Source organism: Pseudomonas sp. HP_14 (assembly GCF_055283875.1).
The window spans coordinates 57672-113796 of the sequence record NZ_JBTOQI010000045.1; the positions used below are offsets into that span (position 1 = coordinate 57672).

General features: G+C 57.6%; 56 protein-coding genes (2 of these 56 only partly in view). 27 read left to right on the forward strand and 29 right to left on the reverse strand.

Annotated features, from left to right (window positions below; translation table 11 throughout):
* Both ctaD and coxB read right to left on the reverse strand, forming a co-directional pair.
* A protein-coding gene (ctaD, locus tag ACYASS_RS24535; protein WP_463588032.1) for a cytochrome c oxidase subunit I crosses the window boundary here: on the reverse strand, positions 1-1475 show its 5' portion. Its footprint begins 118 nt before the window's first position; only the first 1475 of its 1593 coding nucleotides appear in the window; it begins with the start codon at positions 1473-1475; its stop codon lies off the left edge, out of view.
* Positions 1476-1626: 151 nt separating this feature from the next.
* A complete protein-coding gene (gene coxB / locus ACYASS_RS24540; protein ID WP_463588033.1) occupies positions 1627-2751 on the reverse strand; it encodes a cytochrome c oxidase subunit II in 1125 nt (374 codons plus the stop codon).
* Positions 2752-3102: 351 nt separating this feature from the next.
* On the opposite strand from coxB, the gene ACYASS_RS24545 reads away from it, so the two are divergent.
* Positions 3103-3747, forward strand: a complete 645-nt coding sequence (locus ACYASS_RS24545) for a hypothetical protein (protein WP_463588034.1) — start codon at positions 3103-3105, stop codon at positions 3745-3747.
* Positions 3748-3864: 117 nt separating this feature from the next.
* Here the strand turns inward: ACYASS_RS24545 and ACYASS_RS24550 are convergent, their stop codons facing one another.
* The 4 genes from ACYASS_RS24550 to ACYASS_RS24565 form a co-directional block, all read right to left on the reverse strand.
* Entirely contained in the window at positions 3865-5403 is a 1539-nt protein-coding gene (locus ACYASS_RS24550; RefSeq protein WP_463588035.1) for a SulP family inorganic anion transporter, read from the reverse strand.
* A gap of 92 nt (positions 5404-5495) precedes the next feature.
* On the reverse strand, positions 5496-6227 hold the full coding sequence (locus ACYASS_RS24555; RefSeq protein ID WP_463588036.1) for a carbonic anhydrase: 732 nt from the start codon (positions 6225-6227) through the stop codon (positions 5496-5498).
* A 215-nt stretch (positions 6228-6442) separates the two neighbouring features.
* Positions 6443-7642 carry an amino acid aminotransferase gene (locus ACYASS_RS24560; protein WP_463588037.1) on the reverse strand — a complete coding sequence of 400 codons (1200 nt, stop codon included), beginning with the start codon at positions 7640-7642 and terminating at the stop codon, positions 6443-6445.
* Between the two features lie 233 nt (positions 7643-7875).
* Positions 7876-8340 (reverse strand): Lrp/AsnC family transcriptional regulator, encoded by a 465-nt coding sequence (locus tag ACYASS_RS24565; protein ID WP_243244611.1) that lies wholly within the window; start codon positions 8338-8340, stop codon positions 7876-7878.
* A gap of 215 nt (positions 8341-8555) precedes the next feature.
* Between ACYASS_RS24565 and ACYASS_RS24570 the strand changes: the two genes are divergently transcribed.
* Positions 8556-9929 (forward strand): amino acid permease, encoded by a 1374-nt coding sequence (locus ACYASS_RS24570; protein ID WP_463588038.1) that lies wholly within the window; start codon positions 8556-8558, stop codon positions 9927-9929.
* Positions 9930-10032: 103 nt separating this feature from the next.
* Here ACYASS_RS24570 and ACYASS_RS24575 read toward each other — a convergent pair whose 3' ends face one another.
* From ACYASS_RS24575 to prlC, 3 genes are all read right to left on the reverse strand, one after another.
* Entirely contained in the window at positions 10033-11091 is a 1059-nt protein-coding gene (locus ACYASS_RS24575; RefSeq protein WP_463588039.1) for a PA0069 family radical SAM protein, read from the reverse strand.
* 307 nt (positions 11092-11398) lie between these two features.
* Positions 11399-11686, reverse strand: coding sequence for a YheV family putative zinc ribbon protein (locus ACYASS_RS24580; RefSeq protein ID WP_122806527.1), 288 nt, complete (start codon positions 11684-11686; stop codon positions 11399-11401).
* Entirely contained in the window at positions 11683-13734 is a 2052-nt protein-coding gene (prlC, locus tag ACYASS_RS24585) for an oligopeptidase A (RefSeq protein WP_463588040.1), read from the reverse strand. Before prlC ends, ACYASS_RS24580 begins: the two co-directional genes overlap by 4 nt.
* Before the next feature lie 90 nt (positions 13735-13824).
* On the opposite strand from prlC, the gene ACYASS_RS24590 reads away from it, so the two are divergent.
* The 3 genes from ACYASS_RS24590 to ACYASS_RS24600 all read left to right on the forward strand — a co-directional run bounded on the left by ACYASS_RS24590 (position 13825) and on the right by ACYASS_RS24600 (position 17257).
* Complete coding sequence (locus ACYASS_RS24590; protein WP_463588041.1) at positions 13825-14373, forward strand: gamma carbonic anhydrase family protein; 549 nt, start codon at positions 13825-13827, stop codon at positions 14371-14373.
* A gap of 129 nt (positions 14374-14502) precedes the next feature.
* Positions 14503-15153 (forward strand): HAD family hydrolase, encoded by a 651-nt coding sequence (locus ACYASS_RS24595; protein WP_463588042.1) that lies wholly within the window; start codon positions 14503-14505, stop codon positions 15151-15153.
* A gap of 160 nt (positions 15154-15313) precedes the next feature.
* Positions 15314-17257: an acetyl-CoA hydrolase/transferase C-terminal domain-containing protein gene (locus tag ACYASS_RS24600; protein WP_463588043.1), complete on the forward strand. Its 1944-nt coding sequence runs from the start codon at positions 15314-15316 to the stop codon at positions 17255-17257.
* A gap of 281 nt (positions 17258-17538) precedes the next feature.
* Here the strand turns inward: ACYASS_RS24600 and ACYASS_RS24605 are convergent, their stop codons facing one another.
* Together ACYASS_RS24605 and ACYASS_RS24610 are read right to left on the reverse strand one after the other, a co-directional pair.
* Positions 17539-18423 carry an MBL fold metallo-hydrolase gene (locus ACYASS_RS24605; RefSeq protein ID WP_463588044.1) on the reverse strand — a complete coding sequence of 295 codons (885 nt, stop codon included), beginning with the start codon at positions 18421-18423 and terminating at the stop codon, positions 17539-17541.
* A 180-nt stretch (positions 18424-18603) separates the two neighbouring features.
* Complete coding sequence (locus ACYASS_RS24610; RefSeq protein ID WP_463588045.1) at positions 18604-20193, reverse strand: ABC transporter substrate-binding protein; 1590 nt, start codon at positions 20191-20193, stop codon at positions 18604-18606.
* 363 nt (positions 20194-20556) lie between these two features.
* On the opposite strand from ACYASS_RS24610, the gene rpmB reads away from it, so the two are divergent.
* Positions 20557-20790: a 50S ribosomal protein L28 gene (rpmB, locus tag ACYASS_RS24615; protein ID WP_007920377.1), complete on the forward strand. Its 234-nt coding sequence runs from the start codon at positions 20557-20559 to the stop codon at positions 20788-20790.
* Between the two features lie 11 nt (positions 20791-20801).
* On the forward strand, positions 20802-20957 hold the full coding sequence (gene rpmG, locus ACYASS_RS24620) for a 50S ribosomal protein L33 (protein WP_007894709.1): 156 nt from the start codon (positions 20802-20804) through the stop codon (positions 20955-20957).
* 69 nt (positions 20958-21026) lie between these two features.
* Here rpmG and ACYASS_RS24625 read toward each other — a convergent pair whose 3' ends face one another.
* On the reverse strand, positions 21027-21389 hold the full coding sequence (locus tag ACYASS_RS24625) for a cupin domain-containing protein (protein WP_231665518.1): 363 nt from the start codon (positions 21387-21389) through the stop codon (positions 21027-21029).
* Positions 21390-21650: 261 nt separating this feature from the next.
* On the opposite strand from ACYASS_RS24625, the gene ACYASS_RS24630 reads away from it, so the two are divergent.
* Positions 21651-23144: an aldehyde dehydrogenase gene (locus ACYASS_RS24630; RefSeq protein WP_463588046.1), complete on the forward strand. Its 1494-nt coding sequence runs from the start codon at positions 21651-21653 to the stop codon at positions 23142-23144.
* Between the two features lie 220 nt (positions 23145-23364).
* Entirely contained in the window at positions 23365-24513 is a 1149-nt protein-coding gene (locus ACYASS_RS24635; protein WP_463588047.1) for an MFS transporter, read from the forward strand.
* On the opposite strand, the gene ACYASS_RS24640 is transcribed toward ACYASS_RS24635, so the two are convergent.
* Both ACYASS_RS24640 and ACYASS_RS24645 read right to left on the reverse strand, forming a co-directional pair.
* A complete protein-coding gene (locus ACYASS_RS24640) occupies positions 24510-26096 on the reverse strand; it encodes a phospholipase D family protein (protein WP_463588048.1) in 1587 nt (528 codons plus the stop codon). The genes ACYASS_RS24635 and ACYASS_RS24640 overlap by 4 nt on opposite strands.
* Before the next feature lie 55 nt (positions 26097-26151).
* Positions 26152-27585: an aminotransferase-like domain-containing protein gene (locus ACYASS_RS24645; RefSeq protein ID WP_463588049.1), complete on the reverse strand. Its 1434-nt coding sequence runs from the start codon at positions 27583-27585 to the stop codon at positions 26152-26154.
* 173 nt (positions 27586-27758) lie between these two features.
* Between ACYASS_RS24645 and ACYASS_RS24650 the strand changes: the two genes are divergently transcribed.
* Positions 27759-27992, forward strand: coding sequence for a DUF1127 domain-containing protein (locus ACYASS_RS24650; protein WP_463588050.1), 234 nt, complete (start codon positions 27759-27761; stop codon positions 27990-27992).
* A 133-nt stretch (positions 27993-28125) separates the two neighbouring features.
* On the opposite strand, the gene ACYASS_RS24655 is transcribed toward ACYASS_RS24650, so the two are convergent.
* On the reverse strand, positions 28126-29439 hold the full coding sequence (locus ACYASS_RS24655) for an NAD(P)/FAD-dependent oxidoreductase (RefSeq protein ID WP_463588051.1): 1314 nt from the start codon (positions 29437-29439) through the stop codon (positions 28126-28128).
* Positions 29440-29583: 144 nt separating this feature from the next.
* On the opposite strand from ACYASS_RS24655, the gene ACYASS_RS24660 reads away from it, so the two are divergent.
* Positions 29584-29937 (forward strand): YkgJ family cysteine cluster protein, encoded by a 354-nt coding sequence (locus ACYASS_RS24660; protein ID WP_027901534.1) that lies wholly within the window; start codon positions 29584-29586, stop codon positions 29935-29937.
* A gap of 142 nt (positions 29938-30079) precedes the next feature.
* Here the strand turns inward: ACYASS_RS24660 and ACYASS_RS24665 are convergent, their stop codons facing one another.
* Complete coding sequence (locus tag ACYASS_RS24665; RefSeq protein ID WP_463588052.1) at positions 30080-30568, reverse strand: Lrp/AsnC ligand binding domain-containing protein; 489 nt, start codon at positions 30566-30568, stop codon at positions 30080-30082.
* Positions 30569-30725: 157 nt separating this feature from the next.
* Here ACYASS_RS24665 and dadA point away from each other — a divergent pair, with 157 nt between their 5' ends.
* From dadA to ACYASS_RS24690, 5 genes are all read left to right on the forward strand, one after another.
* Complete coding sequence (dadA, locus tag ACYASS_RS24670; protein ID WP_463588053.1) at positions 30726-32024, forward strand: D-amino acid dehydrogenase; 1299 nt, start codon at positions 30726-30728, stop codon at positions 32022-32024.
* Positions 31999-32352 (forward strand): RidA family protein, encoded by a 354-nt coding sequence (locus ACYASS_RS24675; protein ID WP_243244634.1) that lies wholly within the window; start codon positions 31999-32001, stop codon positions 32350-32352. The genes dadA and ACYASS_RS24675 overlap by 26 nt, the downstream gene beginning before the upstream one ends.
* 179 nt (positions 32353-32531) lie before the next feature.
* Positions 32532-33602 carry an alanine racemase gene (gene alr, locus ACYASS_RS24680; RefSeq protein ID WP_463588141.1) on the forward strand — a complete coding sequence of 357 codons (1071 nt, stop codon included), beginning with the start codon at positions 32532-32534 and terminating at the stop codon, positions 33600-33602.
* Between the two features lie 280 nt (positions 33603-33882).
* A complete protein-coding gene (locus ACYASS_RS24685; protein WP_463588054.1) occupies positions 33883-34431 on the forward strand; it encodes a cupin domain-containing protein in 549 nt (182 codons plus the stop codon).
* Between the two features lie 173 nt (positions 34432-34604).
* Positions 34605-35027 (forward strand): c-type cytochrome, encoded by a 423-nt coding sequence (locus ACYASS_RS24690; protein WP_243244636.1) that lies wholly within the window; start codon positions 34605-34607, stop codon positions 35025-35027.
* 131 nt (positions 35028-35158) lie between these two features.
* Here the strand turns inward: ACYASS_RS24690 and ACYASS_RS24695 are convergent, their stop codons facing one another.
* Positions 35159-36223 carry an aminopeptidase gene (locus ACYASS_RS24695; protein WP_463588055.1) on the reverse strand — a complete coding sequence of 355 codons (1065 nt, stop codon included), beginning with the start codon at positions 36221-36223 and terminating at the stop codon, positions 35159-35161.
* A gap of 95 nt (positions 36224-36318) precedes the next feature.
* Between ACYASS_RS24695 and ACYASS_RS24700 the strand changes: the two genes are divergently transcribed.
* Positions 36319-36732: a PA0061/PA0062 family lipoprotein gene (locus tag ACYASS_RS24700; protein WP_463588056.1), complete on the forward strand. Its 414-nt coding sequence runs from the start codon at positions 36319-36321 to the stop codon at positions 36730-36732.
* A 3-nt stretch (positions 36733-36735) separates the two neighbouring features.
* Here the strand turns inward: ACYASS_RS24700 and ACYASS_RS24705 are convergent, their stop codons facing one another.
* Complete coding sequence (locus ACYASS_RS24705) at positions 36736-36969, reverse strand: DUF1161 domain-containing protein (protein ID WP_463588057.1); 234 nt, start codon at positions 36967-36969, stop codon at positions 36736-36738.
* Positions 36970-37139: 170 nt separating this feature from the next.
* Here ACYASS_RS24705 and ACYASS_RS24710 point away from each other — a divergent pair, with 170 nt between their 5' ends.
* Complete coding sequence (locus tag ACYASS_RS24710; protein WP_463588058.1) at positions 37140-37799, forward strand: hypothetical protein; 660 nt, start codon at positions 37140-37142, stop codon at positions 37797-37799.
* Positions 37800-37921: 122 nt separating this feature from the next.
* On the opposite strand, the gene ACYASS_RS24715 is transcribed toward ACYASS_RS24710, so the two are convergent.
* Positions 37922-38353: an OsmC family protein gene (locus ACYASS_RS24715; protein WP_122667221.1), complete on the reverse strand. Its 432-nt coding sequence runs from the start codon at positions 38351-38353 to the stop codon at positions 37922-37924.
* A 245-nt stretch (positions 38354-38598) separates the two neighbouring features.
* Here ACYASS_RS24715 and ACYASS_RS24720 point away from each other — a divergent pair, with 245 nt between their 5' ends.
* Positions 38599-39597 (forward strand): LLM class flavin-dependent oxidoreductase, encoded by a 999-nt coding sequence (locus ACYASS_RS24720; RefSeq protein ID WP_243244640.1) that lies wholly within the window; start codon positions 38599-38601, stop codon positions 39595-39597.
* A 152-nt stretch (positions 39598-39749) separates the two neighbouring features.
* Here the strand turns inward: ACYASS_RS24720 and ACYASS_RS24725 are convergent, their stop codons facing one another.
* Together ACYASS_RS24725 and ACYASS_RS24730 are read right to left on the reverse strand one after the other, a co-directional pair.
* Positions 39750-39974 carry a DUF1161 domain-containing protein gene (locus ACYASS_RS24725; RefSeq protein ID WP_087269537.1) on the reverse strand — a complete coding sequence of 75 codons (225 nt, stop codon included), beginning with the start codon at positions 39972-39974 and terminating at the stop codon, positions 39750-39752.
* Positions 39975-40123: 149 nt separating this feature from the next.
* Positions 40124-40339: a dodecin gene (locus ACYASS_RS24730; protein ID WP_087269534.1), complete on the reverse strand. Its 216-nt coding sequence runs from the start codon at positions 40337-40339 to the stop codon at positions 40124-40126.
* Positions 40340-40520: 181 nt separating this feature from the next.
* On the opposite strand from ACYASS_RS24730, the gene ACYASS_RS24735 reads away from it, so the two are divergent.
* Complete coding sequence (locus ACYASS_RS24735; protein WP_122667219.1) at positions 40521-40847, forward strand: ElaB/YgaM/YqjD family protein; 327 nt, start codon at positions 40521-40523, stop codon at positions 40845-40847.
* A 9-nt stretch (positions 40848-40856) separates the two neighbouring features.
* Here the strand turns inward: ACYASS_RS24735 and ACYASS_RS24740 are convergent, their stop codons facing one another.
* Complete coding sequence (locus ACYASS_RS24740) at positions 40857-41756, reverse strand: LysR family transcriptional regulator (RefSeq protein WP_463588059.1); 900 nt, start codon at positions 41754-41756, stop codon at positions 40857-40859.
* A 124-nt stretch (positions 41757-41880) separates the two neighbouring features.
* Between ACYASS_RS24740 and trpB the strand changes: the two genes are divergently transcribed.
* The 3 genes from trpB (at position 41881) to ACYASS_RS24755 (ending at position 44543) form a co-directional block, all read left to right on the forward strand.
* The gene (gene trpB / locus ACYASS_RS24745) at positions 41881-43110 is read left to right on the forward strand and encodes a tryptophan synthase subunit beta (protein ID WP_243244645.1); all 1230 of its coding nucleotides are present in this window, start codon (positions 41881-41883) and stop codon (positions 43108-43110) included.
* A complete protein-coding gene (gene trpA, locus ACYASS_RS24750) occupies positions 43107-43919 on the forward strand; it encodes a tryptophan synthase subunit alpha (protein ID WP_243244647.1) in 813 nt (270 codons plus the stop codon). The genes trpB and trpA overlap by 4 nt, the downstream gene beginning before the upstream one ends.
* 123 nt (positions 43920-44042) lie before the next feature.
* Positions 44043-44543, forward strand: coding sequence for an anti-virulence regulator CigR family protein (locus ACYASS_RS24755; RefSeq protein WP_463588060.1), 501 nt, complete (start codon positions 44043-44045; stop codon positions 44541-44543).
* A 163-nt stretch (positions 44544-44706) separates the two neighbouring features.
* On the opposite strand, the gene ACYASS_RS24760 is transcribed toward ACYASS_RS24755, so the two are convergent.
* Both ACYASS_RS24760 and ACYASS_RS24765 read right to left on the reverse strand, forming a co-directional pair.
* Positions 44707-45039, reverse strand: coding sequence for a DOPA 4,5-dioxygenase family protein (locus ACYASS_RS24760; protein WP_463588061.1), 333 nt, complete (start codon positions 45037-45039; stop codon positions 44707-44709).
* Between the two features lie 183 nt (positions 45040-45222).
* Entirely contained in the window at positions 45223-46173 is a 951-nt protein-coding gene (locus ACYASS_RS24765) for a choline sulfate utilization transcriptional regulator (protein ID WP_463588062.1), read from the reverse strand.
* Between the two features lie 115 nt (positions 46174-46288).
* On the opposite strand from ACYASS_RS24765, the gene betC reads away from it, so the two are divergent.
* From betC to ACYASS_RS24780, 3 genes are all read left to right on the forward strand, one after another.
* Complete coding sequence (gene betC, locus ACYASS_RS24770; protein WP_463588063.1) at positions 46289-47794, forward strand: choline-sulfatase; 1506 nt, start codon at positions 46289-46291, stop codon at positions 47792-47794.
* 34 nt (positions 47795-47828) lie between these two features.
* Positions 47829-48755, forward strand: coding sequence for a choline ABC transporter substrate-binding protein (gene choX / locus ACYASS_RS24775; RefSeq protein ID WP_463588064.1), 927 nt, complete (start codon positions 47829-47831; stop codon positions 48753-48755).
* A gap of 162 nt (positions 48756-48917) precedes the next feature.
* On the forward strand, positions 48918-50486 hold the full coding sequence (locus tag ACYASS_RS24780; RefSeq protein WP_463588065.1) for a SulP family inorganic anion transporter: 1569 nt from the start codon (positions 48918-48920) through the stop codon (positions 50484-50486).
* On the opposite strand, the gene aroE is transcribed toward ACYASS_RS24780, so the two are convergent.
* Both aroE and hemF read right to left on the reverse strand, forming a co-directional pair.
* Complete coding sequence (aroE, locus tag ACYASS_RS24785; RefSeq protein WP_463588066.1) at positions 50483-51304, reverse strand: shikimate dehydrogenase; 822 nt, start codon at positions 51302-51304, stop codon at positions 50483-50485. The genes ACYASS_RS24780 and aroE overlap by 4 nt on opposite strands.
* A 128-nt stretch (positions 51305-51432) precedes the next feature.
* Positions 51433-52350: an oxygen-dependent coproporphyrinogen oxidase gene (hemF, locus tag ACYASS_RS24790; RefSeq protein WP_243244655.1), complete on the reverse strand. Its 918-nt coding sequence runs from the start codon at positions 52348-52350 to the stop codon at positions 51433-51435.
* A gap of 174 nt (positions 52351-52524) precedes the next feature.
* Here hemF and ACYASS_RS24795 point away from each other — a divergent pair, with 174 nt between their 5' ends.
* Positions 52525-53502, forward strand: a complete 978-nt coding sequence (locus ACYASS_RS24795) for an NADPH:quinone reductase (RefSeq protein ID WP_463588067.1) — start codon at positions 52525-52527, stop codon at positions 53500-53502.
* A gap of 113 nt (positions 53503-53615) precedes the next feature.
* Here the strand turns inward: ACYASS_RS24795 and tsaC are convergent, their stop codons facing one another.
* The 3 genes from tsaC to ACYASS_RS24810 all read right to left on the reverse strand — a co-directional run.
* Complete coding sequence (gene tsaC, locus ACYASS_RS24800) at positions 53616-54173, reverse strand: L-threonylcarbamoyladenylate synthase type 1 TsaC (protein WP_122667207.1); 558 nt, start codon at positions 54171-54173, stop codon at positions 53616-53618.
* A gap of 37 nt (positions 54174-54210) precedes the next feature.
* On the reverse strand, positions 54211-55323 hold the full coding sequence (gene dprA, locus ACYASS_RS24805) for a DNA-processing protein DprA (RefSeq protein WP_463588068.1): 1113 nt from the start codon (positions 55321-55323) through the stop codon (positions 54211-54213).
* 123 nt (positions 55324-55446) lie between these two features.
* A protein-coding gene (locus ACYASS_RS24810; RefSeq protein WP_463588069.1) for a LysM peptidoglycan-binding domain-containing protein crosses the window boundary here: on the reverse strand, positions 55447-56125 show its 3' portion. 347 nt of this gene lie beyond the right edge of the window; 679 of the gene's 1026 nt are visible here — the last part of the coding sequence; the start codon falls outside the window, past its right edge; it ends in the stop codon at positions 55447-55449.

Below are 56125 nucleotides of genomic sequence, written 5' to 3' on the forward strand. Positions count from 1 at the left end.
GTCTTGATCACGATGAACAGGAAGAAGATCTGCGTCGCGCCAAAGGTAAATGCACCTATCGATGACACCATATTGAAGTCGGCAAATTGCAAGTTGTAGTCCGGCACACGTCGCGGCATGCCCGCCAGGCCAACGAAGTGCATAGGGAAGAACGCCATGTTCATGCCAACAAAGGATAGCCAGAAATGTAGCTTGCCCAAGGTTTCGTCGTACATGTGCCCCGTCCACTTGGGCAGCCAGTAGTAAGCCGAAGCGAAGATGCCGAAGATCGCACCGGGTACCAGCACGTAATGGAAATGGGCGACCACGAAATAAGTGTCCTGATACTGAAAGTCGGCGGGAGCGATGGCCAGCATCAATCCGGAAAAACCACCAATGCTGAACAGAATCACAAACGCCACAGCAAATAGCATCGGCGTCTCGAATGTCAGCGAGCCTTGCCACATGGTGCTGACCCAATTGAACACCTTCACGCCGGTCGGCACTGCGATGAGCATGGTCGCGTACATGAAGAACAACTCGCCCACCAATGGGATGCCCACGACAAACATGTGGTGCGCCCAGACCATGAACGACAGGAAGGCGATGCTCGCCGTTGCGTAGACCATCGAGGTGTAGCCAAACAGCGGCTTGCGGGAAAAAGCCGGAATGATTGAACTGACCGCGCCGAACGCCGGCAAGATCATGATGTACACCTCCGGATGGCCGAAGAACCAGAACACATGCTGAAACAACACCGGATCACCTCCGCCCGCAGCATTGAAGAAGCTGGTGCCAAAGTGGATGTCCATGAGCATCATCGTCACGCAACCTGCCAGCACCGGCATTACTGCTATCAGCAGGAACGCGGTGATCAGCCAGGTCCACACAAACAAGGGCATCTTCATCAGGGTCATGCCCGGCGCGCGTAGATTGAGGATAGTCGCGACCACGTTGATTGCCCCCATGATCGAGCTGATGCCCATCATGTGAATGGCGAAGATAAAAAACGTGACGCTCTCAGGCGCATAGGTCGTGGATAAAGGCGCGTAGAACGTCCAGCCGAAATTGGGACCACCACCGGGGGTGAACAGGGTCGAAATCAATAGCCCGAATGCGGCAGGCAGGAGCCAGAAACTGAAGTTGTTCAGGCGCGGCAAGGCCATGTCCGGCGCGCCGATCATCAACGGGATCATCCAGTTGGCCAGCCCGACAAAAGCGGGCATCACCGCACCAAAGACCATAATCAGGCCGTGCATGGTGGTCATCTGATTAAAAAACGCGGGCTCGACGATTTGCAGGCCCGGCTGAAACAGCTCTGCACGGATCACCATCGCAAAGGAGCCGCCCAGCAGGAACATGGTGAAGCTGAACCACAGGTACAGCGTGCCGATGTCCTTGTGGTTAGTGGTGAGCAGCCAACGCATCAGGCCTTTGGCGGGACCGTGTGCCGCGCCATGATCCGCTACACCATGCTCGTCTATTACGGTGCTCATGGCTTATCTCCTGCGGTGTTTCCTGATGACACAGGTTTTGTGGGAGCGGTGCTTGCCCGCGATGAAGCCGACGCGGTCCATAAAAGAACCGCGGCGCTTGTATCGCGGGCAAGCACCGCTCCCACAGGATTACCTCCAGCCATGAACACTTTCATTTCTGCGCCTCTTTCAGCGCCAGCACATCCTTGGGCGTAACCATGTCGTTGGTGTTGTTGCCCCAGGCGTGGCGCTCGTAGGTGATCACCGCCGCGATATCGACTTCCGATAGCTGCTTGCCAAACGCCGCCATGGCGGTACCGGCTTTGCCGTTGAACACGATATTGAGGTGCGCTTCTTTGGGGCCAGTGGCGATTTTCGAGCCCTTGAGCGCCGGGAACAGCGGCGGCAGGCCTTGGCCTTCAGGCTGGTGACAGGCTACGCAGGTGGTGTGATAAACCTTGTCACCCCGCGCAACCAGTTCTTCCAGGGTCCACTCCTTGCTGGTCAGCTCTTTGAGCCTGGCGCTCTCTTCTTTGCGGCCCGCCAGCCAGGTGTCGTAATCAGCCTTGCTTCGGGCTTCAACCACAATCGGCATGAAGCCATGGTCCTTGCCGCATAACTCCGTGCATTGCCCACGGTAAATTCCCGGTTTGTCGATGCGGGTCCAGGCCTCATTGACGAAGCCTGGAATAGCGTCACGCTTGACCGCAAAGGCTGGTACCCACCAGGAATGGATGACGTCAGCACCGGTCACCAGAAAACGGATTTTCTGCCCAACCGGGACTACCAGCGGCTGGTCCACCTCCAGCAGGTAGTGCTCGCCTTTCTCATCGCGGTTGTGAATCTGCTCGGTGGTAGTCGCCAGATTGCTAAAGAATTCGACGTCCTGGCCCAGGTATTTGTAATGCCACTTCCACTGATAGCCAGTGATCTGGATATCCAGATCCGACTCAGTGTTGTCGTACATTTCAATGAGGGTTTTGGTCGCAGGAATAGCCATCACCACCAGAATCAGCAAAGGCACGAGGGTCCAGATGATTTCTACGGTGGTGTGTTCGTGAAAGTGCGCAGCCACCTGGCCGGTAGAGCGCCGGTGAACGATCATTGACCAGAACATCGCGCCGAACACCACGACGCCGATCACCACACAGATCCAGAAAATGATCATGTGCAGATCAAATACCGCATGACTGACCTGTGTTGCTCCAGGCGCCATATTCGTTGTCCAGGCACCGTGTGCCTGATCGAATACCGAACACAACAGGAGCAACATCCAGACGCGTGGATGTCGCCTCATTGCGAGCTTCCCCATTGTTTTTATTCCGCAGATTAAGACCTGCGGTTGGGGAGTGGGCTGCCACTTCAGTTACACCGAGCCGCACAAGCGACCATCAGCCAACTTCCGTCAGAACCGAGTATAGACAGGCACCGGATGCGTGCAACGCACTGGCAAAATCCGGAAAATGGTCTACACAGATGCGCAGCCTCGACAAATAAAGAGGCAATAATGGCGCAAATGGCGTTTTTAATAGCCAATGCACATATATGTGAACCTGTTATGACAAATACGTCTTAGCCTTTCGCTGAAGCAGGCTAACGTATGGTCTCCCCCTTTCCGTACCTGGTTTTTCCGCCTTCAGGAGCGTTCATGAACACCGCCGCTTTGCGCGAGCAGATCCAACGTGCCCACCAGCACGAGGCCGAGACTGGCCAATTATTGCGTCAACTTGAAACCCAGTTACCGCACCTGCACCCAGCCATCCATTTACCGGAAGTTGATGCACGCGGCGTGCTGACGCGCTTCGTCACCGCCTACATTGATCTGGTGCCGGATTTGCTGGACGCCGCCCATCAGGTCGCGGTTGAAGCCGGCATCGAAGGACAGGTCAAACCTGTGTTGAAAATCGCCGAGCATTTCTTCACCGCGCCTCCCGCGATCATGGACGGACATGAGGGGCTAGACAGCCTGTTGGATGAGGCTTATCTGGCGCATCGGCTGGTTGAGGAAGTGAATGACCTGTACATCAAGCATTTCGCCCGCCCGCTGATCCCTTCGAACACCGTGGTGGCCAGCGTTATTGCTCACCAATTGATTGGTGAATCGTTCGCCAACCAGCTGGATGAAGCGGTGCACCATGCGGTGGATCAGTTGCTTGATGAAGAAAGCTTCGAGCTGGAGTCCGTGGAAGCCTATCGCGACCGCCTGAACAGCCCGGACACCGAAGCCGCCTGGAAGCGCTGGCCGTGCCTGTCACGGCAGTTGGGGCTTGGTCTGGATCTGGATCGGGGCTAAGAGGTAGATAACTCTGTTGGAGCGAGGCTTGCCCGCGAATGGATTTATCATTCGCCATTTCCGTTGGCCATGCCGACGCTTTCGCGGGCAAGCCTCGCTCCAACAATCCAACCCACGTTAGCTTTGCGACGCCGCCGACCCAATACCGGTGGTGGTCGTCAACCGGCCTTCCAGCCTGCGTTTCAACCCACGAGACTCGATGCTCAGACGCGAGCCCTGAGCAGCATTGGCGCGCCCCCATTCCTCCAGCAATTCCAGGCAGGAATGGTCGATGTAACTCAGGTTGCTCAACGGCACATAGACCGTGCTGCCCGCCGGAATAGTCTCCAGCACTTTAGTCAGCGCCGGGACTTTCAAGAAGGTGGCCGAGCCGACCATGCGCAGTTCAAACTCGCCTTCAGCTTCCATCGGCACGAGGTTGATCTTCAATCGTGCAGCTTGCAGCGCCAGCTTGACCAGGGTCAGACCGAAACCGACCAATACACCGGTGAGCAGATCCGTGAAGATGATCGCAGCAGCGGTTGCCGCGTAGGTGAACATCGGCATCCGGCCATAACGGCCCAGGCCACGAAACGCCTTGAGGTCGACCAGCTTGCAACCGGTGTATACCAACACACCCGCCAGACTCGCCACCGGAATGCTTTGCAGCACGCTGGACAGCAGCAACACGAACGCCAGCAACCACAAGCCGTGGAACATGGCAGACATGCGTGTTTTGGCGCCCGCCTGAACGTTGGCCGAACTACGTACGATCACGCCCGTCATTGGCAATGCGCCCACCAGACCGCACAGGACGTTACCCACACCTTGAGCGCTTAGCTCTTTATCGAAGTCTGAGCGTTGACCGTCATGCATACGGTCTACAGCAGCCGCCGACAGCAAGGTTTCGGCGCTGGCAATAAAGGCCACCGCAAAGGCTGCAATCAGAATCGCTGGATCAGCAAGGTTCATCAGGTCTGCAGGGCGCAGCCAGTCAATGGCTTCGGCGAGGTTATCCGGCACTTCCACACGTTTGACCTGCATCGCCAAAGCGATACTGGCAAACGTCGCCAGGCCGACACCCAGCAGGGCGCCCGGAACGAAGCGCAGCGACTGAGGACGAAACTTGTCCCACACCCACATCACCAGAATCGTACCCAGACCGAGAGCACCGGCCTGCATGCCGCTGCCCGGGCCGATAGCCTGAATCAGGGTAGAAGGGAAGGCAACGAGGTTATCCAGGCCGGAAGGTTTGGGACCGCCATCAAACATGACGTGCGCCTGAGAGAGCACGATCAGTACACCGATACCGGCGAGCATGCCGTAGACCACCGCTGGGGCGGTCACCCGGAACCAGCAACCGAGCTTGAAACGCCCGGCAAGGATTTGCAGCACACCGGCGAGCAAGAGGATTGGGCCGAGCATGGCCATACCGTGCTCGCGGACCACCTCGAAGACTAATACCGCAAGACCTGCAGCCGGGCCGCTGACTTGCAGCGGTGAACCTGCCAACCAACCCACCACCAGGCCGCCGATGATGCCGGTGATCAGTCCTTTGGCCGGTGGCATACCGGAAGCGATAGCGATCCCCATGCACAGGGGCAATGCAACCAGAAACACTACTACGGAAGCGAGCAGCTCTCTGGGCAAAACGGATTTCAATTGAGCGAGGCCCATGATGACTCTCCGGTATTCTTCAGACGTGACGACGCCTCACGGCGCGCTATTAGCGCACCGTCAGGTGTCTGAACGAGGTGAAAGTCGCGTTTTTAGTAGCGAGACTTCGGCGTGGCCTTCGGCGTCGGATGGTCGCCATCCAGAGCCAGGAAGCGGCCTTGTTCGGCGTCGTAGGCTTTGATGCCACAGGTTTCGATGTCGTACACCCAGCCGTGGATGAACAACTCACCGCTAGCCATTTTCGACGCTACCGATGGGTGGGTACGCAAGTGTTGCAGCTGCGCGATGACGTTCTCTTCGGTGAGCACGTGCATCGTTTCTTTTTCGCCGGTGCAATTGCAGTTGTCTTCAACCACAGTACGGGCGACCTCGGCGTGTCGCAGCCAGGCTTTGACCGTCGGCATTTTTTCCAGCGTGTGCGGGTTGAGTACAGCGCGCATGGCGCCGCAATCGGAGTGGCCGCAGACGATGATGTGGTGCACGCCCAACGCCATGACGGCGTATTCGATCGCGGTGGAAACACCGCCGTTCATGGGACCATACGGAGGAACTACGTTACCGACGTTACGCGTCACGAACAGGTCGCCAGGCGAGCTGTTGGTGATGAGCTCCGGCACAATCCGGGAGTCGGCACAGGTAATGAACATGGCACGCGGCTGCTGGGCCGTTGCGAGTTTCTTGAACAGCTCTTCCTGTTCGGGGAAGACTTCGCTGCGAAAACGTTTGAAGCCTTCAACAATGTGAGCCAGCGCTACGTCGGAAGTTTCGGCCTCAGGCTTAACGTCTACCGACGTAGCTGAAACCTGCTTATCCATGTCACTCATGTCTAATCCTCTTTGACGGATTGATGTGGATTTTGTGCTGCAACCCTGACTACAGGCATCGCGTCCAAATCCATTTGCCCGCGCCCAACGGGGTCATGCAGATTTACAGGCTAACCGTCAAAACTTAACTGAAACTGAATGTAGCGCTCTGGATCAAGGGTTACAGCCCAACGGCACTAGTGGCGTTTGAATGGCCTGCAACCCTGATTTTGCCCTTATCCCTCGCAAACGCTACTGAAAGCCTCGACGACCTTCAGCAGATTTTGCTCGTTCAAGCCAGCCATGCAAACACGGCCACTACTGATCAGATAAACGGCGTGTTCGTTTCTCAGTCGGTCAACCTGTGCACTGCTGAAACCTGTGTAACTGAACATGCCACTTTGCGTGAGGATATAGCTGAAGTCACGTTGTGGCATTTTTTCCTTGAGAGCGGCCACCAGCTTTACCCGCATGTCGATGATGCGCAGGCGCATCGCCTCGACTTCAGACAGCCATTGGTTGCGCAGCGTCACGTCGTTAAGCACGGCCGAAACCACTAGCGCACCGTGTTTCGGCGGGCTGGAATAGTTACGGCGCACGGTAGCCTTGAGCTGGCCCAGGACTTTGTCGGCCATGGCCGCGTCAGGGCACACGATAGACAAGCCGCCGACCCGCTCGCCATACAACGAGAAGATTTTCGAGAACGAGTTACTGACCAAAACCGTCAGCCCGGCATCAGCCATGGCCCGAATGGCGTAGGCATCTTCACTCATGCCCGCGCCGAAACCTTGATAAGCGGTGTCCAGGAAAGGAATCAGCTTGCGCGCGCCGATCAGTTCAATGAGCTGATCCCACTGCGCCGGGGTCAGGTCCGCACCTGTCGGGTTGTGGCAGCAAGGGTGCAGCAACACAATGCTGTGCGCGGGCAACACCTGCAGAGCGGCAAACATGCCATCGAAATTCACGCCGCCAGTAGCGGCATTGAAATACGGATAGGTATTGACCTTGAAGCCTGCGCCGCCGAACAACGCGTGGTGGTTCTCCCACGTCGGGTCACTGACCCACACCTGGGAATCCGGATAGGCCGACTTGAGAAAGTCCGCACCGACTTTCAAGGCACCCGAGCCGCCGACCGTCTGGATCGTTGCGATACGCCCCGCCAGCAACGCCGGATGCTGATCGCCGAACAGCAATGCCTGGACGCCCTGGCGATAAGAAGCCAGGCCTTCCATAGGCAGGTAAACACACGGGGCCTGCTGGCCTTCAAGCAATTGGCGCTCAGCTTCTACAGCAGCGGCCAGACGCGGGATTCGCCCTTGCTCGTCGTAGTAGAGACCGATACTGAGATTGACTTTATCTGTGTTGGGATCTTTCTGATAAGCATCCATCAACGACAGAATCGGATCACCGGCATAGGACTCAACGTGGGCAAACATGACAGACAACTCCTGATGAAAAGGGCACGGGTATAACTCGGGTGCGACACAACGGGGTAAGCGAGCATCTGGCGAACGCTCCTAAATCTCACATAACAAGCGCGCATGCTACACAATTCACAATGGTCACGCATATAAAGCTGCAAAGCGCACAAATCGCGCAAACATCAAACCAAAAACGCGTTAACCGTGTACAAAGCCTTAATAATGAATCAATACAGTGCAACTCACCCTCAGGCCGTGCCGATATTGTTTTCCTTCAAACGCTCCAGCACCACCGAAGTTTTAAGGTGCGAAATACAGTTGGTCGCAGAAATCCTCGCCATCAGTTGATTGAGACTGGCAAGGTCGGCCACGGCTGCCTTCAGGTTGTAATCCGCATCGCCGGTAGTCTTGTACGCATCGATGATTGCAGTCTCACTGGCAATAAACCCCTGAAAGCCTTCCGAGTGCTCCGGACGATGGCTGATCAACTTGACCTCGACCATTGCCACGACCTCCAGATTCATGGCCTGCGGGGCCAGCCGCGCATGGTAGCCGAGGATCAACTGCGCTTGCTCCAGACCAATGCGACGCCGCGAGCACTGCGATGCGGACAACCCGATCAGGTCACTGAGCTCCTGATTGGTCAGGCGACCGTTAGCCTGCAAGAGGGTCAGGATCTTCAAATCAAAATCGTCGATCTCGTTGACTTTCATGAGTGTGTAATCCGTCGGAATTCAAAGGCTTCGGACGCAAAGCCTAACAGTTTCTGCTTGACGCTTGGCCAATGCCGGGTAGCCTGCGTCATCCTTTTGCAGCACATGAAAAATCCGACTGCTGACGTGTGGCATCTGTTTTGCTAAATGCTCCCCACAACCAGCGATTGGCGGCATATCTCCAGTCGGTATCCTTACCTGGGTCAGGACCTTTTATGAACCAACAAAAATCTGCCGCTCACCTGCATCGCGGGCTCAAGAATCGGCACATCCAGCTGATCGCTCTCGGCGGCGCTATCGGCACCGGTCTGTTCCTGGGCATTGCACACACCATCAATATGGCCGGCCCTTCGGTGATCCTCGGTTACGCCATCGCTGGCATGATCGCGTTTTTCATCATGCGCCAGCTGGGTGAAATGGTTGTGGAAGAGCCTGTCGCAGGTACCTTCAGCCACTTTGCCAATCGTTACTGGGGTCGTTTTGCGGGTTTCATGTCCGGCTGGAACTACTGGGTACTTTATGTTCTGGTGGGCATGGCGGAACTGACCGCCGTGGGTCAGTACGTGCAGTATTGGTGGCCTGAGACGCCAACCTGGGTCTCTGCCGCAATCTTCTTTGTGGCCATTAACCTGATCAACCTGACCAGTGTGAAGGTCTTCGGCGAGATGGAGTTCTGGTTCTCCATGATCAAGATCGTCGCGATCATCAGCATGATCGTGTTTGGTGCCTGGCTGTTGGCCAGCGGCACGGGCGGACCTGATGCAAGCGTCGCCAACCTGTGGCAATACGGCGGTTTCTTCCCGAACGGTATCAGCGGACTGGTGATGGCGATGGCCTTCATCATGTTTTCGTTCGGTGGCCTGGAGCTGGTCGGCATTACGGCTGCAGAGGCCGAAAATCCTAAAACCAGCATTCCCAAGGCAACTAATCAGGTGATCTACCGCATCCTGATTTTCTATGTCGGCGCGCTGGCCATCCTGCTCTCTCTGTACCCTTGGCAGAAAGTCGTGACCGGCGGCAGCCCGTTCGTGCTGATTTTCCACGCGCTGGACAGCAATTTGGTCGCCACCCTCCTGAATGTGGTGGTGCTGACGGCTGCACTGTCGGTCTATAACAGCTGCGTTTACAGCAATAGCCGCATGCTGTTCGGTCTGGCCATGCAGGGCAATGCGCCCAAGGCCCTGCTCAAAGTGAACCGTCGCGGCGTGCCATTGCTGGCGTTGGGCGTATCGGCCACTGCTACCGGTCTGTGCGTGCTGATCAACTATGTGATGCCCGGCAAAGCCTTCGAGTTGCTGATGGCGCTGGTGGTGTCCGCACTGGTGCTGAACTGGGTGATCATCAGCATCACCCACCTGAAATTCCGCAAGGCCAAGCGCGAAACCGGTGAAGTCACCGAATACCAAAGCTGGGGCTACCCGCTGACCAACTACGTGTGCCTGGTGTTCCTGCTGGGCATTCTGGCGATCATGTACTTCACGCCGGGCATTTCGCTGTCGGTATTCCTGCTCCCGGCGTGGCTGGTTATTCTGGGAGTGGCTTACCGGATCAAGATGCGTAAGGCGAAGGCGCTGGCAGCGCGGACCTGAAACTGTTGGAGCGAGGCTTGCCCGCGAACCAGCCAACTCGGTGGGGCAGAAATATTGCGTCATCGTTCTTCGCGGGCAAGCCTCGCTCCAACAGGACTAGCTGCTACAACAACGACATCTGCCCACCCGGTGGGCAGAATGTCTCGCAATCCAGGTTGAAGCTGTCCCGCTGGTTAAGCCCCAGACGCTTGATCGCTATCCGATAGCGCTGGGCTAACAGATCAGCAAACGGGCCTTCGCCGCGCATTCGCACACCAAAGCGGCTGTCGTAGATCTCGCCACCGCGTACCTGCCTGACCAGGCTCATCACATGCTCCGCACGTTGCGGGTAGTGCGCCTGTAGCCATTCTTCAAACAACGGCGCGACTTCCAGCGGCAGTCGCAACATCACGTAGCTGGCACTCAAGGCCCCGGCAGCCTTGGCTTCGCTGAGCATGGCTTCCAGCTCCATATCGTTGATCATCGGGATGATAGGCGCGCACAACACTCCCACCGGCACACCTGCATCGCGTAGCACTCGAATCGCTCGCAGCCTCGCTTTGGGCGCAGCGGCACGCGGCTCAAGTATGCGTTTGAGCTCGTCGTCCAGCGTGGTCAGGCTAATGAACACGGAGATCAGGTTCTGTTTCGCCAACTCGGCGAGCAGGTCCAGATCCCGCAGGATCAGCGCCCCCTTGGTAATGATTGTTACTGGATGGCGGTAGCGCAGCAGAACTTCGAGGACAGCCCGAGTGATTTTGTACTCACGTTCTATGGGCTGATATGGATCGGTGTTGGCCCCTAAAGTGATCGGCGCGCAGCGATAACCCGGTTTCGACAACTGCTGTTCGAGCACTGCAGCGGCGTTGGTTTTAGCGATCAGTCTGGTTTCGAAATCCAGCCCTGGCGACATGTCCCAGTACGCATGACTGGGTCTTGCATAGCAGTAAATACAGCCGTGTTCACAGCCACGATAGGGGTTGATCGAACGATCAAACGGAATGTCAGGCGAGCTGTTGCGGGTAATGATGCTTTTGGCCGTCTCACTAGTGACCTGCGTGCCTTGGGTCAGCGGCACTTCCTGATACCAGCCGTCGTCCTCAGCCAAAGACCGGCTGGGGGCAAAGCGATTGTGTGGGTTGCTGGCCGTGCCCCGGCCGCGAGGCGGGAAGATCAGGGACATGGGAGGCTCTCCTATAGCTGTATGCGCATACAGTACAAGATATACCACTCATATCCCTAGCTTGCCCGATAGAAGGCGTAACACCGGTAGGAGCCGTCCCGTATCCCTGGCATCGCGCTGTCTCGCAGCAAACATAGAGTCCTGTAGGAGTGAGCTTGCTCGCGATAGCAGTCGACCTGTAGAGAAATAACCCTCTGGCCTGGCGCTATCGCGAGCAAGCTCACTCCTACAGAAAAAGCGTTTAAATCCAGTTGTTTATTTTATATTTGATAAGAGCGAACTTGTTCGCTCCTACCGGTGAGTCACTTCAATCTAAATCAACCGGCTTTTTCAGCTTCGGATTCGGGAAAAACTGCACCCCCTGCACCTTCGGGTCTATGGCCTTGACCGCGATCTTGTTGACGCGCGTGCCCAGCTCCTTGGGTATCGAATTACCCTGCTCGTTGAGGGTGTCGCTGTAACCGCAACCCACGCACTCACGATGAGGAACGTCGTTTTCGCTCCACATCATGAGTTTGTCGGGCTCGCTGCACGCCGGGCAGACAGCCCCGGCGATGAAGCGCTTCTTGGTAATGATTACCGGCGTTTCGGTCATGCTGCCGCATCCTCACTCAGGCCACTGTGGCGTAAGAGTGCGTCAATCGAAGGCGCACGTCCGCGGAAGTCGACGAACAACACCATCGGCGCCTGCGAACCACCGCGAGCCAGGATCGCCTCACGGAAGGCGCGACCGGTCTCGGCATTGAGCACGCCGTCCTCTTCGAATTTGGAGAACGCATCGGCAGACAAGACTTCAGCCCACTTGTAGCTGTAGTAACCGGCGGCATAACCGCCTGCGAAGATGTGAGCAAAGCCATTCGGGAAGCGGTTGTAAGCAGGCGGACGCATCACTGCCACTTCATCACGAATGTCATCCAGAACCTGCACCACGCTGCGACCATCACCGTGGGTAGCGTGCAACTCGAAGTCGAACAACGAGAACTCCAGTTGACGAACCATCATCAACCCGGACTGGAAATTCTTCGCGGCGAGCATTTTTTCCAGCAGGTCCTGCGGCAGTGCTTCACCGGTCTGGTAATGGCCGGAAATCAGCGCCAGACCTTCCGGCTCCCAGCACCAGTTCTCCATGAACTGGCTTGGCAGCTCGACCGCATCCCATGCAACACCATTGATGCCGGACACCCCGGCGTGCTCAACGCGGGTCAGCAGGTGATGCAGACCGTGGCCGAACTCGTGGAACAGGGTGGTGACTTCATCGTGCGTCAGCAAAGCAGGCTGACCCGGCGAGGCCGGGGTGAAGTTGCAGACCAGATTCGCAACCGGGCTCTGCAACTGACCTTCGGCAGTACGACGGCGGTCGCGGGCGCCGTCCATCCAGGCACCGCCGCGCTTGTTGGCGCGGGCATACAGGTCGAAGAAGAAGCGCCCGACGTGCTGGCCGTTTTCCTTGATCTCGAACAGGCGTACGTCCGGATGCCAGGTATCGAAGCCTTTCTGCTCGGCGATTTCGATGCCGTACAGACGCTGAACAATGGCAAACAGGCCACCCAGCACCTTGTCGATAGGGAAGTAGGCACGCAAGGCTTCTTGAGAAACGCTGTAGCGCTGCTCACGCAGTTTCTCGCCATAAAAGCCGCTGTCCCAGCTTTGCAGATCCGGGCAGCCCTGTTCGGCCGCGTAAGCCTTGAGCTGTTGCAGATCCTGCGCGGCAAACGGCTTGCTGCGCTTGGCCAGATCGCGCAGGAACGTCAGTACCTGATCGCTGGACTCAGCCATCTTGGTGGCAAGACTCAGCTCGGAGAAGCTCGCAAACCCCAACAGTCTGGCCAGCTCCTGACGCAAATCGAGGATTTGCTCCATCACCGGGCCATTGTCGTTCTTGCCAGCATTCGGGCCTTGGTCAGACGCACGGGTGCAGTAAGCCGCATAGACTTCTTCACGCAGGGCGCGGTCTTCGGCGTAGGTCATTACCGCGTAGTAGCTCGGGAATTCCAGGGTGATCAGGAAACCTTCCAGATCCTTGGCCTTGGCGGCCGCCGCCATTTGTTGCTTGGCCGATTCGGTCAGACCCGCCAGAGAGGCTTCGTCGGTGACCAGTTTGGTCCAGGCCTGAGTGGCGTCGAGCAACTGGTTGGAAAACTGGCTGCCCAGCTCCGACAGCTTGCTCTGCACTTCGGCATAACGTTTTTGCTGCTCGGGCGGCAAGTCGATGCCCGACAGACGGAAGTCACGCAGCGATTGTTCAAGAATCGTTTTCTGCGCCACATCAAAACCAGCCGCTTCAGGGCTATTAGCCAGCGCTTCAAACGCCTGAAAAAGCTCGCGGTTCTGGCCCATTTCAGTGGAATAGGCGCTCAGCGCTGGCAGGCACGACTCGTAGGCTTCACGCAGTTCGGCGCTGTTGCACACGGCGTTCAAGTGGCTGACCGGACTCCAGGCGGCGCCGAGGCGGTCATTGAGTTCGTCCATCGCCAATACAAGCCCGGCCCATGTAGGCTGCGAGCCTTGCTTGACGAGGATCTCGGCAATCGCTGCGCGGTTGTCGGCAAGAATCTGTTCAATGGCAGGTTTGACATGCTCGGCACGAATCGCCGAAAAAGGTGGCAGGTCATAGGATTGCAGAAGCGGGTTGTTCGCGCTCACGGTTTTGCACCTTGGCTGGAAGAAACACCCACGCATCTTAATTACAATCGGCGCGGTCCGCAGCTATCAGCGCCAAAGAAGGAGACTATCGTGGCGATCCGCACGTTTCAGAACCACACGCCAGCACTTGGCGACCGGGCTTTTGTCGATCATTCGGCGGTTGTGCTCGGCGATGTCGAGATCGGTGCTGACAGCTCGGTCTGGCCGCTGACCGTAATCCGCGGTGACATGCACCGCATCCGCATTGGCGCGCGCACCAGCGTGCAGGACGGCAGTGTGTTGCACATCACCCACGCAGGCCCTTTCAACCCTGATGGCTTCCCGTTGCTGATCGGTGATGAAGTGACCATTGGCCACAAAGTCATGCTGCACGGCTGTGTCGTCGGCAATCGCATCTTGATTGGCATGGGCAGCACCATCATGGACGGCGCGGTGGTTGAAGACGAAGTGATCATTGGCGCAGGCAGTCTGGTGCCGCCGGGCAAAGTATTGGAGAGTGGTTTTCTTTACGTCGGCCGCCCGGTGAAACAGGTTCGTGCATTGACCGAGAAAGAGATCGCCTTCTTTCCGTACAGCGCCGCAAATTATGTGAAGCTCAAGGACCTGCACTTGGCCGAAGGTTTCGATAAGCCTTGCTGAATCGCCACATGTCCCGGTAGGAGCGAACTTGTTCGCGAGAGTTTGTATCAGGCCCGACGCCTCGCGAACAAGTTCGCTCCTACCGTTGATGCCGCAAGACAGCCGCCCCGAAAACCCATGGGAGTTTGCATGCACTACCAAAATATCCTGTTCGACCTGGACGGCACCCTGACTGACCCTCGCCAGGGGATAACCCGTTCGATTCAATTCGCATTGAAGCAGCTGGATATCGACGAGCCGGACCTGGCCCAACTGGAACACTTCATCGGCCCGCCGCTGCTGCAGCAATTCATGCATCAATACGGTTTTGACGAAGCCAGGGCTTGGGAAGCGGTGGGCTTCTATCGCCAACGCTTCAAGGTCACCGGGCTGTACGAAAACCTGGTGTTCGATGGCATCTTTGAACTGCTGGATGAGCTGGTTGATCAAGGTCGACATTTGTATATCGCGACGTCCAAGCCGTGGGTATTCGCCCATGAGATCGCCCGCCACTTCGACTTTGCCCGGCATTTCAAAGTGATTTACGGCAGCGAACTGGACGGCACCCGCACCGACAAAGTCGAACTGATCGCGCATTTGATGGCGACAGAAAAGCTCGATCCCAAACAGACGCTAATGATCGGCGACCGCAAACACGACCTGATCGGCGGCCTGCGCAACGGGCTGGATGTTGCTGCGGTCGGGTATGGTTTTGGTAGCCATGAGGAACTGCAGGCTGAGTCGCCGACCTACCATTTCGCAACACTGGCGGAGCTGCATAAGGCATTCCTGAATAAATGACCGGTTGGAGCGAGGCTTGCCCGCGAACCAGGCACCACAATGCACCAGACACACCGCGTAATCGTTCTTCGCGGGCAAGCCTCGCTCCAACAGATCAGATGCAGCAAAACCCGCAAAACCCCGGTCCAAGCTCCATCTAATATAAGCCTTGGAGGACCCGATGCCGCAGTCCTGCTCCATTGATCAAGCGGTCGCTCATGTCATTGCCCGGCTACCGACACATATTCACATGGGTATCCCGCTGGGTCTGGGCAAGCCAAACCGGTTCGTCAACGCGCTTTATGAGCGGATCAAGCAGATGCCCGAGCGGCAACTGACGATCTATACCGCGCTGAGCCTCGGGCGGCCGCCCACTGGCGATGGTCTTCAAGGACGCTTTCTGGAACCGTTTCTGGATCGGGTGTTTGACGACTACCCTGAGCTGGAATTCCTGACCGACCTGCACCGTGACAGCCTGCCGAGCAATATCCGGGTTCAGCAGTTTTTCATGCAGCCGGGCAGTTTGCTCAACAGCGCACCCGCCCAGCATGATTACATCAGCAGCAATTACAGCCATGCCGCACGGGACATCAACGCCAGCGGCTTGAATCTGGTCGCGCAACTGGTTGCCCGGGATGAACAGCGGCCCGGCAAGCTGAGCCTGAGCTGCAACCCCGATGTCACCCTCGACTTGTTGCCCATGATCGCCAAGCGGCGGGCGGCCGGGGAAACCATTTTGATGCTGGGCCAGGTTCACGCGGATCTCCCCTACATGCCGGGCGATTCGGAGCTGGATGCCGAGGACTTCGACTTCCTGATCGATGAAGACGAGCGCAGCACGCTGTTTTCCACGCCGAACATGCCGGTGGGTTTTCAGGACCACTTCATTGGTTTGCACGCCAGCACTCTGGTGCGTGATGGCGGCACCTTGCAGATCGGCATCGGCTCCATGGGCGATGCTTTAACCGCAGCGCTGCTGGCTCGACAGGCCGACAACGATACCTATCGCGCACTGCTCGCCGAGTTGAACCTCAGCGACTGGCAAACTCTTATCGACCGCGAAGGCGGTGTGCAGCCCTTCGCCTCCGGGCTTTACGGGTGCAGCGAGATGTTCGTCAACGGCTTGCTGGTGCTGGTCGACGCCGGGATCATTCGACGCAAGGTGTATACCGATGCAAGACGCCAACGTGAGGCAAACGACGGCACCCTCGATGAGTCGGCCTACACGGACGGCACCATGGTTCATGGCGGGTTCTTCCTCGGTCCGCAGAGCTTTTATCAGCGTTTGCGAGAGTTTTCCCTGGAGCGTCTTGGCGAGTTCAACATGACCGCCATCAGCTATATCAACGAGCTGTACGGCGATGAGGAACTTAAACGCCTGCAACGCCGCGATGCACGGTTCATCAACAGCGCGTTCACCGTCACGCTGATGGGCGCTGCAGTGGCCGACCAACTGGAGGACGGCCGGGTGGTGAGCGGTGTAGGCGGCCAATACAACTTCGTGGCCCAGGCGCACGCTCTGGAAGACGCACGCTCGATCATGATTCTGCGCAGTTGGCGCGAGTCCGGCGGCGAAACCAGCTCCAATATCGTCTGGGAATATGGTCACACCACGATTCCGCGCCATCTGCGAGACATCGTGGTCACCGAATACGGCATCGCCGACCTGCGCGGCAAAACCGATTCGGCCGTCATCGAAGCGATGCTCAACATCAGTGACTCGCGTTTTCAGCCTGGCTTGATCGAGCAGGCGCAAAGAGCGGGCAAGCTGCCCAAGGGCTTCAAACTGGACCCGCGCTTCGCTCATAACACCGCTGAGCGCTTGCAGGCCATCGCTGAGCAGTATTCGCAGCTGTTTCCCGAATACCCCCTGGGTTGCGACTTCAACAGCGAGGAGCGCGATCTGCTGCGGGCGCTGCACTGGCTTGAGAGCAAGTTCAAGCTCACCGAAATCATCGAGCTGGGCAAGGCAACGCTGGATGCACCCGACCCATCCGCTTTTCCGGTGCACCTGGAACGCATGCAACTGGACCAGCCACAGGGTTTGAAGGAAGAGCTGTATCAGCGGCTGCTGTTGGCGGGTTTGCAGAATACGGCTCGGGTTGATGCGGCGCCGAGCACCTGACACATAGCTGTACCCGTAGAAGACTCAATGTTCGCCTGCAAATGCAATTTTCTGTGGGAGTCAGGCTTGCCCGCGATAAGAGCAACCCGGTCCATCTGTGGGATCGCAGTGCCTGCATCGCGGGCAAGCCCGGCTCCCACCTGAGATTGCGCTGTTCTGTTGGAGCCGGGCCTGGGCTGGGCTGCATTGTGACGAGTCAGTCGCTGCGGTGCATCAGGCTTACCGAGCAAGCGTTCTTCGCGGGCAAGCCTCGCTCCAACAGGTTTCTACAAAGGTCGGGTTCACAGCGTATTCAGCGGAATCTTCAGATACCGCACGCCATTGTCTTCGGGCTCGGGAAGGTGGCCCGCGCGCATGTTGATCTGCACGGATGGCAAGATCAGCACCGGCATTTCCAGCGTCGCATCCCTGGCTTCACGCATCAGTACAAATTCGCTTTCATCAATCCCTTGCCGGATGTGGATATTGTTGGCGCGCTGTTCGGCAACTGTTGTCATGTACTGCAACTCGCGGCCGTCGGGCTGGTAGTCGTGACACATGAACAGGCGTGTGGAGTCGGGCAGGGCGAGGATTTTCTGGATCGACTGATACAACGTGCGCGCATCCGCACCGGGGAAGTCGCAGCGCGCCGTGCCGTAATCCGGCATGAACAGCGTATCCCCGACAAAAGCCACGCGTTCACCGCCAATCTCGAACACATAGGTCATGCATGCCGGAGTGTGCCCCGGCGTGTGTATGGCCCGCGCCTCTAGCGTTCCAACGTTAAACTTTGCGCCGTCGTGCAACAGCACGTCGAATTGACTGCCATCCCGGGCAAACCCATCCGGTGCATTGAACAGCTCGCCGAACACGTTTTGCACCGCCGTGATGTGGCTGCCAATCGCGATTTTTGCGCCCAGCTTGTCTTTGAGATAAGCCGCTGCGGACACATGATCGGCGTGGACATGGGTTTCAAGGATCCACTGCACCGAAGCGTTCAGTTCACGAACGCGGGCAATCAACTGATCGGCGGACTGGGTGCTGGTGCGTCCCGATTTGGGATCGAAGTCCAGCACGCTGTCGATCAGCGCGCAGTGCCGGGTCTGGACATCCATGACCAGGTAACTGAGCGTCGATGTATGGGTGTCGAACAGGCCTTCGATGTGAAGACGGTCGGCGATGATCATGGAGTCTCCGACGGTTGTGTGAACGATATTGGGACTGGTGCTTTTGTGGGAGCGGTGCTTGGCCTGGGCGGCATTCCGACGATAAACGAGAACGCGGTGTATCTTCCATCTGCTTCTCATGTATCGCGGGCAAGCCCTGCTCCCACAGGTTCCAGTTCCAATTCAAATCCTGTGTTGCTGCTACTTAACCTGCACCTTGAAGAAGTCCTGACGACCAAACGGGCTGACCTGATAGCCGCTGACGTCCTTGCGGGTCAGGGCGGCGGCGGTCGGGTGCGCCAGTGGCAACCAGAGTGCCTGTTGCTGAATCTGTTGTTGAGCCTGGTGATACAGCTTGCTACGGGCAGCCTGATCACTGGTGGCTTTACCTTCACTGATCAGCTTGTCCAGCGTGGCATCGCAATAACGGGCAAAGTTGGTACCGGACTTCACGGCTGCGCAGGAGAACTGCGGCGTCAGGAAGTTATCCGGGTCACCGTTATCACCGGCCCAGCCCATGAACAACAGATCATGCTCGCCAGCCTTGGCGCGGCGAATTAACTCCCCCCACTCAATAACCTTGATTTCAGCAGTGATGCCGACTTTTGCCAGATCCGCTTGCAGCAACTGCGCACCCAGGTTCGGATTGGGGTTGAGCAGGCTGCCGGTTGGGCGAGTCCAGATAGTGGTTTTGAAACCATCCTTCACGCCGGCCTTGGCCAGCAGCGCTTTGGCTTTGGCGATGTCCTGCTTGTAACCGGGAAGATCTTTCGCGTAGCTCCAAGTGTTTGGCGGGTAGGGGCCGTTGGCAGCTTCGGCGGTGCCTTCGAATACCGCTTTCAGGTAGCTATCCTTGTCGAACGCCAGATTGACCGCTTGCCGCACTTCAGCCTTGTCAAACGGCGGATGCTGGCTGTTGATCGCCAAAAACGCGGTCATGAACGCTTCGGTTTTTTCGACTTTCAGATTCGGATCTTTGGCCGCTTCCTGAATATCCAGCGGCTTTGGCGAAAGCGTGATCTGGCACTCATTGCGACGAATGCGCTGCAAGCGAACGTTGGCATCAGGGGTGATGGCGTAGATCAGCTTGTCGACGCCAGGCTTGCCCGCGAAGTAGTCCGCGTTGGCTTCGTAGCGCACCACGGCATCTTTCTGGAAGCGTTCGAACACGAACGGCCCGGTGCCGATCGGCTGGTTGTTGAGTTTTTCCGGAGTGCCCGCTTTGAGCAGTTGCGCGGTGTACTCGGCCGAGTAGATCGAGGCAAAGCCCATGCTGAGCGTCGCGAGGAACGTGGAGTCCGGATGATCCAGGGTAAAGCGCACGGTAAGCGGGTCAGGCGCGTCGATCTTCTTGATCAGCGCAGGCAACTGCATCGATTGAGCGTGGGGAAAGCCGCTCTGAGCAACCTTGTGCCATGGGTTCTGCGGATCAAGCATACGCTGGAAGCTGAACACCACGTCATCCGCATTCAACTCGCGGCTCGGCGTGAAATAGTCAGTGTGGTGAAACTTCACGCCTTGGCGCAGCTTGAAGTCGTAGGTCAGACCATCAGGCGAAACGGTCCAGCTCTGCGCCAGGCTGGGCACCAGCTTGCCGCTCTGGGCGTCGAAATCCACCAAACGGTTCATCAGCACATCGGCGGAGGCATTGGTGGTGGTCAGCGAGTTGTACTGCACCACATCGAAACCTTCCGGACTGGCTTCGGTACAGACGCTCAAGGCCGTCGCGGCGTGAGCCATTGCCGGGAACAGCAGAGGAGCTAGCAAAAACGGTATCGCAGCAAGACGCATGGCTATATTCCTGTCAGAAAGGGCCCCATCTGCTGGCGCAGTCTGGTGAGTGAGTTACCCTAGACCATGCATCGGCCTAGAACAATGGTTGCAAACCGACCGACGGTAGATTTGCCACCACCCCCGTAACCACCCGACCGCTAGGCTGAACACGTTGCCTGATGTTGGGGTAAAGTGCTTTGCCTGTTGTGACACCAAACCCTTTCTGGTATAAAGCAGCGCTCTTTTCTAGGGGCCCGGTTCCTTCACTGTAGGTGTAGCCGGTAAGACCCTTAAAGAAACGCGGCGCCTGGCGCCAAATGACTGAGAGATTAAGCGGCCAACCCATGCCGGGTTGGGCATGAGGTTTTAGAGGGCTGAGGCATGTCGAGAGTCTGTCAAGTTACCGGTAAGGGTCCGGTGACTGGGAATAACATTTCCCACGCAAACAACAAAACCCGTCGTCGTTTCCTGCCAAACCTGCAGCATCACCGCTTTTGGGTTGAAGAAGAGAAACGTTTTGTTCGTCTGCGCGTATCTGCTAAAGGCATGCGTATCATCGACAAGCGTGGCATCACTGTAGTGCTCGCTGAACTCCGTCGCGACGGCAAAATTTAAGGGAGAAGATCATGCGTGAATTGATCCGATTGATTTCTAGTGCTGGTACCGGTCACTTCTACACGACCGACAAGAACAAGCGCACCACTCCGGACAAAATCGAAATCAAAAAATTCGATCCGGTTGTTCGCAAGCACGTGATCTACAAAGAAGGCAAAATCAAGTAATTGATTTTTCTTCTTTACGAAAAAGCCCGCAGCGATGCGGGCTTTTTTGTGCCTGAAGGAATACAAAGATCAGGCTTTTGCCTCAAATACAACGTAGATTTTGCGGCAGTGCTCCAGCACCTCCCACGTGCCTTTGAAGCCTGCTGGAATCACAAAACGATCTCCCGCCCGCAGGGTTTTCGACCCGCCCGCGTCATCACGCAAAACCGAAACACCCTGCACGATTTCACAGTATTCATGCTCGGTGTAGTTAACGGACCATTGGCCGACCTCACCCTCCCATACGCCCGCGTTCATCTGTCCGCAAGGGCTGTTGTAGTGGTTGTAGATTGTCTGCTCCGGATCGCCCTTGAAGATTTTTTCCGGCGCCGGACGGTAACGTTCAGCTTCGGTGCTGGCTTCGCTGAAATCCACGATGCTGTCGATAGTCATTTCTTACCCTCGCGGTAGGTGCGTTGCTGGTTTGACGAAGCGCTGGGCCAATAGTGCCAAAGGCCAATCTCCCGATGTTGCATAAATCGAACAGGACGGCGTCATTCAGGCCCTTTATGTCAAAGATATTGGAAATCGCCAGATCACTGGTTTAGGGTGGTGAGTGCCGTTGCCTGGTGGCGGTGGATTGCAGACTGTCTGTTTTTTGCACAAGTCTACCCACCACGCACACCCTAATCGATACAAGCGGAGGACATACGCATGACCACCCTGACCCACGCTGACTGGGAAAAACGCGCCAAAGACCTGAAGATCGAAGGCCGCGCGTTCATCAATGGCGAGTACTCCGACGCCGCTTCCGGTGAGACATTCGAATGCATCAGCCCCGTCGATGGTCGTCTGCTGGCCAAAGTCGCCAGTTGCGACGCCGCCGACGCACAACGCGCCGTTGAAAGTGCGCGCAAGACTTTCAACTCCGGCGTCTGGTCGCGGCTGGCGCCAGCCAAACGCAAGGCCGCCATGCTGCGCTTCGCCGCGCTGATCAACAAAAACGTGGAAGAGCTGGCCCTGCTGGAAACCCTGGACATGGGCAAGCCCATCAGCGATTCGTACAGCATCGACATACCCGGCGCAGCCCAAGCTCTGAGCTGGAGCGGCGAAGCTATCGACAAGCTGTATGACGAAGTGGCCGCCACCCCCCATGACCAACTGGGCCTTGTCACTCGCGAACCGGTTGGCGTTGTCGCCGCCATCGTGCCGTGGAACTTCCCGCTGCTGATGGCAAGCTGGAAACTCGGCCCGGCGCTGTCCAGCGGTAACTCCGTCATTCTCAAGCCTTCGGAAAAGTCTCCGCTGACGGCCATTCGCATTGCACAGCTGGCGATTGAGGCAGGCATTCCGGCTGGCGTGCTCAACGTACTGCCGGGTTACGGCCACACCGTGGGCAAAGCGCTGGCTCTGCACATGGATGTCGACACGGCGGTGTTCACCGGCTCGACGAAAATTGCCAAGCAATTGCTGGTCTACTCCGGCGAATCGAATATGAAGCGCATCTGGCTGGAAGCTGGAGGCAAGAGCCCGAACATCGTCTTTGCCGATGCTCCGGATTTGCAGGCTGCGGCTGAATCTGCAGCCAGCGCCATCGCATTCAACCAGGGCGAAGTCTGCACCGCGGGCTCACGGCTGCTGGTAGAGCGCTCGATCAAGGACAAATTCCTGCCCATGGTCATTGAAGCCCTCAAGAGCTGGAAGCCGGGCAATCCGTTGGACCCGGCCACCACCGTTGGTGCACTGGTCGACACTCAACAGATGAACACCGTGCTGTCTTACATCGAAGCAGGCCACACCGATGGCGCCAAACTGGTAGTGGGTGGCAAGCGCATCCTGCAGGAAACCGGTGGCACTTACGTCGAACCAACAATTTTCGACGGTGTGACCAATGCCATGAAGATCGCTCAGGAAGAGATCTTCGGCCCGGTTCTGTCGGTGTTGACGTTTGATACAGCCGAGGAGGCGATTCAGATTGCCAACGACACGCCTTATGGCCTCGCTGCTGCCGTCTGGACCGCCAACCTGTCCAAAGCCCACCTGACCGCCAAAGCGCTGCGGGCGGGTAGCGTGTGGGTCAATCAATACGACGGCGGCGACATGACCGCGCCGTTCGGTGGTTTCAAACAATCGGGCAATGGCCGCGACAAGTCGCTGCATGCGTTCGACAAATACACCGAACTGAAATCGACGTGGATTAAGTTGTAACCGCTATCGGTCCGGCAGGGTGGGTAGATTTTGTAGGAGCGGAGCCTGCTCGCGATAAGGCCGGATGCGATTTGCCTGATATCCGCGGTGCCTTTATCGCGAGCAAGCTCTGCTCCCACAAAATTAATCCGCGCCTGAACGAAAATTGTAAAAACAGCCGGGCTTCCCTTGGGGTAGCCCGGCTGTTTCGTCTTGGCCTTTTGATCCACAGGAGCGTGGGATGCGTTGGGGTACTTATTTCGCGGTGCTGGCGTCGGTGCTTTCGGTCGGGCTGGCATTGGGTGTCAGCATGCCGCTGGTGTCCCTACGACTGGAAAGCTGGGGTTACGGCTCGTTCGCCATTGGCGTAATGGCGGCGATGCCCGCTATTGGCGTGCTGCTCGGCGCCAGCCTGGCCAGCGGCCTTGCTGCACGTTTCGGCACTGCCGCACTGATGCGCCGCTGCCTGTGGGCCGGAGCACTCTCTGTAGGTTTGCTGGCGCTGCTGCCGTATTACCCGGTGTGGCTGGTATTACGGCTGATGCTCGGCGTGATCCTGACCATCGTCTTCATCCTCGGTGAAAGCTGGATCAATCAACTGGTCATCGAAAAATGGCGTGGCCGTCTCGTCGCGCTGTATGGCAGCACTTACGCGCTGTGCCAACTGGCCGGACCGCTGCTGCTTGGCGCACTGGGCACAGAGCACGACACAGGTTTCTGGGTGGGCGTCGGACTGCTGATTGCTTCGCCGTTCTTGCTGCTGGGCAGAAGCGGGGCACCGAGTGCCGATGCATGTCGCGTCACCTTCATCGACCTGTTCGCCTTTTGTCGCTCCATGCCCGCAATCGCATGGGCGGTAGCACTGTTCGCCGCCTTCGAGGCACTGATCTTGACCTTGCTGCCGATCTATTGTCTGCGTCAGGGCTTCACGCCGGAAATCGCCCTGGCAATGATCAGCACCGTGGTAGTGGGCGACGCGCTTCTGCAATTGCCGATTGGTGCATTGGCCGACAAGGTTTCGCGGCGCACGCTGTTTTCCAGCTGCGCGGTAGCCTTGATGATTTCAAGCCTGCTGGTGCCGCTGCTGGTGAATACCGTGCTGATCTGGCCGCTGTGGGTACTGTTCGGGGCCAGCGCAGGCGGCTTGTTCACCCTTTCGCTGATTCTGATTGGAGAACGCTTCCGCGATGACGCACTGGTTCGCGCCAATGCGCATGTAGCGCAGCTGTGGGGGATCGGTTGTTTGCTGGGGCCACTGGCGGCCGGGGCAGGCAGCCAGTGGGTCAGCGGTCAGGCGCTGCCACTGTTGATGGCGGCAGGAGCATTTGGCCTGGTCGTGCTGTCATTGCGGCGCGGGGCGTTCGGGGTTCAGCCGGTTGCAACGGCTTAGAGCATTTTCTCCAGGCCAATGACCCGGCTGAACCATGCGTTCAAGCGCCGCCAGGTATCGCCGGGCTCTTTGTACAGGGTGTGGATTTTACCGTCGTCTTCGGTGACCCACACCACCTTGCCGTCTTCCAGTTTCGCTTCATAACTCAGGGTCGGTTGCATACCTTGCAAAGCCAGTTCGCGCAGTGCTTCGGTCAGCTCGGGGCTGTCCACCAACACGCCGACTTCGGTGTTCCACAGTACCGAGCGCGGGTCGAAGTTGAAGGAGCCGACGAACACTTTACGGCGATCGAATGTCATTGCCTTGCTGTGCAGGCTGGAATCCGAACCGCCGCCAAACGTTCCGCTTTTGCTGAACAAATGAGGCCCGCTGCCACCGCTAGCACTGCCGGGATCACCCGGCTGGCGGCGCATTTCGAACAGCTTCACGCCATGCTCCAGCAACGCCTTGCGATAAGGCGCATAACCGCCGTGGACGGCTGGCACATCGGTCGCTTCAAGGGAGTTGGTCAGCAAACTGACCGAAACCCCGGCATCGGCACGCCCGGTCAGATACAGCAAACCTTCTTCACCCGGCACGAAGTAGGCGGAAACCAGTATCAGCTCTTTGCTCGCGCTGAGCAGCTCAGGTGCCAGTTGCGTGGTCAGCAGCAGATGCGGATCTGGTTCGCCCCGGGCCAACACTTTGGTAGGTGCATCCCACAACGCCTGGTTATGCGCCCAGATCAATTCATTGAACCAGATTCTGAGACGCGGGTTTTTCTGGTACGCCATCAGGCGGTCGTACAGCGCCTTGTGTTTGTGCTGTGATTCTACGAGCGACGCCTCAAGACGTTTGCGCGCCTTGGCCAGATCGCGAGTCGTCGGCAGGAAATACATGAACTCGGCAATGGGTTTGCTCAGTGTGCTGTTCCAGTACTGATCAAAACTGTGCCCGAGCTGCTCGGCCACCGGACCGACGCTGAGCATGTCGATGTCGGTGAAATTCAGATTTTCTTCGGCATCGAAGTATTCATCACCCAGATTGCGCCCACCCACGATGGCCACGCTGCTGTCGGCCAGCCACAGTTTGTTGTGCATGCGCCGATGCTGCCGCGACAGATTCAACAACCGGCCCACACTGCGGGTCACGCCCGTCTCACGGCCGAGGCTCTGGGGGTTGAACAATCGAATCTGAATATTGGGATGTGCCGCCAGCGTGGCGATGGAGTGATCAAGCCCGTCGCTGGTGGTGTCGTCCAGCAGGATGCGCACGCGAACACCGCGATCAGCCGCCTGGAGCAACTCATCGATCAAGGCGCGGGTACTCAAACCGTCGTGGACGATGTAGTACTGCAAATCCAGACTGGTGCGGGCATTACGAATCAGTTCGGCACGCGCCATGAACGCTTCGGTGCTGTTAGACAGCAGGCGAAAACCCGAACGACCCTCGTGAGGCTGAGCCATCGCCTGCACAGAACGGCCAAACGCCGAATCCGTCGGCGGCAACGCCTGACTGGGCTCGTTGGGAATGTGAACGTGCGAACAGCCGCTGATCCACGACGCGACGAACAGAAAAAAGGGCAGGGCCCAAGTCTTTTTCAAAATGATCATCCGGAAATTACAGCTTGGCGATATGACCGCAAAAACCCCGGAAAAGTTACGAAACAGGCGTCGATTGCTCGGTAATCAGTTGTGAAATAGTTTCACCGACCGTGCGCACCGCGTTCTCGACCTCTGGAGACGGCTTGGCAGCAAAATTCATTCGCAGGCAATTACGGTATTTGCCAGAGGCAGAAAAGATACTGCCAACGGCAATCTGTACGCCCTTGGTCAACAGCGCACGATTCAGACGCAACGTATCGAAATCCTCGGCAAGCTCGACCCACAGCATGAAACCACCTTGTGGACGACTGACCCGCGTACCCGCCGGAAAGTAACGCATGACCCAGTCAATCATTTGCTCGCGACTGCGTTGGTACTGACTGCGCATGCGCCGCAGGTGCGGCTCGTAATGTCCACCCTCAAGAAATTCGGCAATCGCCAGTTGCGGCTGGGGCGCTGTTGAACCGGTGCCGATGTACTTCATGTGCAGGACACGTTCCAGATAACGGCCCGGCGCAACCCAACCGATGCGCAGCCCTGGCGCAAGCGTCTTGGAGAACGAGCTGCACAGCAGAACCCGGCCGTCTTCGTCGAAGGATTTGATCGTCCGCGGCCGCGGATAACTGAACGCCAGATCGCCATACACATCGTCTTCGATGATCGCCACGTCAAAGCGCTGAGCCAGGGTCAGCAAGGCACGCTTGCGGTTTTCCGGCATGACATAGCCCAGCGGATTGTTGCAGTTGGGCGTCAGCTGTATGACCTTGATCGGCCATTGCTCAAGCGCCAGCTCCAGTGCTTCGAGACTGATGCCGGTCACGGGATCGGTAGGGATTTCCAGGGCTTTCATGCCCAGGCCTTTCAGCGTCTGCATGGCGCCAAAAAAGCTTGGCGAGTCCACGGCGACGATATCTCCTGGATCACAGATGGCCCGAACGCTGGCCGAAAGCGCCTCGTGGCAACCGGTGGTGATCAGCAAATCGTTGGCGGTCAGGTTGCAGCCCGAATCCAGCAGCAACCGAGCGACTTGCTCGCGAAGTGTCTGGTTACCCTGAATACTGTCGTAATACAGACCGGGCATTTGCTCATCGCGACTGATACGCCCAAGGGCGCGCATCAGCGGGCGGAGCGTCGGGCTGCTGACATCGGGCATGCCACGCCCCAACTGCACGAGGTTCGGCAGCGCCTTGACCCGCATCAGGTCCAATACCTGATCCCACTGAGAGATATCCACAGGACGCTGCGCCGGACGACCAATGACCGGCAGCGCCGGAACAGCGCGGCTGACGGGCACAAAATACCCGGACTTGGGTTTGGGCAGTGCAAGGCCGCTGTCTTCGAGCACGCGATACGCCTGCTGCACCGTACTCAGGCTGACGCCGTGTTCAACACTCAACGCCCGCACCGAAGGCAGCCTGTCGCCAGGCCGATAAAATCCGTTTTCGATGCGCGTACCGAGCAATTCGGCAAGGTTGACGTAGAGCGTCATGAACATACTCTCGGTGTTTTAGATGGCTAGCCATACAGATTGGAGAAAAATACAGCATTCAGCGAGGTTATGAAAAGATCTGTATGCATATAAATAGATTTGTTTGAATCTGTAATGGTTTGTCGCGTCGATTCATCATGTGCCCACACCAGAACGAAACGAGGGTTGGGAACATGAACGGGTTGAGTGATGTGCGGTTGGCGCTTTACAGCCAGGAACTGAGCAACGGCAAAGCAGTTGTCACCAAGACAGCGAATGCACCGAAGCTGAGTCGCTGGGCGCTGTATCGCCATCGCTGGACATCACGCAGGGGGCTGCTGAATCTGAGCGAAGAGCAGCTGAGTGATATTGGCCTTAGCTCCGGTCAGGCGATGCGCGAAGGGTTGAAACCTTTTTGGCGGGAGTGATCTCCAGGCTTTGTGAAACCTGTGGGAGCCGGGCTTGCCCGCGATAAGGCTGGACGCGGTTCACTTTAGATCGCGTCCAGCCTTATCGCGGGCAAGCCCAGCTCCCACAGGTCTACGCGGCCAAATATCAGCCTCAACGCAATTCCTTCAACCGATGCCAAAGCATCCCCAACGCCAGCAACGGCGAGCGCAGATGCTTGCCGCCAGGGAAGGTAATGTGCGGGACTTTGGCGAACAACTCGAAACCATCGCTGTGTTGCCCGGCAATGGCTTCAGCGAGCAGCTTGCCAGCCAGATGGGTCGCGTTAAGGCCGTGCCCAGAATAGGCCTGGGCGTAGAACACGTTGGGCTGGTCCTTCAAGCGACCGATCTGCGGTAAGCGGTTGGCACCGATGCCGATCATGCCGCCCCACTGATAATCAATCTTTACCCCTGCCAACTGCGGGAACACCTTGAGCATCTTGGGCTGCATATACGCCGCGATGTCTTGCGGGTCACGCCCTGAATAGTGACAAGCCCCACCAAACAAAAGACGCCGATCCGCCGAAAGCCGGAAATAGTCCACCGTCACACGCTGATCACACACGGCCGTATTCTGAGGCAGCAACTGCAAAGCCTGTTCTTCACTCAACGGCTCGGTGGCGATGATGTAGCTACCGGCGGGTAAGACTTTGCCGCTGAGCTGCGGATTCAGATCATTCAAATACGCATTGCAGCCCAGTACCAATGTCTTGGCCTGAACCAGGCCCTGCGCAGTATGCACTTTGACCTGCGGGCCATAGTCGATGCGGGTCACCGCCGAGTGCTCGAACACTTGCACACCCAACGACTGCGCGACAGCAGCCTCGCCCAGCGCAAGATTCAGCGGGTGCAAATGCCCGGACCCCATATCGATAAGGCCACCCACGTAGCGGTCCGAACCCACCACGCTGTGCATCTCGCTGGCCTGCAGCAGTTTTAACGAATGGCGATAACCCAAATCGCGTAGCTCATCAGCATCTTCGGCCAGCCCGACGAGATCCCGAGGCTTGTTGGCAAGGTCGCAATAACCCCAGGTCAGATCGCACTCGATGCCATAACGCTCAACGCGTTGACGCACGATTTCGACCGCCTCAATGCCCATCAGCTTCAACTGCCGCACGCCCTCAGCACCGACCACGCCGGTGAATTGTTCAAGACCATGGCCGACGCCGCGAATCAACTGCCCGCCATTACGCCCGCTGGCACCCCACCCCATTTTTCGCGCTTCAAGCAGCACCACGCTCAAGCCGCGCTCGGCCAGTTCAATCGCCGTATTCAGGCCGGAAAAGCCGCCACCCACCACGCAAACGTCAGCCTGAATCTGGCCTTGCAACAGCGGATAGTCCGTCTGTGGACGGCTGCTGGCGGCGTAATAAGAAGGGGCGTGCTGATCGGTGGCAGTCGATGGTTGAACGCGGGCGTTCATGGCGGGATCCCGTTGCTGGTGTCTGAAAAACGTCCCCGAGGATAAGCCGCAGGTTCGGCGACGGGCAAGGCACTATCCAGACGGTGCTGTCTTGAACAGCCCGACTGAGGCAAAATCACGCCCATTCACAGTGGGTAAGTTTCAATGAGCTGCAACAGTCAGAAAATTCGTGCGTTACGCCAGCAGATCCCTTCTTTCGAATGCGTCCCTGGCTGTCACGATTGCTGTGGCCCGGTGACCACCTCACCAGAAGAAATGTCCCGTCTGCCGCGCAAGACCGCGGCCGAGCAGGATGCGGCCATGGACGAACTCAACTGCGTCCACCTTGGACCCAACGGTTGCACGGTCTACGACGAACGCCCGCTGATCTGCCGCCTGTTCGGCACCACGCCGACCCTGCCATGCCCTAATGGCCGTCGACCGGTGGAGATGATTCATCCGCGGGTCGAGAAACAGATTCATGAGTACATGGCGTCGACGCGGCAGGTATTGGTTTAAAAGCCGGATGAGATTCCAAGTGTGGGAGCCGGGCTTGCCCGCGATGCAGGCGCCGCAGTCTTTCAGATGAAACAGGTTGCTTTCATCGCGAGCAAGCTCGGCTCCCACTGGAGATCTGCCATCCTGTAGGACTGGCCGGATCTTAGTCCGCAATCGGCAAACTCAGGCTCTCTTTCACCTCTTCCATCACGATATAGCTCTTGGACTCCCGCACATGGGGCAGCTTGAGCAGGATGTCGCCCAGCAGTTTGCGGTACGAGGCCATTTCCGAGATGCGCGCCTTGACCAGGTAATCGAAGTCGCCCGACACCAGATGACACTCCAGCACATGGGGTAATTTCAGCACGGCGCGGCGGAATTCTTCGAAGGTATCGCCCGATTTATAGTCCAGGCTAATCTCGACGAACACCAATAGGCTAGCCTTGAGACTTTGCGGGTTGAGGCGGGCGTTGTAGCCCATGATGATGCCTTCGCGCTCCAGTCGGCGGACCCGCTCTGTGCAAGGCGTGGTAGACAAGCCCACACGCTCGCCCAGTTCGGTGAAGGAGATCCGGCCATCGGCCTGAAGGATGCGCAGAATGCTGCGGTCGATCTTGTCCAGCTCACGTTTGGACTGATGCTGCGTACGCATGGGTAAACCCCCTCTCCCAAAGGCTTTTTTAGCGAGAAATCCCGCCAAATATAGGCGCTTATACAGTGAAAAGCACTGCCCGCAGCTGCATATACTGCACACATCCTTGCTTAAAACTTCAAAACGTCAGCGGATATCCGCGATGAGGTAAATCGACATGCGCGTTCTGGTCCTTGGTAGTGGTGTGATCGGCACGACCAGTGCTTATTATCTGGCACGGGCTGGCATGGAAGTGACTGTTGTGGACCGTCAGCCTGCAGTGGCCATGGAAACCAGCTTTGCCAACGCGGGCCAGGTTTCACCAGGTTATGCATCGCCTTGGGCAGCGCCCGGTGTGCCCCTCAAAGCGATCAAATGGCTGCTTCAGCGCCATGCACCGCTGGCGATCAAAGCCACTGCCGATATCGACCAGTACCTATGGATGGCGCAAATGCTGCGCAACTGCACGGCCAACCGTTATGCAGTGAACAAAGAGCGCATGGTTCGCCTTTCCGAGTACAGCCGCGATTGCCTCGACGAACTACGTGCCGAAACCGGCATTGCTTATGAAGGCCGCACGCTGGGCACGACGCAGCTGTTTCGCACTCAGGAGCAACTGGATAACGCCGCCAAGGACATCGCGGTCCTTGAGCAATCCGGCGTGCCATTCGAGCTGCTGAACCGCGACGATATTGCCCGGGTTGAACCGGCACTGGCGGGTGTGACCAATATCCTTGCGGGCGCACTGCGGCTGCCCAACGACCAGACCGGCGATTGCCAGATGTTCACCACGCGCCTGGCCGAGATGGCTGTGCAGTTGGGCGTCGAGTTCCGCTACAACCAGTCCATCGAGCGCATCGACTTCGCTGGCGACCGCATCAATGGCGTGTGGATCGACGGCAAGCTGGAAACCGCCGACCGTTACGTCCTGGCACTCGGCAGCTACTCGCCGCAGTTGCTCAAGCCGCTGGGCATCAAGGCTCCGGTGTATCCGCTCAAGGGCTACTCGCTGACAGTGCCGATCACCGACCCGGCGATGGCCCCTACGTCGACCATTCTCGACGAGACTTTCAAGGTGGCGATAACCCGTTTCGACAACCGCATCCGGGTTGGCGGCATGGCCGAGATTGCCGGTTTTGATCTGTCGTTGAACCCGCGTCGACGGGAAACGCTGGAGATGATCGTCAACGATCTTTATCCTCGCGGCGGTGACTTGAGCCAGGCCAGTTTCTGGACCGGTCTGCGCCCGACCACACCCGATGGTACGCCGATTGTCGGCGCCACTCCGTTTCGCAACCTGTTCCTGAATACCGGTCACGGTACGCTGGGCTGGACCATGGCCTGCGGTTCGGGTCGTTTGCTGGCAGACCTTATTGCTCGCCAGAAACCCCAGATCAGCGCCGAAGGCCTCGATATTTCTCGCTACGGCAGTTCCAAGGAGATCGCAAAGAATGTCCATCCAGCGCCAGCTCACTAATGAGCGCATGAGCCAGGTCGTCGTCCACAACGGCACTGTGTATCTTGCAGGCCAGGTCGGCGACGACATGGCTGCCGGGATCGAGCAGCAAACCCGCGAGACCCTTCACAGCGTCGAGCGATTGCTGGAGTTGGCCGGTACTGACAAAAGCCGCATCCTTTCGGTGACGATTTACCTGAAAGACATCGACGCCCACTTTGCCGGGATGAACAGCGTTTGGGACACATGGCTGCCAAAAGGCGTGGCGCCTGCGCGCGCCACCGTTGAAGCCAAGCTGTGCGAACCGGAAATACTGGTTGAGCTGTCGGTTGTGGCAGCGCTGCCGTAAAGCAAGAATCCTGTCGAAGCGGGATTTTTGTGGGAGCGGTGCTTGCCCGCGATGAACGATGACGCGTAATGACTGACATACCGCAGCGTCTGAATCGTCGGAATGCCGCCCAGACCAAGCACCGCTCCCACAAAGTCAGCGTCTACAGACTATCCATCCCAGGATCAGAACTATTCACCATGCGTCCAGCTCGCGCTCTTATCGATCTTCAAGCCCTGCGTCATAACTACCGCCTGGCACGCGACACCACCGGCGCGAAAGCCCTCGCGGTGATCAAGGCCGACGCCTATGGCCATGGTGCTGTGCAAGTTGCCCAGGCACTTGAGGCTGAGGCCAATGGTTTCGCCGTGGCCTGCATCGAAGAAGCACTGGAGTTACGCGCTGCCGGTATTCGTGCACCCGTTTTGCTGCTAGAAGGTTTCTTCGAAGCCGATGAGCTGGACCTGATCGTCGAGCATGACTTCTGGTGCGTCGTGCATTCGATGTGGCAACTGGAGGCCATCGAACAGGCCCGTCTGCACAAACCGCTGACTGTCTGGCTCAAGCTTGATTCAGGCATGCATCGCGTCGGCTTGCATCCGCAGGACTTTCAAGCCGCTTATCAACGCCTTCACGCCAGCGGCAAAGTGACGAAGATCGTGCTCATGAGCCACTTCGCACGTGCAGATGAACTGGACAGTTCAAGCTGCGCAGAACAGGTTGCCGTATTCGAAGCTGCCCGTCAGGGCATGACCGCCGAAATCAGCCTGCGCAACTCCCCGGCAGTCATGGGCTGGTCAGATGTACCCAGCGATTGGGTACGCCCCGGCATCATGCTCTACGGCGCGACACCGTTTGATCGACCACAAGCCATTGCCGATCAGTTGCAACCGGTCATGACGCTTGAATCAAAAATCATCTGTGTCCGCGATTTGCCAGCAGGCGAACCGGTCGGCTACGGCGCAACGTTCATCACTGAGCGCGCCAGCCGCGTTGGCGTGGTCGCCATGGGTTATGCCGACGGCTATCCACGCGAAGCTCCCACCGGTACACCGGTGCTTATCGACGGTCAGCCGAGTCAACTGCTGGGACGCGTGTCGATGGACATGCTTTGCGTCGACCTCAGCCACTTGCCGAATGCCGGTCTGGGCAGCAAGGTCGAGCTGTGGGGCAAGAATGTCCTGGCCAGCGATGTAGCAACCCGCGCAGGGACTATTCCGTACCGCATTTTCTGCAACCTGCGCCGGGTGCCCAGGGTTTATCAGAACTAAAGTAACCCTATGCGCCGAGGTGCTTTTTCTGTAGGCCCTCACGAGTGAGCACCGCGAGGCAGCGATAGCGGCAGGTCAGACAGTAATGCCTCAAAAGGTCTACCGTTATCGCGAGCAAGCTCACTCCTACAGGGCCCACGCTTGCTGCGCGACAGCGCGGCACTTACCAGCCAGTCCTCTGGACATTTCCTAACCGGTCCAAGTGTTGTAAATACTGAACGCTATTGCCATGATGGCGCTCAACTCGACCTTGCCTGACCCATCTAGGAGGACTGCCGCATTGGACGTCGGTGAACGACTGCAATCCATTCGTAAACTCAAGGGCCTGTCCCAGCGCGAGCTTGCCAAACGAGCAGGCGTGACCAACAGCACCATCTCCATGATCGAAAAAAACAGCGTAAGCCCTTCGATCAGTTCACTGCGCAAAGTGCTCGGCGGGATTCCCATGTCCATGGTGGAGTTCTTCTCCGAAGAGCTCGAGCAGCAGAACCCGACTCAAGTGGTCTACAAAGCCAGCGAGCTGATCGATATCTCGGACGGCGCAGTGACCATGAAACTGGTGGGCAAAGCTCATCCGAGCCGCTCCATCGCGTTCCTCAACGAGATCTACCCACCCGGTGCCGATACCGGCGAAGAGATGCTGGTTCATGAGGGAGAAGAGACCGGCATTCTGGTTGAAGGCCGTCTGGAACTGGTAGTCGGGCTGGACACTTACGTTCTTGAAGCCGGCGACAGCTACTACTTCGAAAGCACCAAACCGCATCGCTTTCGTAACCCGTTCGACGTGCCGGCGCGACTAATCAGCGCAGCCACCCCGGCCAATTTCTAAGCTACAGGCCCGGTAAATACGGGCCTGCGCAAACCCTACCCTCAACGCCGAGCCGTCGGATAATAACCTTTCTGATTGAAGGGTTGTTTCGGTACCTCAGGCGAGGGGCTATACTTTCGCGGCCTGCTAAACCGTGGCAGGCGAGCGTGAATAGTCACCATGAGGGTGTAAGCGTGAACCTGACTAATAAGATTCTGGCCGTTGCCGCCGCATTAACTTTTTGGGCGTTCAACGCTCAGGCAGCGACCCATGAAGAGATCGCCAAGCGGCTGGAGCCGGTCGGCCAGGTCTGTGTCCAGGGCAAGGAATGCGCGGGAATGGAAGTCGTCGCATCCACTGGCGGCGGAGCGGCCAAAAGCCCCGACGACATTATTGCCAAACACTGCAATGCCTGCCACGGCGCTGGGCTGTTGAACGCGCCGAAAATCGGTGATGCCGCCGCCTGGAAAGAACGCGCCGATCACCAGGGCGGTCTTGATGGCCTGCTGGCAAAGGCAATTACAGGTCTCAACGCCATGCCGCCCAAAGGCACCTGCGGCGACTGCTCTGACGACGAGCTCAAGGGTGCCATCCAGAAGATGTCGGGGTTGAAGTAACAACCCACATCATCATTTCCTGTAGGAGCTCACGAGCAACGCGAGGCAGCGATGGCGATATGTCTGACACGCCGCTATCGCTGGCCTCGTAACCTCGGTGAGCTCCTACAGGTTCAATGCTGCCAAATACCTTACTCAGACCTGCCCATCAACCTCTGCAATTCAGCCCTGCGCTGCGCAATCGGCAATGCGCCCAAGCGCTCCACCTGTGCATAAAACGCCTGCCAGTCTCCGTTCACGTTTTTGAACAGCGCTTCAAATGCAGGCACCCATTGGTCATAGAGCCCAAAGGGCAGCAACCGGGCGTTGTTCATTGGGGCGTTGATCCAGGCGTCATAACGCTTGTTGCCCGACCATTGCTGGTCACGCAGCACACGGTAGTCATTGCGCAGCCTTTCGAATTCCGCAGCCTTGCGCTCGCGCATCAGCTCAACACTCAGCGGTTGTCGATAAAGCTGTTTCAAACGCTCCCGGGTAGCCAGCACCAAGCGGGTAAGCTCATCCCGCTGCTTTGACTGCGTTAGCCGCTGCGGATCAAGACCACGCGCAACGCGCCATTGGCGGGTGCCTTCCTGCTCGACGAAGCGAGCGTAGGACTCGTTGAACTCAGTGTCGTCCTTCACATAGAAACGCTGATGAGCCAGTTCGTGAAAGATCAAAGTCGCCAGACGTTCATCGCCCCAACCCAGCATCGAACTCAGAATCGGGTCGTTGAACCAACCAAGGGTGGAATAAGCTTCAACTCCGCTGACGTATACGTCTTTCCCTTCCTGGCGCTGTAATGCCGCTGCGCCCCTCGCACCGCCAACGCTGTAGTAGCCGCGATAGGCGACACAGCCCGCGACAGGGAAGCAATGCGTAACAGGCTCCAGCGAGAACTCGTCCGTGGCGAACACATTCCAGACCACGTAAGGACGACCAAGGTCGGCATAGAGCCGGTAGCTTTTATTGTCTGGTAGATGCAGCTGGCTGCTGGCGAAAGTCCGCGCTTGCTGGGACAGAGCCAAACGCTGGCGAAGTTTCGGATCGCGGGTTTGATCCGCAATCACATCCTCGACCGGCTCACGGGCTCGCAACAACTGAAACTGGCCGCGCACTAACTGGTCGTAATAGCTGAGGCTAGAACAGCCACCCAGCAACAAGATCGCCAAAAAAGGCCAAGTGCGCCACAGGCATAAAACGTTGAGACTCCGCATGGACAGCCTTTAAAGTTACACACATGGCGCGTTATGCCGGACAGCACCGGCCTTTCGCAACTACTATCGCCATCTTGAAGCCGAGCCGACTGACTATGCGCCCTTTACTGATGCTCCTGGCACTGACCACTCTGGCTGGCTGCGCGGGACCAATGCCAGCCGTTGACCCGGCACAGGCATGGGTCGATATGCGCACCCTGACTGGCAAGCTGGTCATGGCTGACAAAGTGGACGGCAAAACCACCTACGACGGCCGCTACTTCCAGATATCACCGGGCAACCATCGGCTGCAGGTTCGCTATGACTATGAAGTCCACTACGGCGGCTTTACAGCGATGGGCGACGAGTACACCGAGCTGACGTGTTATGTAGAACTGCATTACCCGAATTTCACAGCGGGGCAGCGCTACATGATCGAAGTCCGCTCGCTGGCCAACAACGTGAGCGCCGAACTGCTGGATGCCCAACGTAAAGTCCTGGCAACGGAAGACCATGTCTCTTGCATCTGACGATCAGCGGTCGTTTTTTTGATAAATGATTTTTCGCGTGCCGTTATCGCAGCTGCCGACCACCATGTTCTGGTCGTGAACCTCGTCATTGGTGACGATTTCCAGCGTGTAGGAGCTGACATTGTTAGCCTGGATCTTGGCTTCGATTTCGGCCTTTAGCTCCTCACAATCTTTGGGCGCAGCCATGGCACCAGAGGCCAACGAGACACCCAATACTGCCAATGCGAAACGTTTCATGCCCAACTCCTTCATACCCCGCATACGACACGCGCCAGACTGATTCTCACGCTGCGCCCTAGCCCTACATAGACATTAGCCAGCATCCGCAAGTTCGGCACTCGTCAGTCGGGTCGAACTTCTTTGTGCGCGCTTCATCACATCCTGACGATTAACTGACTGAGTGATGTATGAACGCACCTTTCATCCAATGGGTTATCCAGTACAAGGACGCCCTGACGGTCCTGATCAGCATCGGTACGCTTATCGTCTGGGTGCTTTACGCACAATTGCTGTTGAACAATTACCGTCGTCAGCGCAGGCCACGGATCATCATCAACCGGGGAGCCGGGAAAGGCATTGGCTCGCTATGCCTGATCAGCAATATGAGTGCCGAGCCAATCTTCATTAATCAGATCGTGCTGGTGCTCAACACCAACCAAGGCGAGTTGTGTTGCGATGTCACTGACATTCGTGAGGAAAGCAAAGGCGAGATCGAACAGGATCTGATCCTGCACAACGCCACCCGCCAAGGACCGCTGGGTACCGGCGACTTCACTCACATTGGTTCCTTTGCGTCACTGATCCAGCGTTTGGCGCTGCTTCATGCGATCCCCATGCAAGGCCACAAACCGACGCAGGACTGGGTCTTTTCCAGCCTGGAAGTGCGGGTGATCGCGTTCTACGGCTCGGATAAGCATGCCATTGGCGCAAGCCGTGGGTTTAGGTTAGGGACTGCCGAAGAGGGCGGCTGCCAGCTGATTGCTCAGGCGCGCGAAAGCCGTCAATACAACTCGGCCTGGCATCGTCGAAAGGTTCGTCGCAAATGGATGCTGGATGTGGAGGGGTAGGGAGGGTCGACCCTGGGCCGAACACTGTAGGAGCTGCCAAAGGCTGCGAAAGCGATAGTCTTGAGACTCCGCTATCGCAGCCTTCGGCAGCTCCTACAGGTCAATCATCTGTCCTGACCCGATCAGCTAAGCAGCGTAGCGTCCAGGGTGATTTTCGCGTTCAAGACTTTCGACACCGGGCAGCCTTCTTTCGCTGCGGCGGTCAGTTTGTCGAACTGCTCTTGAGTCGCACCCGGCACTTTGGCTTTCAGCGTCAAGTGGACAGCGGTAATCGCAAAGCCGCCATCAACCTGATCCAGAGTGACGTCTGCAGTGGTATCGATGCTTTCTGCAGTGAGGTTCTCACCGCCCAGAATCATCGACAGGGCCATCGAGAAGCAGCCCGCGTGCGCTGCGCCGATCAATTCTTCAGGGTTGGTGCCTTTACCGCCTTCGAAGCGAGCCTTGAAGCCGTATGGCGCTTCACGCAATACGCCGGTCTCAGTGGAGATGCTGCCGATGCCAGTCTTAAGGTCGCCTTCCCAGTGGGCCGATGCTTTTTTGACAATGCTCATGGTGTCTCCTCATGGATAAGTGCGGTTTCGCACGGGGTTAAGGGTTCTGAGGATAGCTCGCTCTGGAAAGTTCAACGGAAGGAAAGATCCGAAAATAAAGTAGCATTTTTCTACTTTAGGGATTGAATCTGAAGCATATGCCCTTATCCTCTTTAACAACCGTGGGTTTCGGTCATCAGCGTTTTCTTCATCTGACGGGTCATGTACCAAGCCTGCAAAACACTTTCGAGGATCGTTGACGACCTATGAAACGTTTAGCTGATGTGAAGATTTCTACGCTTGATCTGGTTCCCGTACGCCACGACAAGGGCCCTGCAGAATCGCTGCGCAACTCCCTGAATCTGGCACAACACGTCGAGAAACTGGGCTACAACCGTTTCTGGGTGGCCGAACACCACAATATGGATGGCATCGCCAGCTCTGCGACCTCTGTGCTGCTTGGCTACCTGGCGGGCGGCACTTCGACGATTCGCGTGGGAGCGGGTGGTGTGATGCTGCCTAACCACGCTCCACTGGTGATTGCCGAGCAGTTCGGCACCTTGGCAAGCCTGTATCCGGGTCGCATCGATCTGGGCCTTGGCCGTGCGCCCGGCTCTGACCAGATGACCGCTCGCGCCTTGCGCCGCGAGCGCTCTGGCAGCGCCGATGATTTCCCGGAGGATGTGGCAGAGCTCATGGCCTATCTCGGCCCACGCACGCCCGATCAACGAGTCATCGCCGTTCCTGGCACCGGTACCAACGTACCGATCTGGTTGCTGGGCTCAAGCCTGTTCAGTGCTCAACTCGCCGGGCAACGCGGCTTGCCTTACGCGTTCGCTTCGCACTTTGCGCCGCGTTACATGCATGAAGCCATTCGGGTTTATCGCAATCACTTCGAACCTTCGGCGGTACTCGACAAGCCATACGTAATGCTCGGCGTGCCTCTGGTGGCGGCCGATACGGACGAGCACGCTGAATATCTGGCGACGTCGCTGTATCAACGCATTCTTTCGCTGATGCGCGGCCAGAGCCTGGTGCAGAAACCACCTGTGAAAAGCATGGAAGGCCTGTGGCTGCCTCACGAGAAGGCCGCCGTAGCTGACTTCCTTGGTTTGGCGATGGTTGGCAGCAAAGAGAAAATCCGCGCCAGGCTGGATGTCTTGCTGGAGCAGACTGATGCTGATGAACTGATCTTCACCTGCGATATGTATGAGCATGCAGACCGGTTGCGCTCATATGAAATTCTGGCTGAGGCTCGAGGTTGATTCTTGTTGGAGGCTTGCCCGCGAAGAACGATAACGCGGTTTGCCTAGGCATATGTACGGGGTAATTCGCGGGCAAGCCTCGCTCCAACGGAACTGAGCAGACACAAAAAAACCGACTTCAACGAGTCGGTTTTTTTGTATCTGCAACATGATCAGCCGCGCTGATACACGATTTCCTTGGTGCCGCCTTCACAGCTGCCGACAACGGTCTTGTCGGTCACGCTGCCTTTATCGACGACTTCAAGCGTGTAGGACGAAGCGCCTTTAGCCTGGATCTTTGCGTCAATTTCCGCCTTCAACTCTTCGCACGGCTTGCCAGCCGCCAAGGTGGTCCCGGCGATGCTCAGCAAACCTACCGCCAATAGAAACTTCTTCATTGGTCAAACTCCTTCGTCAGGCCAAAACAGGTCATCAGCACAGCAGATAACCTGAAAGAATTAACCACGCCGACGATTGTTCGCCGCAGCGGGCTCTATCTGTGTAGCGGAGGATATGGCATTCAGCCAGTGCGAAAGTTCAGCAATGGTCAGCTATTGGCAATTCGAAAGCCCACTTTCAGAGTCACCTGATAGTGCGCAACCTTGCCATCTTCAATGTGGCCACGGGTCTCCGCGACTTCAAACCATTCAAGATGCTTGATGCTTTTACTGGCTTCGGCCAAGGCATTATTGATCGCGTCTTCGATAGTGGTGGTAGACGAGCCAACCAGCTCGATCTTCTTGTACGTGTGATGATCAGTCATGGCAGTTCTCCTAAAGGTCTTTACGAGCGTAGCAGTCACTTCGCTCCTTACCTCTGTGGGGAAAAGCGGCCTAAAAGTTCAGCACTTTGTGAAAACACAACTTTGCGAAAAACAAACGCACTTTCTGAAAAGCCTGTAGTCGGAAACAACACACGCCACTCACCATTGCAGGAGAAACATCATGGCTAGCACTTCACTACGTAAAGCCTCGCTTCAAAGCATGGAAGCGGAAATCGAAAGTCTGCTGAAATCGCTGGAAAGCCTGAAATCCGATGCTTCGGACGAATCACGCAGGACTCTCAAAAATTTGAAAGCCAACGCTGAAAGCGCGCTGAGCCACTCGCGCAGCCTGCTGAGCGATGTCTACGAAGACGTCAAAGTCAAAACCCGTGAAACCAGCGTTGCTACCCGCGACTACGCGCAAGAGCACCCATGGACCACCGCTGGCGTTGCAGTTGGTGCCGTCGGCCTGCTGGCTGCTTACCTGCTGTGCAAACGCGGTAACTGATCAAACCGCTCAGGGTCGTCCCGAACGTTTCAGCTCGTTCTTTAGCCACTTGGCCAATGATTGAGCGCGCCCGTCAGCGGCACGTTTGGGAACCCACAACGCCAGTTGCGCCGGGGTTTCGCTGAAGCCCCATGGCGCAACCAGGCGACCAGCCCGCAAGTCATCTGCCACCAGCGGCTCGGGTGCAATCGCAACACCAAGGCCAGCCACGGCCGCCTCCAGCAAATAATACAAATGCTCAAAACCCTGCCCATATTGCAGCGCCTTGGGGTCGATGCCGTTTTGTTGTGCCCAACTGGGCCAGGCTTGCGGTCGCGAAGTGGTTTGCAGAAGGGTTTCGTTGAGTAACTCGTGCAGCGGAGCTTGCTGCAACTGAGCATAACGGGCGAAGTGCGGACTTAACACCGGACCAATCCGCTCACTCGCCAACTCGAACACCTGCATGTCCGCAGGCCACGGCGGCTCGGCGAACACCAGCAACGCGTCCAGCCCGGGGCGACGCGGATCCAGATCGCCTTCACCCGCTGACAAGTGCAATCGCAGATCCGGCAGGTCCGCATTCAATCGGCCCAGGCGTGGAATAAACCAGCGCGCCAGCAGGCTCCCGGAACAGCCCAATACAAACGGGGCGTCTGCATTACCCTGGCTAAGCTCGGCACACACCGTGCGCAGACGGTCAAACGCGTCGCCGCTGGCGTCTCGCATGCGAATACCCGCATCTGTGAGTTTAAGGCCACGGCCGTCCTTGACGAACAAGGCGACGCCCAAGTGTTCTTCAAGCACTTTCAACTGCCGACTCACGGCACCGTGTGTAACGTGCAGCTGTTCAGCCGCCTGACTGACGCTGTTCAAGCGCGCAGTAGCTTCAAAGGCCCGCAATGCGTTTAACGGAGGAAGGTCCCGGCTCATGATATCTGTGAGTTTTCCTGACAGGTTGCCGAGATCTTATCGGTTTTCAGAAGGGTTGGCGCTGGTTAAAGTGTGTTCATTGCCGATCCGGCTCACTCATTCGCTTTTCGACCCTGGAGGTCACATGACCCAGACCAACTTCAGTAATGGCCCAGATGCCAATGGCCTGTTCGGTTCGTTCGGCGGCCGTTACGTTGCCGAAACCCTGATGCCATTGGTACTCGACTTGAACCGCGAGTACGAAGCGGCGAAAGCCGACCCGGAATTCGTCGAACAACTCGCCTATTTCCAGCGTGATTACATCGGTCGCCCGAACCCACTGTACTTCGCTGAGCGCCTGACCGAGTTCTGCGGCGGCGCGAAGATTTACTTCAAGCGCGAAGAGCTTAATCACACCGGCGCGCACAAGATCAATAACTGTATCGGCCAGGTTCTGCTGGCCAAGCGCATGGGCAAAAAGCGCCTGATCGCTGAAACCGGCGCGGGCATGCACGGCGTGGCCACGGCCACTGTTGCAGCACGTTTTGGCCTGCCATGCGTGATCTACATGGGCGCTACCGACATCGAGCGTCAGCAAGCCAACGTATTTCGCATGAAGTTGCTGGGTGCCGAAATCGTGCCCGTGACCTCCGGCACCGGCACCCTTAAAGACGCGATGAACGAAGCACTGCGTGACTGGGTCACCAACGTCGATGACACCTTCTACCTGATCGGCACCGTAGCAGGCCCGCATCCATACCCAGCGATGGTCCGTGACTTCCAGTCGATTATCGGCAAGGAAACCAAGGTTCAGATGCAGGAAAAAGAAGGTCGTCTGCCAGACAGCCTGATCGCTTGCGTCGGCGGCGGTTCCAACGCCATGGGCCTGTTCCACCCGTTCCTGGATGACAGCAGCGTGGAAATCGTTGGCGTCGAAGCCGGTGGCCATGGCGTGGATACCGACAAACATGCCGCCAGCCTCAACGGTGGTGTGCCAGGCGTACTGCACGGCAACCGCACTTACTTGCTGCAGGACAACGACGGCCAGATCACTGACGCGCACTCGATTTCCGCCGGACTGGACTACCCGGGCATTGGCCCGGAGCACGCTTACCTGCACGAAGTGAAACGCGTTGAATACGTCAGCATCACCGACGAAGAAGCGCTGGAAGCCTTCCACCACTGCTGCTTGCTTGAAGGCATCATCCCCGCGCTGGAAACCGCTCACGCCCTGGCCGAAGCCATGAAGCGTGCGACCAACCTGCGCGACGACCACTTGATGGTGGTGTGCCTGTCGGGTCGTGGCGACAAAGACATGCAAACCGTCATGAACCACATGGCCGCCGCCGAACAGAATCAGGAGAAGCTGGTATGAGCCGCCTCGAACAACGTTTCGCCCAGCTGAAAACCGAAGGTCGCGCGGCACTGGTGACGTTCATCACCGCCGGCGACCCTGGCTATGACGCATCGCTGAAAGTCCTCAAGGGCCTGCCCGCAGCCGGTGCAGACGTGATCGAACTCGGCATGCCGTTCACCGACCCGATGGCTGACGGTGTAGCCATCCAGCTGGCGACACTGCGCGCTCTGGACGCCGGTCAGACGCTGCTGAAAACCCTGCAGATGGTCAGCGAGTTCCGCGTCGACGATCAGACCACGCCGATCGTGCTGATGGGTTACTACAACCCGATCCATCGTTTTGGTGTTGAGAAATTCGTCGCCGCTGCCAGCGAAGCAGGCGTCGATGGTTTGATCATCGTCGACTTGCCGCCGGAGCATGACGCCGAGCTGGCGACGCCTGCCCAGGCCTCGGGTATCGACTTCATCCGCCTGACCACACCGACCACCGACGATGCGCGTCTGCCGCGTGTTCTTGAGCGCAGTTCCGGCTTCGTGTACTACGTGTCGGTTGCGGGCGTGACAGGCGCTGGCTCGGCAACAACAGAACACGTCGAAGGTGCGATCGAGCGTCTGCATCGTCATACCAGCCTGCCAATCTGTGTCGGCTTCGGTATCCGTACACCGGAGCAGGCAGCCGCCATCGCTCGCCTCGCGGACGGCGTAGTAGTCGGTTCGGCACTGGTGGACAAGATCGCCAATGCCGCCTCGCCAGAGCAGGGCGTCGACGACGTGCTGAGCCTGTGTGCAGCCTTGGCCGAAGGCGTACGTAAAGCTCGTGTGAGCTGAAGGTAAAGTTCCTGATACAGAGGAATCAAAGCGCAAACGCCTGTACTAAGTAGTCAGGCAAGGGGGTTCAAGGCTGATGCCTTGAACCCCTTTTTGCTGCATTGAATTTTTCAGGAGCAACACATGAAACTGCCAAACCGTTTGATTGCCGGGCTGGGTATCTTGATGATCAGCGCCAGTCCGCTGTTGCAAGCAGCGCCGCAAGATCAGCGCGGTGGCCCTGACGATAACCGTCAAGGTCAGCAACAAGGTCCAGGCCCACAGAGCAAAGGGGATCACGACCAGGGCAACCAGGGCCAAGGCCGCGGCAATGGAAATCGCCCGCAACAAGCGCATCAGGACAATCGCGGCGGCAACCGCCCACCTGAAAATTTTGACGGTGTGCGTAACACCATCCAGCAGCACCGCGATGTGATCGGCCGTGGTCAGCCGCTACCGCCGAATATTTATGTCGTCAAAGGCCGTCCGTTACCACCCGGCTACGGCAAGCGTCTGGACGCTCGCTCGCTACAACACCTGCCACGTTATGACGGCTACGAATGGCGCCGTATGGGCACTGACGTGGTGCTGATCGCTGTCGGTACCGGGATTGTTTACGCGATTCTGGATGGCGTTTTGAATTAACAAAAACCCTGACTGTAGGAGTGAGCTTGCTCGCGATTGGGTCTCTTGGCCGACGAATTGATCGCCTGAACTAACGCCATCGCGAGCAAGCTCGCTCCTACAGATCCAATGTCTACTGCACGACAGCGCGGTGTCAGAGCCACAGGTTCTGATTTATTTCGAATTAGCGCCTGAACATCCCCACATTCAAAGGCCGTACAGCCCCCATCCAGATCGCATGCTCGGTATGATCCGCCAGCTCATCGCCGGTCAACAGGTGGGTGAACACCACCAGACCGTTACGATTAAGCGCCAGCCAAAGCATCACATCGGCAAACTGCTGATGATCAAATGCCAACTGGCAACTCCAGTCGGTATGCGGGCCAACCGGCCGCTCGTGAACCCTGCCCATCGCCAAGCCAAACTTCTCGACCGCCGCCTCACACAAGGCCCGCGCTTGCTCGATGGTGTCAGCATCGAAGTAAACATGGGCGTGATAGCCCTGAATCTCTGACATATGCGTAAGTGCTCCCTTGGCTAACATTTAATTCAATCTCTGTAGGAGTGAGCTTGCTCGCGATAAAGGTAGACATGTTGAGAAGTTACCGTCTGGGCTGACGCTATCGCGAGCAAGCTCTCTCCTACAGGGTCCGTGTTTGCTTCGCGACAACGTGGTGTCAGGGACACCTGGACAACTTGCCTATACCGCAATCGATGGCAACGGCCTGCCCGCGAGCCCATCGCCACTCTGCGCCTGTTCACTCGCCAGCCAATCCACAAACTGCTGAACGATCTGCACCCGCCGTTTGCGTTGCGGCAGAACCACGTAATAGCCATAACCGGAAACAGCAGTCGCTGCGATAGGGCGGCAGAGCAGGCCTTGATCGAGGAGCGCATCCACCAGGTGACGCCAGCCGATGGCCACGCCCTGGCCCGCAATGGCTGCCTGAATCAGCAAGGTGTAGTTGTCGAAGCGCAACTGGCCGGGAGCAGGGGCCTGAGGAATATTCAGCGCTCTGAACACGCCGCCCCAGTCAAACCAGTTAGCGCTGCCTTCACCACGCAAGTGCAGCAGCGGGAATTCGCGCAGTACATCAGTGGATAACGGTGGCTCGCGTCCGGCCAACAATTGCGGGCTGCATACGGGGAAAACCTCTTCGCTGAACAACCAGCGGCTTTCCCCCTGCTTGAAACGCCCATCACCGAACAACACCGCAACATCGATATCGGCACGCAGCATGCTGTGGCTGCGCTCACTGGTCACCAGGCTGACATCCACATCAGGATTGGCCTCGTGAAAGCGATGAAGACGTGGCATCAGCCAATAAGCAGCAAAAGCGAAGTCTGTAGCGACCTGCAGTACTTCATGCTGGTGCTGATGAGTGATGGTGATCAACCCCGCGTCCATCGACTGCAGGCCGGACTGCACGTGGTTGAACAGAATTTCGCCGGCGTCCGTCAGCTCAATGCCACGGTAAATCCGGTCGAATAACCGTGTCGCCAGTTGCTCCTCAAGGCGCTTGATCTGCTGACTGACGGCGGGCTGAGTGGTACCCAGCTCAATCGCTGCCGCCGTGAAACTGCGCAAACGCGCCGCAGCCTCGAACGCACGCAACAGATCCAGCGACATCTCACCAAGCGCTTCAAACATAAGCTGTACTTATCCTAGGCATTGCCTTGCATGGGCTTTACCACAGCATGCATGGGTCCCATCCTCAATCGCAGCACTTTCGCATAAATATTCACTATGGGATGCCGCGAAATACATGAAGCGCAAAAATATTCTTTTCATCATGGCCGATCAAATGGCCGCGCCGATGTTGCCGTTCTACGCCTCATCTCCCATCAAGATGCCTCATTTGAGCCGCCTCGCCGCTGAAGGCGTGGTTTTCGATGCTGCCTACTGCAACAGTCCACTGTGCGCGCCGTCGCGCTTCACGCTGGTGAGTGGTCAATTGCCCAGCAAGATAGGCGCCTATGACAACGCCGCAGAGTTTCCCGCCGACATCCCGACTTACGCTCATTACCTGCGCCGCCTGGGTTACAAGACTGCGCTGTCGGGCAAGATGCACTTCTGCGGGCCTGACCAGTTGCATGGCTACGAAGAACGCCTGACCAGTGATATCTACCCCGCCGACTATGGCTGGTCCGTCAATTGGGACGCGCCAGATGTGCGTCCGACCTGGTATCACAACATGGCATCGGTGCTTCAAGCGGGCCCATGCGTGCGCACCAACCAGCTGGACTTCGATGAAGAAGTGGTCTTCAAAGCCCAGCAATATCTGTTCGATCACGTGCGCAACGACGGCGATCAACCGTTCTGCCTGACGGTATCCATGACCCACCCGCACGATCCGTACACGATCCCGAAACCGTTCTGGGATCTGTACAGCGATGATGAAATCCCGATGCCTCGTCATCAGCCGGAGCAGGCCGATCAGGATCCGCATTCCCAACGCCTCATGAAAGTCTATGATCTCTGGGACAAGCCGTTACCCGAGGAGAAAATCCGCGATGCACGGCGCGCGTACTTCGGCGCTTGCAGCTACATCGACAATAACGTTGGCAAGCTGATGCAGACGCTGGAAGACATCGGCCTGGCCGAGGACACCATCGTGGTGTTCTCTGGCGACCACGGCGACATGCTAGGCGAGCGGGGCCTCTGGTACAAAATGCACTGGTTCGAGATGGCTGCCCGTGTACCGCTACTGGTTTATGCACCAGGCCAGTACAAAGCCGGTCGGGTTGCTGCTGCGGTTTCGACAGCGGACCTACTGCCGACTTTTGTCGCGATGGCAGAAGGCGAGCTGGCGGATGGCCTGCCACTGGACGGTCAGTCGCTGATCCCGCACTTGCTGGGTGAGGATGGACACGATGAGGTGTTCGGTGAGTACATGGCCGAGGGCACTAACAGCCCGCTGATGATGATCCGGCGCGGCGCGTACAAATTCATTTACTCGGAGCAGGACCCATGCCTGCTATTCGATGTCCATAACGATCCACAGGAGCTGGAAGAGCTGAGCCAGTCGGACACTCACCAGCAACTGTTCAATGAATTCCTGGCTGAAGCACGGGCCAAGTGGGATATACCGGCGATACACCACCAGGTGCTCGCCAGCCAGCGCAGAAGGCGCTTCGTCGCTGAATCGCTGGCACTCGGCAAGCTGAAGAGTTGGGATCACCAGCCGCTGGTAGACGCCAGTCAGCAGTACATGCGCAACCACATTGATCTGGACGATCTGGAGCGCAAGGCACGTTATCCACAACCTTGACCCTGCCAAAAAATCAAAAAACTAGGGGAAGTTAATGAAGACGTTATCCAAAACACTTGTGATCGGGGTTATGGCGTTGAGCAGCCTTGCAGTACAGGCGGCCGAGCAGAGTTGCAGCACAGTGAAAATGGCCGATCCGGGCTGGAGTGACATTGCCGCAACCAATGCGATTGCCAGCTTTCTGCTGGACGGCATGGGCTACAAGCCGAAGGTAGACACATTGGCGGTACCGATCGCTTACGGCGGCCTCAAGGATGGCAAGCTGGACGTCTTCCTGGGTAACTGGATGCCTGCACAGCAGGGTTTCTACGACAAGTTTGTAGCCACAGGTGATGTTACTCAACTGGCGAAGAATCTTGACGGTACCGAGTTCACCCTGGCGGTACCGGATTATGTCTACAACGCAGGCGTGCATGATTTTGCCGACTTGAACAAATTCGCCGACAAGTTCGAGAAGAAGGTTTACGGGATCGGCTCCGGCGCCCCAGCCAATCTGTCGATTCAGGAGATCATCAAGAAGAACGAATTCGACCTGGGAGGCTGGAAGCTGGTGGAGTCCAGCGAACAGGCGATGCTGGCTGAAGTGAATCGCCGGGTGAAAAAAGACCAGTTTGTGGTGTTTCTCGGCTGGACGCCGCACCCGATGAACGTGCAGATCAAAGGGATGCACTACCTCAAAGGCGGCGAAAAATACTTCGGCGACACCGGTACCGTGCATACCCTGACCCGCAAAGGCTACGCCGAGGCTTGCCCGAACGTAGGCAAACTGTTGACCAACCTGATGTTCACTCAGGACATGGAGAACAGCATCATGGCTGATGTCACCAATAACAAAGTCACCAATGCCGCTGCAGTCAAAACCTGGATCAAGGCCAACCCGGCCGTGCTGGATAAATGGCTCGATGGCGTGAAGACCATTGATGACAAAGATGCGCTGGCGGCGGTGAAAGCGAAGCTTTAAAAGCCTAAGCATACGAACCTGTAGGAGCTGCCGAAGGCTGCGAAGCGATGTGTCAGGAATATTGCTTTCGCAGCCTTCGGCAGCTCCTACAGGTACACGGCCTTGCACCTAGCTGCCTGACACCTCACCCTTACCCTTCCGCAATCCGTCAAAGAGCGTTTCATGGGTTGGCTCAATCGCCATAAGTTTCTGCCTTTCCTTGCCTGGCTACCCCGACAGACCCGCGCCACGGTAGGGCGTGATGCGGTGGTCGGTTTGAGCGGGGCGATTCTGGCACTGCCGCAGTCCATTGCTTACGCCCTGATTGCCGGGCTGCCCGCAGAGTACGGTCTTTACGCCGCCATCGTGCCGGTCATGATCGCCTGTTTGTGGGGCTCCTCGTGGCACCTTATCTGCGGCCCGACGGCGGCTATTTCCGTTGTGCTCTACGCCAGCATCAGCCCGCTAGCGATCCCGGCCAGTCAGGATTACATCACCCTGATCCTGTTGCTGACGTTCATTGCCGGGCTGTTCCAGTTGTTGCTCGGTATGGTTCGCTTTGGCGCGCTGGTCAATTTCGTCTCCCATTCAGTTGTACTTGGATTTACGCTGGGCGCCGCAGTAGTCATTGCCCTGGGACAGATGCCTAACCTGATCGGTATCGATTTGCCCAGCCAGACCACGGCCCTGAAAAGCCTGATTGCGGTGCTTGAGCATCGGGGCGAACTGGATGAAGTCTCGTTGGTTTTGGGTTTGCTGACCCTGGCACTGGGTATTGGCTTGAAGCTGCTGGTCCCTCGCTGGCCAACGCTACTGATCACCCTGATCGCGTCCAGCCTGCTGGTCTGGCTCTGGCCTTCGATGTTCGGCCATGTGCGCGTGGTCTCTGCTTTTACCGGGCATTTGCCGCCGTTGAGCCCGCTACCACTGGATCCGGAACTGATCCTCAAACTGCTGCCATCCGCAGTGGCGGTGGGCATGCTGGGGCTGGTCAACAGCCTGTCGATTTCCCGTTCGCTGTCCACCCGCTCTCAGCAATTGATCGACGCCAATCAGGAGGTCCGCGCTCAGGGTCTGTCGAATATGGTCGGCAGTCTGTTTTCGGGTTTTTTGTCAGCCGGTTCGTTTACCCGTTCGGCACTGAGCTTCGAAGCGGGTGCCAGGTCACCACTGGCTGGCATATTTTCCGCCCTATGGGTCGCGCTGTTCGCCGTAGCCGGGGCTTCGCTGATTGCGCATATTCCTATCCCGGCAATGGCCGCTTCGATTCTTTTGATCTGCTGGGGTCTGGTGGACCGACGTGGCATCAGCGCCTTGTACCGGGTCAGCCGCTCGGAGTTTCTGGTCATGGCCCTGACGTGCATCGCAACTCTGCTGCTGGAGCTGCAAACCGCTATTTACGCGGGGGTGCTGGCTTCGCTGTTCTTCTACCTCAAGCGGACCTCGCAACCGAGCGTGCAGCAGTGGCGCGACGGCGATGAAGACATCATGCGGGTCGGCGGCTCGATATTTTTCGGCGCCAGCCATTACCTGCAAACAAGACTTCAGCGCACGGAAGGCAAGCATGTGGTCATTGAGGCGCAGCACATCAACTTTATCGATTACTCAGGCGTCGAGATGCTCCATCAGGAAGCCCGACGCCTGAACAAACACGAGCGGACCCTGACGTTACGTCGGGCCAGGCCGCAGGTGATAGATGAGTTGCGCAAGCTGGAAGGGGCAGAGAAGTGCCCGATTCTATTCGAGGATTAAGCAGCGAGCTGCCGACGTAACTCCGCCAGCACTGGAGCAGAATCCGGACGCACACCGCGCCACAGCAGAAATGCCTCGGCGGCTTGCTCGACCAGCATGCCCAAGCCATCCACCGACCGCGCTGCGCCATGCTCAGCGGCCCAACGGCAGAAAGGCGTAGGGTTGTTGCCGTACATCATGTCGTAGCAGAAGGTTTTACCGGGTTCGATCAGGCTCGGCGAAATCGGCGGCAGTTCTCCGGTCAGGCTTGCGGAGGTGGCGTTGATGATCACGTCCACGGACTCTTCCAGCCAATCGAAGCCGCTGGGGAACACGGGCCCAAGATCAGCAAACTGCTGGGCCAGCAGTTCGGCTTTTTCCACAGTGCGATTGGCGACGACCAAAACCGCAGGGCGCTCGGCCAGCAACGGCTCCAACGCTCCACGCACTGCACCGCCAGCGCCCAATAACAGGACGCGCTTGCCCTGTAGGCTCAAGCCGCAGTTAACCGTCAGATCGCGCACCAGGCCAGCACCGTCGGTGTTATCACCGAGCAAAGTGCCGTCAGCCAGCTTGCTCAACGTGTTGACCGCGCCTGCACGCCGGGCGCGCTCAGTCAGGCTGTCGACCATGCGATAAGCCTGTTCCTTGAACGGCACGGTCACATTGGCGCCGCGGCCATGGCTGAAGAAAGCTTTTGCGAATGCAGTGAAGTCATCCAGCGGCGCCAACGCGGTGCGGTAATCCAGCTGCTGACCGGTTTGCTCGGCAAACAGGCCATGAATCAGCGGTGACTTGCTGTGGCCGATGGGGTTGCCGAATACGACGTAGTGGTCCATTGGGGTTCCTGTTTAATTTCAGACTCGGCCTCGGTCGGAGCTAATTTGTGCGCGTGGCTTTGTCCCTGCCACCACGCCGCGCCAACATTTCCGCTCCTACCGAGACCTCGCTCATCGCTAAATAACTGTCAACCCAACGCTAACCAATCCCGATCCTGCAGGAAGTACTCGGTCAGGCGCGCTTCTTCACTGCCTGGCACCGCTTTCCAGTCGTAACCCCAGCGGACTTGCGGCGGCAGTGACATCAGGATCGATTCGGTGCGCCCACCTGATTGCAGACCAAACAACGTGCCGCGGTCGTAGACCAGATTGAATTCCACATAGCGACCACGACGGAATTCCTGAAACTCACGCTGCTGCGCGGTATAAGCGTCGGCCTTTCGGCGGCGCACGATAGGCAGATAAGCGTTGATGAAGGCATCGCCGATAGCGCGGATGAAAGCAAAGCTGGTATCGAAATCCCACTGGTTCAAATCATCAAAAAACAAGCCGCCGACGCCGCGTGGCTCATTTCGATGCTTGAGGTGAAAGTAGCTGTCGCACCAGGCTTTGTAGCGTGGATAGACGTCGGCACCAAATGGCGCACAGGCTTGCTCGGCAACCCGGTGCCAATGCACACAGTCTTCTTCGACGCCGTAGTAGGGCGTCAGGTCGAAGCCGCCGCCGAACCACCAGACAGGTTCTTCACCTTCTTTTTCAGCGATGAAAAAACGCACGTTGGCGTGAGAAGTCGGCACGTGCGGGTTGTGCGGATGGATCACCAGCGAAACACCCAGCGCCTCGAATCCACGTCCGGCCAGCTCAGGCCGATGGGCACTCGCTGACGGCGGTAGGCTGGTGCCAAACACGTGAGAGAAGTTGACGCCGCCTTTCTCGATCACCGCGCCATTCTCTACCACACGGGTACGGCCACCACCGCCAGCAGGGCGAGTCCAGGCGTCCTCGACGAAAGTGGCATCGCCGTCTTCCTGTTCCAGGGCAGTACAGATGCGGTCTTGCAGATCGAGCAAATAGGCTTTGACGGCCTCAGTGCGGCTAGAAGACATGGCGACCTCTTAAACTGACTTCAAACGGCTGGGCACCCGGACTTCAAGGGGCGCAGCGAAATTGGCGCGTAGCATACCATCCGCGACCAATCGACCGCAGTTGACGAAGCGCAAACGAAGGAGTCCGATAGAGCGCTTTCACATTCCTGTTTCGATGATCATGGAGAGAACAAAATGGCAAAGCGTATCCAGTTCAGCACAACCGGCGGCCCGGAAGTTCTTGAGTATGTGGACTTCGAACCGGCCCAGCCTGGCCCGCAACAGGTACGTGTGCGCAACAAGGCCATCGGCCTGAATTTCATTGAAACCTACTTCCGTAGCGGCCTGTATCCGGTGCCGTCCTTCCCGTCGGGTCTTGGTAATGAAGGCGCGGGGATCGTTGATGCGGTAGGCAGCGAAGTCAGCCGTTTCAAAGTCGGCGACCGCGTAGCCTACGGCACCGGTCCGCTTGGCAGCTACAGCGAGCTGCATACCTTGCCGGAAGCCAATCTGGTGCATCTGCCGGAAAAGATCAGTTTCGAACAAGCTGCCGCCGTCATGCTCAAGGGTTTGACCGTGCAGTATTTGCTGCGTCAGACCTACGTCGTGAAACCGGGTGAAACGATCCTGTTCCATGCCGCAGCCGGTGGTGTGGGCTCGCTGGCCACCCAATGGGCAAAGGCGCTGGGCGCGAAGCTGATCGGCACTGTCAGTTCCGCCGAGAAAGCCGCTCATGCCAAAGCACTGGGAGCATGGGAAGTGATTGATTACAGCAAGGAAGACGTAGCCAAGCGCGTACTGGAACTGACTGACGGCCAGAAATGCCCGGTGGTCTATGACGGCGTCGGTCAGGATACCTGGACCACTTCACTCGATTGCGTTGCGCCGCGCGGCCTGTTGGTCAGCTTCGGGAATGCATCGGGGCCAGTGGCAGGCGTGAATCTTGGGATTCTGGCCAGTAAAGGTTCGCTGTACGTCACGCGCCCAACCCTCGGCAGCTACGCCAACACCCCACAGAACCTGCAAAGCATGGCAGACGAACTGTTCGACATGCTCGCCAGCGGCAAGATCAAGGTGGATAACATTCAGCAATTTGCCCTCAAGGATGCAGGCAAAGCGCAGACCGAACTGTCGGGCCGCCGCACCACCGGCTCAACTATCTTGATTCCTTGATATCGGAACTGTTGGAGCGAGGCTTGCCCGCGAAGAACGATAACGCGGTTTACGCGCGCGACCGATGCGACCCATTCGCGGGCAAGCCTCGCTCCAACAGGTAATCACCAGCTCTACCCCGCCCGAACAACCTCTGCGGTCGCTATATCGCGAATCACACTAGGATTGCGACGGCCACCCAGACTGCCACTCAGCACAGAATCAATCTGCCCTCGAAAATACTGCTCGACCCGCAGCCGGCTTCGCGCGGCGGGGCGACCAGCAGGGTTGGCTGAGGTGGAAATCAATGGCCCGACCAGTGCACAGAGTTCTCGCACTACAGGGTGATCACTGACCCTCAATGCCACGGTTTCATGGATACCGGTCACCCACTCCGGCAAGAGGTTCTGGTGTGGCACCAGCCAGGTGTTAGGCCCCGGCCAGGTGCTGGCCATGCGATCCAGCCACAGCTCAGGGAAATCTTCGAACAGGAAGTCAAACTGATGAATGTTGTCCGCGATCAGAATCAGCCCTTTTTCCACAGGCCGCGACTTGATCGCCAGCAGGCGGTAAACCGCTTCTTCATCCCAAGGATCACAACCCAGCCCCCATACCGCCTCGGTCGGGTAGGCAATGACCGCACCGGCGCGAATCTCTCGGGCGGCTTGTTGCACACGCCAACTGCTGACCATTTTCACTCTCCGCTAAAACATTGTCGGCAGTTTAACCTCAGGCCGCGCGCGCAAACCATCGTCCCGCCTCACAGGTAACACGGCCGTCCAGTTCCAGGTCGGTCAGCGCAGCGAGTACCTTCGGCAAGGCCCATCCGCTGGAGTGCGCAAGGGCTTCACTGGTATGGGGTGCAGCGTGCAGCAGCACCAGCAATGGATGATCAATAGCGACGTCGGGTGTGCGCACCGCTTCAGTTGGAGCGACGACTTGCCAGCCACGTAATGCTTCAAAAATGTGATGCACCGTCTCAACCAGCACTGCGCCATCCCTGATCAACTGATGGCAGCCACGTGCACCGGGATGGTGAATCGAACCCGGGATGGCAAAGACCTCGCGGCCTTGTTCGGCAGCGAGCCGCGCGGTGATTAGAGAACCGCTGGCAACACTGGCTTCGACTACCAGCACTCCAAGGGATAAACCACTGATGATTCTGTTGCGTCGAGGAAAGTTGCTGGCGCTGGGCCCAGCGTCCAGAGGGAACTCGGAAACGACGGCACTGCCTTCAGCGATCATCCGTGCTGCCAGCGACCGATGACGCTGTGGATAAAGTTTTTCGATACCCGTGCCCAACACGCCGATTGTAGAGCCTCCAACATCCAGGGCAGCCTGATGCGCTGCACCATCAATGCCCAGTGCTAAACCGCTGGTAATGACAAAACCGGCACTGGCGAGACTTTTGGAAAAAGCGGCAGCGGTGTCCATTCCCGGACGCGAAGCACGGCGGCTGCCGACCATACCCAGCTGTGGTCGGTCCATAATAGTGAGGTTGCCCGCGACAAACAGAAGAGGGGGAGGATCAGGAATTTCCGCTAGCAATGCCGGGTAGTGAGGGTCGTCCCACATCAGCAAATGCTGGTCCGGACGCTCTAACCATGCCAACGCTGCGCTAGCACCGTCGCGAACATCCGGGTCGCGTCGGGCTTCGGCGCTGGCCGCTGGCAACCCCAATGAGCGCCAGGCACTGGCTGGCGCACCGAGGGCAGCAGAAGCACTGCCGAAAGCATTGATCAACTTGAAAAATCGTTTAGGCCCTACCTCAGGCAACCGATGCAGGCGCAGTCGCGCTTCCTGTTCTGCAGGCGAAGGCGCAGCTTTTTCAAACAGTGGCATGAGATCTTCCTTGATCTATGGCGCACCTTGAAAGGTGGCCAATCCTGTGGATAAGTCTGTTAACAACAATTTGATAACTGGGGTGTGGAGGACAAAAATCTGTATTAATTCTGCAACATGAGGCTAAGGGTTTCTGACCTTGTCCAACACTTCCAGGGATCGGTTGGCGTTAAGAACCAGCCCGTAGCTGAGCTTTTCGTAGGTGCGGAAAATCATCAGCAGCCCGGAGCGCTCGTCAGGAATTTTGACTTGTTCACCGGTGATGCGATCCCGGACAGTCTCACCGGTCTTGTAGATCGCCAGCACGTTACCTTCTGTCAGGCCATCGCGCCTGCCACGGTCCACCGTCACAACATCCATCACACCCACCTGGTTCACGCCCCTCGGTACGTCGATAATCAGGCCGTTGATATTGCTACGCGGCTCACTGGGCAAAAAGCTGGAGTTGATCGGGCGTTCTTCGCTGGCAAACAGCCGATCCCCCACCCGTACTTCCTGATTGGAGCGTTGCAGCATCAGCGTGGAGACATCGCCTTCGGACGCAACAATCTCACCACCACCAATCTCATCCGCGTTGATACCCAGCACTTCCTGAGTCACCGGATCGATGTAGGTTTTGCCCTGACGGAAGATGCCATACACCGAATGAGCAGGATCCACCGCGCCACGCGCATAAATACGGTCACCAATGCCGCTTAGCACACGCTCGGCATTACCGGCCACGATGTAAGGCGCTGTGTCGAACTGCTCGGGGGCATCCACAATGCGGTTGCTGAGCAAGAAGGCATTGATCGCCCCCAAA

Coding starts and splice junctions, on each gene's coding strand:
- coxB (WP_463588033.1), bottom strand. CDS start 2,751: ATGAGGCGACATCCACGCGTCTGGATGTTGCTCCTGTTGTGTTCGGTA.
- ACYASS_RS24545 (WP_463588034.1), top strand. CDS start 3,103: ATGAACACCGCCGCTTTGCGCGAGCAGATCCAACGTGCCCACCAGCAC.
- ACYASS_RS24550 (WP_463588035.1), bottom strand. CDS start 5,403: ATGGGCCTCGCTCAATTGAAATCCGTTTTGCCCAGAGAGCTGCTCGCT.
- ACYASS_RS24555 (WP_463588036.1), bottom strand. CDS start 6,227: ATGAGTGACATGGATAAGCAGGTTTCAGCTACGTCGGTAGACGTTAAG.
- ACYASS_RS24560 (WP_463588037.1), bottom strand. CDS start 7,642: ATGTTTGCCCACGTTGAGTCCTATGCCGGTGATCCGATTCTGTCGTTG.
- ACYASS_RS24565 (WP_243244611.1), bottom strand. CDS start 8,340: ATGAAAGTCAACGAGATCGACGATTTTGATTTGAAGATCCTGACCCTC.
- ACYASS_RS24570 (WP_463588038.1), top strand. CDS start 8,556: ATGAACCAACAAAAATCTGCCGCTCACCTGCATCGCGGGCTCAAGAAT.
- ACYASS_RS24575 (WP_463588039.1), bottom strand. CDS start 11,091: ATGTCCCTGATCTTCCCGCCTCGCGGCCGGGGCACGGCCAGCAACCCA.
- ACYASS_RS24580 (WP_122806527.1), bottom strand. CDS start 11,686: ATGACCGAAACGCCGGTAATCATTACCAAGAAGCGCTTCATCGCCGGG.
- ACYASS_RS24595 (WP_463588042.1), top strand. CDS start 14,503: ATGCACTACCAAAATATCCTGTTCGACCTGGACGGCACCCTGACTGAC.
- ACYASS_RS24600 (WP_463588043.1), top strand. CDS start 15,314: ATGCCGCAGTCCTGCTCCATTGATCAAGCGGTCGCTCATGTCATTGCC.
- ACYASS_RS24605 (WP_463588044.1), bottom strand. CDS start 18,423: ATGATCATCGCCGACCGTCTTCACATCGAAGGCCTGTTCGACACCCAT.
- ACYASS_RS24610 (WP_463588045.1), bottom strand. CDS start 20,193: ATGCGTCTTGCTGCGATACCGTTTTTGCTAGCTCCTCTGCTGTTCCCG.
- rpmB (WP_007920377.1), top strand. CDS start 20,557: ATGTCGAGAGTCTGTCAAGTTACCGGTAAGGGTCCGGTGACTGGGAAT.
- rpmG (WP_007894709.1), top strand. CDS start 20,802: ATGCGTGAATTGATCCGATTGATTTCTAGTGCTGGTACCGGTCACTTC.
- ACYASS_RS24625 (WP_231665518.1), bottom strand. CDS start 21,389: ATGACTATCGACAGCATCGTGGATTTCAGCGAAGCCAGCACCGAAGCT.
- ACYASS_RS24630 (WP_463588046.1), top strand. CDS start 21,651: ATGACCACCCTGACCCACGCTGACTGGGAAAAACGCGCCAAAGACCTG.
- ACYASS_RS24635 (WP_463588047.1), top strand. CDS start 23,365: ATGCGTTGGGGTACTTATTTCGCGGTGCTGGCGTCGGTGCTTTCGGTC.
- ACYASS_RS24645 (WP_463588049.1), bottom strand. CDS start 27,585: ATGACGCTCTACGTCAACCTTGCCGAATTGCTCGGTACGCGCATCGAA.
- ACYASS_RS24650 (WP_463588050.1), top strand. CDS start 27,759: ATGAACGGGTTGAGTGATGTGCGGTTGGCGCTTTACAGCCAGGAACTG.
- ACYASS_RS24655 (WP_463588051.1), bottom strand. CDS start 29,439: ATGAACGCCCGCGTTCAACCATCGACTGCCACCGATCAGCACGCCCCT.
- ACYASS_RS24660 (WP_027901534.1), top strand. CDS start 29,584: ATGAGCTGCAACAGTCAGAAAATTCGTGCGTTACGCCAGCAGATCCCT.
- ACYASS_RS24665 (WP_463588052.1), bottom strand. CDS start 30,568: ATGCGTACGCAGCATCAGTCCAAACGTGAGCTGGACAAGATCGACCGC.
- dadA (WP_463588053.1), top strand. CDS start 30,726: ATGCGCGTTCTGGTCCTTGGTAGTGGTGTGATCGGCACGACCAGTGCT.
- ACYASS_RS24675 (WP_243244634.1), top strand. CDS start 31,999: ATGTCCATCCAGCGCCAGCTCACTAATGAGCGCATGAGCCAGGTCGTC.
- alr (WP_463588141.1), top strand. CDS start 32,532: ATGCGTCCAGCTCGCGCTCTTATCGATCTTCAAGCCCTGCGTCATAAC.
- ACYASS_RS24695 (WP_463588055.1), bottom strand. CDS start 36,223: ATGCGGAGTCTCAACGTTTTATGCCTGTGGCGCACTTGGCCTTTTTTG.
- ACYASS_RS24700 (WP_463588056.1), top strand. CDS start 36,319: ATGCGCCCTTTACTGATGCTCCTGGCACTGACCACTCTGGCTGGCTGC.
- ACYASS_RS24705 (WP_463588057.1), bottom strand. CDS start 36,969: ATGAAACGTTTCGCATTGGCAGTATTGGGTGTCTCGTTGGCCTCTGGT.
- ACYASS_RS24710 (WP_463588058.1), top strand. CDS start 37,140: ATGAACGCACCTTTCATCCAATGGGTTATCCAGTACAAGGACGCCCTG.
- ACYASS_RS24715 (WP_122667221.1), bottom strand. CDS start 38,353: ATGAGCATTGTCAAAAAAGCATCGGCCCACTGGGAAGGCGACCTTAAG.
- ACYASS_RS24720 (WP_243244640.1), top strand. CDS start 38,599: ATGAAACGTTTAGCTGATGTGAAGATTTCTACGCTTGATCTGGTTCCC.
- ACYASS_RS24725 (WP_087269537.1), bottom strand. CDS start 39,974: ATGAAGAAGTTTCTATTGGCGGTAGGTTTGCTGAGCATCGCCGGGACC.
- ACYASS_RS24730 (WP_087269534.1), bottom strand. CDS start 40,339: ATGACTGATCATCACACGTACAAGAAGATCGAGCTGGTTGGCTCGTCT.
- ACYASS_RS24735 (WP_122667219.1), top strand. CDS start 40,521: ATGGCTAGCACTTCACTACGTAAAGCCTCGCTTCAAAGCATGGAAGCG.
- ACYASS_RS24740 (WP_463588059.1), bottom strand. CDS start 41,756: ATGAGCCGGGACCTTCCTCCGTTAAACGCATTGCGGGCCTTTGAAGCT.
- trpB (WP_243244645.1), top strand. CDS start 41,881: ATGACCCAGACCAACTTCAGTAATGGCCCAGATGCCAATGGCCTGTTC.
- trpA (WP_243244647.1), top strand. CDS start 43,107: ATGAGCCGCCTCGAACAACGTTTCGCCCAGCTGAAAACCGAAGGTCGC.
- ACYASS_RS24755 (WP_463588060.1), top strand. CDS start 44,043: ATGAAACTGCCAAACCGTTTGATTGCCGGGCTGGGTATCTTGATGATC.
- ACYASS_RS24760 (WP_463588061.1), bottom strand. CDS start 45,039: ATGTCAGAGATTCAGGGCTATCACGCCCATGTTTACTTCGATGCTGAC.
- ACYASS_RS24765 (WP_463588062.1), bottom strand. CDS start 46,173: ATGTTTGAAGCGCTTGGTGAGATGTCGCTGGATCTGTTGCGTGCGTTC.
- betC (WP_463588063.1), top strand. CDS start 46,289: ATGAAGCGCAAAAATATTCTTTTCATCATGGCCGATCAAATGGCCGCG.
- choX (WP_463588064.1), top strand. CDS start 47,829: ATGAAGACGTTATCCAAAACACTTGTGATCGGGGTTATGGCGTTGAGC.
- ACYASS_RS24780 (WP_463588065.1), top strand. CDS start 48,918: ATGGGTTGGCTCAATCGCCATAAGTTTCTGCCTTTCCTTGCCTGGCTA.
- aroE (WP_463588066.1), bottom strand. CDS start 51,304: ATGGACCACTACGTCGTATTCGGCAACCCCATCGGCCACAGCAAGTCA.
- hemF (WP_243244655.1), bottom strand. CDS start 52,350: ATGTCTTCTAGCCGCACTGAGGCCGTCAAAGCCTATTTGCTCGATCTG.
- ACYASS_RS24795 (WP_463588067.1), top strand. CDS start 52,525: ATGGCAAAGCGTATCCAGTTCAGCACAACCGGCGGCCCGGAAGTTCTT.
- tsaC (WP_122667207.1), bottom strand. CDS start 54,173: ATGGTCAGCAGTTGGCGTGTGCAACAAGCCGCCCGAGAGATTCGCGCC.
- dprA (WP_463588068.1), bottom strand. CDS start 55,323: ATGCCACTGTTTGAAAAAGCTGCGCCTTCGCCTGCAGAACAGGAAGCG.